General features: G+C 69.8%; 49 protein-coding genes (1 of these 49 cut by a window edge). 24 read left to right on the top strand and 25 right to left on the bottom strand.

The features are described 5' to 3' along the window. The 4 genes from V5F49_RS01785 to V5F49_RS01770 all read right to left on the bottom strand — a co-directional run. Window positions 1-277, bottom strand: the 5' portion of a protein-coding gene (locus V5F49_RS01785) for a CRISPR-associated endonuclease Cas3'' (RefSeq protein WP_394118467.1). The gene continues 752 nt to the left of window position 1, outside the view; 277 of the gene's 1,029 nt are visible here — the first part of the coding sequence; the start codon lies at window positions 275-277; its stop codon lies beyond the left edge, outside the window. 208 nt (window positions 278-485) lie between these two features. Beyond that, window positions 486-653, bottom strand: coding sequence for a hypothetical protein (locus V5F49_RS01780; RefSeq protein ID WP_394118466.1), 168 nt, complete (start codon window positions 651-653; stop codon window positions 486-488). A 1,440-nt stretch (window positions 654-2,093) separates the two neighbouring features. Further along, the gene (locus V5F49_RS01775) at window positions 2,094-2,768 is read right to left on the bottom strand and encodes an aspartate/glutamate racemase family protein (RefSeq protein WP_394118465.1); all 675 of its coding nucleotides are present in this window, start codon (window positions 2,766-2,768) and stop codon (window positions 2,094-2,096) included. 50 nt (window positions 2,769-2,818) lie between these two features. After that, window positions 2,819-4,249: an MFS transporter gene (locus tag V5F49_RS01770; protein WP_394118464.1), complete on the bottom strand. Its 1,431-nt coding sequence runs from the start codon at window positions 4,247-4,249 to the stop codon at window positions 2,819-2,821. 233 nt (window positions 4,250-4,482) lie between these two features. On the opposite strand from V5F49_RS01770, the gene V5F49_RS01765 reads away from it, so the two are divergent. Next, window positions 4,483-5,328, top strand: a complete 846-nt coding sequence (locus tag V5F49_RS01765; RefSeq protein WP_394118463.1) for a MurR/RpiR family transcriptional regulator — start codon at window positions 4,483-4,485, stop codon at window positions 5,326-5,328. A 35-nt stretch (window positions 5,329-5,363) separates the two neighbouring features. Here V5F49_RS01765 and V5F49_RS01760 read toward each other — a convergent pair whose 3' ends face one another. The 4 genes from V5F49_RS01760 to V5F49_RS01745 form a co-directional block, all read right to left on the bottom strand. Next, on the bottom strand, window positions 5,364-7,493 hold the full coding sequence (locus V5F49_RS01760; RefSeq protein ID WP_394118462.1) for a sensor histidine kinase: 2,130 nt from the start codon (window positions 7,491-7,493) through the stop codon (window positions 5,364-5,366). Further along, a complete protein-coding gene (locus V5F49_RS01755) occupies window positions 7,486-8,892 on the bottom strand; it encodes a sigma-54-dependent transcriptional regulator (protein WP_394118461.1) in 1,407 nt (468 codons plus the stop codon). Before V5F49_RS01755 ends, V5F49_RS01760 begins: the two co-directional genes overlap by 8 nt. A 250-nt stretch (window positions 8,893-9,142) precedes the next feature. Beyond that, on the bottom strand, window positions 9,143-10,843 hold the full coding sequence (locus V5F49_RS01750; protein ID WP_394118460.1) for an OFA family MFS transporter: 1,701 nt from the start codon (window positions 10,841-10,843) through the stop codon (window positions 9,143-9,145). Between the two features lie 238 nt (window positions 10,844-11,081). Continuing rightward, window positions 11,082-12,518, bottom strand: coding sequence for an aminotransferase-like domain-containing protein (locus V5F49_RS01745; RefSeq protein ID WP_394118459.1), 1,437 nt, complete (start codon window positions 12,516-12,518; stop codon window positions 11,082-11,084). 333 nt (window positions 12,519-12,851) lie between these two features. Here V5F49_RS01745 and V5F49_RS01740 point away from each other — a divergent pair, with 333 nt between their 5' ends. Together V5F49_RS01740 and V5F49_RS01735 are read left to right on the top strand one after the other, a co-directional pair. Continuing rightward, on the top strand, window positions 12,852-14,135 hold the full coding sequence (locus V5F49_RS01740; protein WP_394118458.1) for a hydroxymethylglutaryl-CoA reductase, degradative: 1,284 nt from the start codon (window positions 12,852-12,854) through the stop codon (window positions 14,133-14,135). Between the two features lie 51 nt (window positions 14,136-14,186). Then, complete coding sequence (locus tag V5F49_RS01735; RefSeq protein WP_394118457.1) at window positions 14,187-15,416, top strand: ABC transporter substrate-binding protein; 1,230 nt, start codon at window positions 14,187-14,189, stop codon at window positions 15,414-15,416. A gap of 176 nt (window positions 15,417-15,592) precedes the next feature. On the opposite strand, the gene V5F49_RS01730 is transcribed toward V5F49_RS01735, so the two are convergent. Both V5F49_RS01730 and V5F49_RS01725 read right to left on the bottom strand, forming a co-directional pair. Continuing rightward, entirely contained in the window at window positions 15,593-17,110 is a 1,518-nt protein-coding gene (locus tag V5F49_RS01730; RefSeq protein ID WP_394118456.1) for an aldehyde dehydrogenase (NADP(+)), read from the bottom strand. Then, window positions 17,107-17,913, bottom strand: a complete 807-nt coding sequence (locus V5F49_RS01725) for an NAD-dependent epimerase/dehydratase family protein (protein WP_394118455.1) — start codon at window positions 17,911-17,913, stop codon at window positions 17,107-17,109. The genes V5F49_RS01730 and V5F49_RS01725 overlap by 4 nt, the downstream gene beginning before the upstream one ends. Before the next feature lie 254 nt (window positions 17,914-18,167). On the opposite strand from V5F49_RS01725, the gene V5F49_RS01720 reads away from it, so the two are divergent. From V5F49_RS01720 to V5F49_RS01685, 8 genes are all read left to right on the top strand, one after another. Next, complete coding sequence (locus tag V5F49_RS01720) at window positions 18,168-18,860, top strand: FCD domain-containing protein (protein WP_509210729.1); 693 nt, start codon at window positions 18,168-18,170, stop codon at window positions 18,858-18,860. A gap of 102 nt (window positions 18,861-18,962) precedes the next feature. Further along, window positions 18,963-19,868 carry a 5-dehydro-4-deoxyglucarate dehydratase gene (kdgD, locus tag V5F49_RS01715; protein ID WP_394118453.1) on the top strand — a complete coding sequence of 302 codons (906 nt, stop codon included), beginning with the start codon at window positions 18,963-18,965 and terminating at the stop codon, window positions 19,866-19,868. Between the two features lie 8 nt (window positions 19,869-19,876). Beyond that, window positions 19,877-21,013 carry a mandelate racemase/muconate lactonizing enzyme family protein gene (locus tag V5F49_RS01710; protein ID WP_394118452.1) on the top strand — a complete coding sequence of 379 codons (1,137 nt, stop codon included), beginning with the start codon at window positions 19,877-19,879 and terminating at the stop codon, window positions 21,011-21,013. Window position 21,014: 1 nt separating this feature from the next. Next, on the top strand, window positions 21,015-21,887 hold the full coding sequence (locus V5F49_RS01705) for an amidohydrolase family protein (protein ID WP_394118451.1): 873 nt from the start codon (window positions 21,015-21,017) through the stop codon (window positions 21,885-21,887). Between the two features lie 64 nt (window positions 21,888-21,951). Next, window positions 21,952-22,959: a TRAP transporter substrate-binding protein gene (locus V5F49_RS01700; protein ID WP_394118450.1), complete on the top strand. Its 1,008-nt coding sequence runs from the start codon at window positions 21,952-21,954 to the stop codon at window positions 22,957-22,959. Between the two features lie 85 nt (window positions 22,960-23,044). Beyond that, window positions 23,045-23,584: a TRAP transporter small permease gene (locus tag V5F49_RS01695; protein ID WP_394118449.1), complete on the top strand. Its 540-nt coding sequence runs from the start codon at window positions 23,045-23,047 to the stop codon at window positions 23,582-23,584. Further along, entirely contained in the window at window positions 23,584-24,864 is a 1,281-nt protein-coding gene (locus V5F49_RS01690; protein WP_394118448.1) for a TRAP transporter large permease, read from the top strand. Before V5F49_RS01695 ends, V5F49_RS01690 begins: the two co-directional genes overlap by 1 nt. 233 nt (window positions 24,865-25,097) lie before the next feature. Beyond that, on the top strand, window positions 25,098-26,288 hold the full coding sequence (locus V5F49_RS01685) for a serine hydrolase domain-containing protein (protein WP_394118447.1): 1,191 nt from the start codon (window positions 25,098-25,100) through the stop codon (window positions 26,286-26,288). Between the two features lie 60 nt (window positions 26,289-26,348). Here V5F49_RS01685 and ppk2 read toward each other — a convergent pair whose 3' ends face one another. The 11 genes from ppk2 to V5F49_RS01630 form a co-directional block, all read right to left on the bottom strand. Continuing rightward, on the bottom strand, window positions 26,349-27,428 hold the full coding sequence (gene ppk2 / locus V5F49_RS01680; RefSeq protein ID WP_394118446.1) for a polyphosphate kinase 2: 1,080 nt from the start codon (window positions 27,426-27,428) through the stop codon (window positions 26,349-26,351). Window positions 27,429-27,901: 473 nt separating this feature from the next. Next, complete coding sequence (locus V5F49_RS01675) at window positions 27,902-28,399, bottom strand: hypothetical protein (protein WP_394118445.1); 498 nt, start codon at window positions 28,397-28,399, stop codon at window positions 27,902-27,904. A gap of 116 nt (window positions 28,400-28,515) precedes the next feature. Beyond that, on the bottom strand, window positions 28,516-29,508 hold the full coding sequence (locus V5F49_RS01670) for a Bug family tripartite tricarboxylate transporter substrate binding protein (protein WP_394118444.1): 993 nt from the start codon (window positions 29,506-29,508) through the stop codon (window positions 28,516-28,518). 102 nt (window positions 29,509-29,610) lie between these two features. After that, on the bottom strand, window positions 29,611-30,699 hold the full coding sequence (locus V5F49_RS01665; RefSeq protein ID WP_394118443.1) for a DUF2778 domain-containing protein: 1,089 nt from the start codon (window positions 30,697-30,699) through the stop codon (window positions 29,611-29,613). 320 nt (window positions 30,700-31,019) lie between these two features. Next, window positions 31,020-31,643, bottom strand: coding sequence for a TetR/AcrR family transcriptional regulator (locus V5F49_RS01660; protein ID WP_394118442.1), 624 nt, complete (start codon window positions 31,641-31,643; stop codon window positions 31,020-31,022). A gap of 209 nt (window positions 31,644-31,852) precedes the next feature. Then, the gene (locus tag V5F49_RS01655; protein ID WP_394118441.1) at window positions 31,853-32,200 is read right to left on the bottom strand and encodes an ArsC family reductase; all 348 of its coding nucleotides are present in this window, start codon (window positions 32,198-32,200) and stop codon (window positions 31,853-31,855) included. Between the two features lie 174 nt (window positions 32,201-32,374). Continuing rightward, window positions 32,375-33,577 carry a CaiB/BaiF CoA transferase family protein gene (locus V5F49_RS01650; protein WP_394118440.1) on the bottom strand — a complete coding sequence of 401 codons (1,203 nt, stop codon included), beginning with the start codon at window positions 33,575-33,577 and terminating at the stop codon, window positions 32,375-32,377. 104 nt (window positions 33,578-33,681) lie between these two features. Then, window positions 33,682-34,809 carry an acyl-CoA dehydrogenase family protein gene (locus V5F49_RS01645; RefSeq protein ID WP_394118439.1) on the bottom strand — a complete coding sequence of 376 codons (1,128 nt, stop codon included), beginning with the start codon at window positions 34,807-34,809 and terminating at the stop codon, window positions 33,682-33,684. A 129-nt stretch (window positions 34,810-34,938) separates the two neighbouring features. Then, window positions 34,939-36,129, bottom strand: a complete 1,191-nt coding sequence (locus V5F49_RS01640; RefSeq protein ID WP_394118438.1) for an acetyl-CoA C-acyltransferase — start codon at window positions 36,127-36,129, stop codon at window positions 34,939-34,941. Window positions 36,130-36,158: 29 nt separating this feature from the next. After that, on the bottom strand, window positions 36,159-36,926 hold the full coding sequence (locus V5F49_RS01635) for a 3-hydroxyacyl-CoA dehydrogenase (protein ID WP_394118437.1): 768 nt from the start codon (window positions 36,924-36,926) through the stop codon (window positions 36,159-36,161). A 36-nt stretch (window positions 36,927-36,962) separates the two neighbouring features. Next, complete coding sequence (locus V5F49_RS01630; RefSeq protein ID WP_394118436.1) at window positions 36,963-38,642, bottom strand: acyl-CoA synthetase; 1,680 nt, start codon at window positions 38,640-38,642, stop codon at window positions 36,963-36,965. Window positions 38,643-38,785: 143 nt separating this feature from the next. Here V5F49_RS01630 and V5F49_RS01625 point away from each other — a divergent pair, with 143 nt between their 5' ends. Continuing rightward, window positions 38,786-39,772 (top strand): AraC family transcriptional regulator, encoded by a 987-nt coding sequence (locus V5F49_RS01625; RefSeq protein WP_394118435.1) that lies wholly within the window; start codon window positions 38,786-38,788, stop codon window positions 39,770-39,772. Between the two features lie 4 nt (window positions 39,773-39,776). Here the strand turns inward: V5F49_RS01625 and V5F49_RS01620 are convergent, their stop codons facing one another. After that, window positions 39,777-40,310: an arsenate reductase ArsC gene (locus V5F49_RS01620; RefSeq protein ID WP_394118434.1), complete on the bottom strand. Its 534-nt coding sequence runs from the start codon at window positions 40,308-40,310 to the stop codon at window positions 39,777-39,779. A gap of 343 nt (window positions 40,311-40,653) precedes the next feature. Between V5F49_RS01620 and V5F49_RS01615 the strand changes: the two genes are divergently transcribed. From V5F49_RS01615 to V5F49_RS01565, 11 genes are all read left to right on the top strand, one after another. Further along, a complete protein-coding gene (locus V5F49_RS01615; protein ID WP_394118433.1) occupies window positions 40,654-41,355 on the top strand; it encodes a phosphatidylserine decarboxylase in 702 nt (233 codons plus the stop codon). Then, the gene (pssA, locus tag V5F49_RS01610) at window positions 41,355-42,176 is read left to right on the top strand and encodes a CDP-diacylglycerol--serine O-phosphatidyltransferase (protein ID WP_394118432.1); all 822 of its coding nucleotides are present in this window, start codon (window positions 41,355-41,357) and stop codon (window positions 42,174-42,176) included. Before V5F49_RS01615 ends, pssA begins: the two co-directional genes overlap by 1 nt. A 217-nt stretch (window positions 42,177-42,393) precedes the next feature. After that, window positions 42,394-44,016 (top strand): ABC transporter substrate-binding protein, encoded by a 1,623-nt coding sequence (locus V5F49_RS01605; protein WP_394118431.1) that lies wholly within the window; start codon window positions 42,394-42,396, stop codon window positions 44,014-44,016. Window positions 44,017-44,371: 355 nt separating this feature from the next. After that, window positions 44,372-45,385 (top strand): ABC transporter permease, encoded by a 1,014-nt coding sequence (locus V5F49_RS01600; protein WP_394118430.1) that lies wholly within the window; start codon window positions 44,372-44,374, stop codon window positions 45,383-45,385. After that, entirely contained in the window at window positions 45,382-46,269 is an 888-nt protein-coding gene (locus V5F49_RS01595; RefSeq protein WP_394118429.1) for an ABC transporter permease, read from the top strand. The genes V5F49_RS01600 and V5F49_RS01595 overlap by 4 nt, the downstream gene beginning before the upstream one ends. An 11-nt stretch (window positions 46,270-46,280) precedes the next feature. Next, window positions 46,281-48,095 (top strand): dipeptide ABC transporter ATP-binding protein, encoded by a 1,815-nt coding sequence (locus V5F49_RS01590; protein ID WP_394118428.1) that lies wholly within the window; start codon window positions 46,281-46,283, stop codon window positions 48,093-48,095. Between the two features lie 8 nt (window positions 48,096-48,103). Then, window positions 48,104-48,313 (top strand): hypothetical protein, encoded by a 210-nt coding sequence (locus tag V5F49_RS01585; protein ID WP_394118427.1) that lies wholly within the window; start codon window positions 48,104-48,106, stop codon window positions 48,311-48,313. 7 nt (window positions 48,314-48,320) lie between these two features. After that, window positions 48,321-49,754 (top strand): AtzE family amidohydrolase, encoded by a 1,434-nt coding sequence (locus tag V5F49_RS01580; protein ID WP_394118426.1) that lies wholly within the window; start codon window positions 48,321-48,323, stop codon window positions 49,752-49,754. Between the two features lie 12 nt (window positions 49,755-49,766). Next, window positions 49,767-50,153, top strand: a complete 387-nt coding sequence (gene hpxZ / locus V5F49_RS01575; protein ID WP_394118425.1) for an oxalurate catabolism protein HpxZ — start codon at window positions 49,767-49,769, stop codon at window positions 50,151-50,153. Window positions 50,154-50,240: 87 nt separating this feature from the next. After that, entirely contained in the window at window positions 50,241-50,957 is a 717-nt protein-coding gene (locus V5F49_RS01570) for a GntR family transcriptional regulator (protein ID WP_394118424.1), read from the top strand. Between the two features lie 81 nt (window positions 50,958-51,038). Continuing rightward, complete coding sequence (locus V5F49_RS01565; protein ID WP_394118423.1) at window positions 51,039-52,250, top strand: hypothetical protein; 1,212 nt, start codon at window positions 51,039-51,041, stop codon at window positions 52,248-52,250. Window positions 52,251-52,327: 77 nt separating this feature from the next. On the opposite strand, the gene V5F49_RS01560 is transcribed toward V5F49_RS01565, so the two are convergent. Then, entirely contained in the window at window positions 52,328-53,209 is an 882-nt protein-coding gene (locus V5F49_RS01560) for a LysR substrate-binding domain-containing protein (RefSeq protein WP_394118422.1), read from the bottom strand. A gap of 200 nt (window positions 53,210-53,409) precedes the next feature. Here V5F49_RS01560 and V5F49_RS01555 point away from each other — a divergent pair, with 200 nt between their 5' ends. Beyond that, a complete protein-coding gene (locus V5F49_RS01555) occupies window positions 53,410-53,733 on the top strand; it encodes a DUF1127 domain-containing protein (protein WP_394118421.1) in 324 nt (107 codons plus the stop codon). Between the two features lie 180 nt (window positions 53,734-53,913). Here the strand turns inward: V5F49_RS01555 and V5F49_RS01550 are convergent, their stop codons facing one another. Continuing rightward, window positions 53,914-54,903, bottom strand: coding sequence for a DUF937 domain-containing protein (locus tag V5F49_RS01550; protein WP_394118420.1), 990 nt, complete (start codon window positions 54,901-54,903; stop codon window positions 53,914-53,916). Window positions 54,904-55,055: 152 nt separating this feature from the next. Beyond that, window positions 55,056-56,903, bottom strand: a complete 1,848-nt coding sequence (locus tag V5F49_RS01545; RefSeq protein WP_394118419.1) for a monovalent cation:proton antiporter-2 (CPA2) family protein — start codon at window positions 56,901-56,903, stop codon at window positions 55,056-55,058. Window positions 56,904-57,141: the final 238 nt, after the last annotated feature.

Here is a 57,141-nt window from a genome sequence, read left to right as displayed (position 1 = left end):
CGGTACCAAATGTCGGCCCGTAGTGGTCCAACGCGATGCGAGCCCCGGCGGAGGAATGGTCGCCACCCGATGCGCGGTCCCCCGCAATATAGGCCTGGAATTCCGGCGACAGCTTGCCAATGTCGTGGAGGCGCCCCGCCAGGCGGGCGACTTCCGCCCACCCAAGACACGCGCCAAGCTCTGCAGCGAGGGCGCCCACCGCTTCGTGGTGATCGCGCAGTGTTTCCCACCGGCCCACGGGCGCGCCGGGGACGGAATGGGCGTAGGCCTCGGCCACTGATCCTCCCACATCGGGCGACGCGGTGATCGACCCAATTCGCTTCGTTGCTCACGGTGCAAAGGAGGTACGTTGGATGCTGCGCAGTCAAGGCTCCGATGTCGACGCCTCACTCCGATCGGCCGCTGCGGACCTCCTGCGCTCGGATCACCCGTCGCCCAGCAGAGCACGGCGTCAGACACCCCCCATGGGCTCCGCGAGTGGCGCCTCAATCGTGGCGATCTTGCACGGGCGGATGAACGGAAGGAGCCGGCAGGCCGCTCTCGCGATACCCGGCGCCGAGCGGTCCGTCATCCGGCAGGGGGCGGTTCTCGGCGCTGGTGAGCATCACCACCCAGGGCAACTCGGCGGCCTCGCCCACGCCTTTGGGGGACATGACCAGCGCGGGGAGACGCTAACCGGGTGGAGCGATCCGTGTTGGGGAAGGGGACGCCGACGACAGCGCCCTTTCTTCAGATCGGCACAGGCCTTGCGATATGCGTCACTGTCCCAGTCGCTGAAGGTGGCGAAGGGGTCATCGCCGCTCTTCGGAGCGGCCCTGGTGAGCGCAACACGGCCGTCCTCGGTGCCATAGGCGATCCCATCGCCGACCTTGAGGTGCAGGGCCGGGCGCACCGCCTGAGGCGGGGGTGTCTGGGCCTTGGACGAGAGTTTGCCGGCAATCATGCCGGCGCCTCCTTCACGACAAAAATCAAGGGGATCGTCCCCGATACTTATCCATATCATTACCCGTTGTTGAAGAAATTAATAGAAACAACTCAAGGACATGTGGCGATCCAGTCTTGATCGTATGCAATGTGATTATCATAAGTCACACCTTCGATGCAAAAAGGAAGTACATCTCCTTCGCGCGACAATACGTAGAAAAGGTGTTCGATCAAAATTTTGACCATCGCGGCACGCTCACCGCTAATGTGGTCTCGTGCTGCCGGATGCGGATTTCCGACATTCTCTCGGCTTCTATAGCCAAAGCTAATTATCCTAATGGATGTAACGTATTCACTTGAGAACGATTCTTTCCAAGCCCCGTAGAGGGGATATTCTCCAGAAAATATTACGCAAAATGTGTCAGTCCCCCCGTCTGGACCAGATGTTGTTCCGGAATAAAAAATTTCGTTGTTGTCGACGCGTATGTGCTGGCCTAACGGCATATTATTATTCGCATAATTTTTCAGCCTCCAATTTTACTTATATCACCACTTCATCGGGAGGCGCGTTTAGGATTGAGTGAGAGCCCGGTGGCCGGACATCGTCAACATTGTGTGACTGCTTAAGTTTGGACGCGTGCCGCCAGCTTATCCTCACCTCTCCCTCCCCGCATCATGCCTGTACCTCAGCAGCAGTGACAGCAGATACTCGACGATGCGCCTCTGCCCCGTCTGGACCTCCGCCGTCACCGCCATGCCGGGCTCGATGGTCGTCCAGCCCTGCTCCGTGTCAAGGCCGCACCCGCGCACCGCGATGCGGGCCACGTAGGCCGGCTGGCGGGCCTGGCCTCCGCCTCGACCGCGCGCGCATCCGCCTCCCGCGCGCGGTCGAGGCGTGCATCGGAGACGACGGCGCGGGTGATTTGCGGCCCCTCGGGAGCGTCGCTTGCCGTCGGCTGCCGGGGCGTTCCGGCTGTCGTCGGATCCTGACTGTCGGGTGCTGCATCCGGTTGCTGCGTCGAGCGGCTGCGTGCCCGGCCCGGGTGCAGGCGTGGGAAAAAGCGGCTGCTGCCCCAGTTCCTCGGCTCATCCGCGCGCTTCAGGCGGCCGCCGGCAAGCATCTCAGCCCGGCCGGCCCGTTTGCTTCCGCGCCCTTGATGCCGCGCCTGTCAGGAGCCGGGAGGCCAGCGCGCATGGTCCACAAGCTGGTCCAGCAGCAGCCGGATCGCGGCGGGGACGGGCTCGATGATGCGGCTGGCGAAGCGGTCGCGCAGGCGGGCGGCGGCGGCGCTCAGCGGGCCGCCGCCGATGACCACCGCCTGCGCCCCGTCCTGCTCGATGCAGGCGATTGCCGCCGCAGCCAGCGCCTGATCCTGCAGGGGAGGGTCGGCGGCCAGCGTGAGGGGGTCGCCCTCGGGCACGCGCACGCCGCTGAACCTGTCGCCGAGGCCGAGGTCGCGGACGCCGGCCTCGATGGAGCGCACGAGACCCGGCGTGGTCGTCGCGATGCCGAAGCGGGCGCCCTGCGCCGCGGCTGCCCGCACGGCCGCCTCGCCGATGCCGACCACCGGCACCGGCACCATCGCCCGCAGCGATGCGGCCCCCGGATTGCCGAACGCGGACACCACGATGGCGTCCACATGCGCGGCCTCCGCGCGGCCGATGCGCACCACCTCGTCCGCCGCGGCGGCGAGGGCGTCCTCGTCCACGATCATGGCCGGCCCGCGCGCGGCGGTGGCGCCCCGCAGGGTGATGCCCGGCGGAAGGAGCGGACGGGCGACGGCCAGCATCATCGCGGTCGAGCGGGCCGAGGTGTTGGGATTGATGAGGAGGATCGTGGTCACTCATGGCTCCTGGATCGCCGGGCCGCGACGGGCGGCCCGGCATCGCGGGGTCAGGCGGTCTGGAGCGGGCGCTCGGCGGCCTCGGGGTCCGGCTGCGCCTCCATGGACTTGCCGAAGGTCTCCGGCGCTAACTGCACGGCGATGGCGAAGATCGCGTACATCGCCGCCATCAGCGAGAACATGCCGGCGATGCCCGCCGCGTCGAACACCCGTCCCGCCACCAGCGGCATCCACGCCCCGGCCATGGTGCCGAGCGCAAGGATGAAGGAGGTGCCGAAGCCGCGCACCCGCGTGGGGTAGTTTTCCGGCGCGAAGATCCAGATGGTGGTGTTGAGCAGCAGCACGAAGAACTGGAAGGCGGCGCCGAAGGCGAGAATGAGGGCGTCGGTCTTCGCGAGGAAGCCGAATCCGAGGCCTGCCGCCACCGCGCACAGCGCGCCGGCCGTGAGCACGATCTTGCGCGGCACGCGCGCCGCCAGGATGGCCGCCGCCAGCGCTCCGAGCAGGCTGCCGCTCTGCAGGATGATGGTGTAGAGGAAGCTGCGCGTGATGGTGTGGCCCTGCGCCACCAGGATGGTGGGCATGAGCGTCAGCACGGTGAGCTGCGCGCCGAAGGTCATCCAGGAGGCAATGCCCACCGCCAGCGTGCGCCGCAGGAGGCCGCCGCGGAAGATGTCGGCGATGATGGCGCCGAGCCTGGGCTTCTCGATCACCGGCCGGGCCGTCACATGGTCCACCACCTTCACGCCGCGCGTGGAGAAGGACCCTGTGGCAAGCTGGGAGAGCACCTGATTGGCCTCGCCGACGCGGCCGCGCGACACGAGGAAGCGCGGCGTTTCCGGCACGAAGCGGCGATAGAAGACCACGAGGATCGCCGGCAGCACCAGCGCGCCGAACAGCCACCGCCAGCCGTCGGGGCCGGGAAACAGCGTGAACACCAGCAGCGCGAACGCCGGGGCGAGCATGTTGCCGAGGCCGCCGCCGCCCACGTTGATGAGCCCGACCGCCGTCCCGCGGAATTTCGACGAGCAGAACTCGGCCAGCAGCGTCACCGCCGTCACGATCTCGCCGCCGAGGCCGAGGCCGACGATGAAGCGGCCGACGGCCATCGTCGTGTAGTCGGGCGCGAGGGCGCAGACGGTGGCGCCGATGGTGAAAAGCAGCAGGTTCACGTTCAGCATGAACCGCCGGCCCACCCGGTCGGCGAGCACGCCGGAGCCGAGCCGGCCGGTGGCCGCGGCGATGAAGGTGACGGTGTTGAGGAAGCCGATGTCGCCGGCCGAGAGCTGCCACTGCTCCCGCAGGAACGGGGCGATCAGGCCGACGGTGTTCTGCTCGAACACGTCGAACATCACGCCGAACAGCACCAGCAGCACGATGACCTTGTGCGCGTTGGTGACGCCGATCCTGTCGAGCGCTGTCTCGACCTGCGCTGCCGCCTCCGACGTGGGGGCGGCAAGCTGAACGTTTTCCCCTGCCATGGTCCAGTCCCTTCGGTGATCAAAAACCTGCAGAACTGCCGTGACGATATTTTCATCGTACACATTCTGCAAAATTTTTTTCAGCAACTTCCATGCCACCGGTTCCGCCTGCGTGGCGCGAGGGAACGGTTTGCGTCATACAGGGGAAGTGTTCGGCAGGAAGCCATCCGCCCGTTCGCGGCCATTCGGCTGGAGCGGCAAGGCTTTGGACAGGGTGACAGGCGGTGAGCACCATGATCTCGGCCAAGGACTCGCTGGTAGCGCGCATCACCCGCCATACCGGCACGCTGCCGCCGACCGAGCGGCGTCTCGCTGAATTCTTGCTCGATTTCCCCGGCAATCTGCCTGCTTACACGGCAACCGAGCTCGCCCAGGCCGCTCGCGTGTCCAATGCCGCGGTGACGCGCTTCTTCCAACGCCTGGGCTACGACAGCTACAACGAGGCCCGCCGCCAGGTGCGGCTGGAGCAGAAGGCCGGCTCGCCGCTCATGCTGCTCAACGAGGAGGGCGCGCCTGACGGCGATGCCCTGCGGGCGCACCTCGAGCTCAGCGTCCAGAACCTGTCGGAGACCTACCGGGGCCTGTCCGGGGACATGGTCGACCGGGTGGCTCGGGCGATGCTGGGCGCCCGGAGGGTGTGGTTCGCCGGCTTCCGCAACAATCATTCCTTCGCCGCCTACCTGCGCTGGCAGGTGTTCCGCGTGATCGAGACCAGCATCCTCCTGCCGGTCGCGGGCGAGACCGTCGCCGAATACGCCGTGACGCTGAAGAAGGGCGATGTGCTCGTCGTCTTCGCCCTGCGTCGCTCCACGGCCGCCTCGGCACGGCTGATCGCCCGCGCGGTCGAGGCGGGGGCGGAGGTGCTGTGCGTGGTGGATTCCGCGACGGAGAACCCCGGGCCCGCCACCTGGCTCATCACCTGCCAGGCGCACGCGGCCGGGCCGCTCGACAATCATGTGGCGGTGATCGCGCTGTCCCATTTCCTCGCCACACGGGTGGTCGAGCTCAGCGGGCGTGACGGGCGCCGGCGCATGGCGGCGATCGAAGCTGCGCATGACGCTTTCGAGGAGGAGCTGTAGGCGCCGTCTCCGCGCCATGTGGGATGGCGCGTGGGTCAGGAGACCGGTGCGGTCCCGGCGGCCGGCAGCCAGAACCAGAACGACGCCCCCGCCGCGGGAGCATTGCCGACGCCGATGTGGCCGCCGGCCCGCTGGACCAGCGTGAGGCTGATGGACAGGCCGAGCCCCGTGCCGCCCTGCGGTTTCGTGGTGAAAAAGGGATCGAAGATCCGCTCGATCCGCTCCGGCGGGATGCCTGCGCCGGTATCGCTCACCTGGAACCGCACGCCGGGCCGGCCGCGCTCGTCGGCATCGAGGCACGCGAGCGTGAGCCGGCCACCCGCCGGCATGGCGTGGATGGCATTCACCATCAGGTTGATGAGCACCTGCTGCAGCTCGACCCGGTTCATCATCACCGCTCGCGTCGCCGCGTCCTCGCGCTCCACCACGATGTCGGCGCGCGACAGCAGGTGCTGCACCAGCAGCAGGGAATCGGCGATCACCTCGGCGGGCGAGACGGGTTCCAGATAGCCCTCGAACTCCGAAGGCCGGGCGAACTGGAGCAGCTTGGAGACGATCACGTTGATGCGGTGGACCTGCTGGTCGATGAGGTTGAACTCCGCCCGCACCGGCTGGGCGGCGGTGCCCAGCACGTCGCGGGCGACGTCGAGATTGCCCTGGATCACCGCGACCGGATTGTTGATCTCGTGGGCGACGCCGGCGGTGATCTCGCCGATGGCCGCCAGCTTTTCGGACATCACCAGCTGGCGCTGGGTGGCCGCCAGCTCGAGGTTCGCCTCCTTCAGCTCCGCCGTGCGCTCGGCCACCCGGCGGTCCAGCTCCTGCGCCCATCGGCGCAGCTCCGCGTCGCGCTCCTGCAGGAGGTCCAGCATGCCGTCGAGGTGGTGGGCCACCCGCCCGATCTCGTCGCAGGTGGCGGCGACGCCGGTGCGGGCGGACAGCGCGCCCGCCTCCACCGCCGCGATGGTGCCGTTCATGGCCTCCAGCGGCCGGAATATGGCCGCCGCCCAGCGCAGCAGCACGGGAATGGCCACCATGGCCACCAGCAGGAACCCCACCCCGACGGCGGCAAGGCTCGCCCGCTTGAGGGCGAGGAACGGGGCTTCCAGGAACCCCACGTAGAGCATGCCGATCCGCCGCCCGTGGCTGTCCACCACCGGTTCGTAGGCCGAGATGTACCAGTCGTTCACCACGAACGCCCGGTCGAGCCACACCCGGCCCTCGCCCAGCACCGCATCGCGGACCTCCTGCGACACCCGCGTGCCGAGCGCGCGACGTCCCTCGAACAGGCGCACGTTGGTGGAGACGCGCACGTCGTCCACGAACAGGGTGGCGGTGCCCGCGCTCCCCTCCGGCAGGCTGCCGGGCCGGTAGACGAGATCGTTGATGGTGTCGATGAAGTCGAGGTTCTGGTTCAGCAGCAGCCCGCCCACCAGCGCCGCGGCGCCGACGCCCGGCAGGATCACCGGGGTGCCGGACTGCACCACCATGCCACGGTCCTCTTCCGCCCGCGTGGCGGGGGCAGCGCCCGGCGTCGGCACGAGGGCGACGCGGGCCCGCTCCGCCAGCTGGGGCGAGATGCGCGCGAGGTCGGCGGGACCGAACACGTCGATCTCGGTGGAGGCGCGGCCCTTCAGCGCCCGCTGCTCCACCGGCCACAGCGGCGCTGCGGCGCCATCCGCTGCGGAGGAGGGGGAGGTGGCGATGCGCCGGCCCTCCGCGTCGAGCAGATAGAGGAAATCGAGGCCCAGCGCCTTGCGCCGCGCGTCGAGGAAGTCGGCCATGGCGGACGGCCCGGGCTGTCCGGCGCTGCCATCTCCGCTCGCGCCGTGCCCGGCGGCGACGCGGGCGAAGGCGACGCTGTCGCCGAGCGCGTGCAGCGTCTCGTCGGAGCGCTCCATGAGCCGGTCGAGATACTGGCGCGCGATGGTGAGGTCGCCGTTCACCTTGGAGATGAGCAGACGGTCAAACTGCCGCGTCCACCAGGTGACGACCACCGCCAGCACCACCGGAAGGATGATGAGCGTGGGCAGCAGCGCGATGGCGAGCAGGCGCATCCGCACCGAGCGCAGCCGCCCCAGCAGGCCGGGCGGCCGGCTCGGGCCGGCGCCGGCCTTCGCGTCCGCGGAGCGAGCGGGGGAGGCGGACGCGTTCTCGCTAGCCATTCCACGCCTTCAGCTTGCGATCCAGCGTCTTGCGCGCGACGCCGAGGCGACGGGCCGCCTCGGCCCGGTTGCCTCCGGCCTCCGCGAGGATGCGCAGCATGTGGGACTTTTCCACCGCGTCGAGCGCATCGGGTCCTGCTCCGCCGACGGCACCCTCCGCCTGGAGCGCCTCCGGCACCACGTCGCCGGGGAATTCGCCGAGGATCAGCGTGCGCTCGATGACGTTGCGCAGCTCGCGCACGTTGCCCGGCCAGGGATAGCGCGCCAGCGCCGCCAGCACCGCCTCGGGCAGCTCCAGCGGCGCCATGCCGAGGGTGCGCGAGATCTCCGCCATGAACAGGCGCGCCAGCGGCGCCACGTCGGCCGGCCGCTCGCGCAGCGGCGCAAGGTTGAGGTTCACCACGTTCAGGCGGTAGTAGAGGTCCTGCCGGAAGCGTCCCGCCGCCACCAGCGCCTTCAGGTCGGCGTTGGTCGCCGCCACGAGGCGCACGTCCACCGGGATCTCCCGCTCCGCGCCCACCGGACGGACCTTCTTGTCCTCTATGACGCGCAGCAGCTTGGACTGCATGGCGGGCGGCAGCTCGCCCACCTCGTCGAGGAAGAGGGTGCCGCCCTGTGCATAGAAGAACAGCCCTTCCCGCGAGGACGCGGCGCCGGTGAACGCGCCCTTCAGGTGGCCGAACAGCTCGCTCTCGATGATCTCGGGCGGGATGGCGGCGCAGTTGACGGGAACGAAGGGCTTGGCCGCCCGCGGCGACACGGCATGGAGCGCGCGCGCCGTCACCTCCTTGCCGGTGCCGCTCTCCCCGGTGACGAGCACGGTGGTGGGCATGGGGCCGACCCGCTCGATCACCTCGCGGGTGGCGCGGGTGGCGAGGCTCTCGCCGACCATCAGGAAGGCCGCGGCCCCGGGCAGCGCCTTGAGCTCGCGCCGCAGCACGAAGTTCTCGCGCATCAGCCGGCCGCGATCGAGGCAGCGCGCGATGGCGTTGAGGATCTGGTTGGAGCGGAACGGCTTCAGCACGAAGTCGGCGGCGCCGGCGCGCAGCGCCTTGATGGCGGTTTCCAGGTCGGCGAAGGCGGTGATCAGGATCACGTCGCGATGGAAGCCGGAGCCGTGCAGCTCCTCCAGCCATTCGAGGCCGGAGCGGCCGGCCATGATGTTGTCGAGGATGATGAGGTCGAACGGCGTCGCTTCCAGCAGCCTCGATGCGGCCGCCACGTCCGGCGCCTCGGCGACATGGCGGCAGCGCGTCGCCAGCATCCGCACCAGGAAGTTCCGCATGCCCGGCTCGTCGTCCACCACGAGGATGGAGGCGCCTGCAAGGTGCGGGCTGAAGGCGGTGTCGCCCGCGGCGGGCGGCTGCGCCTCGCGGGAGGCGTCGGCGGTGGTGCTCATCTCGTCTCGGCCGTCAGTGCCGGGCCGCCGCCACCGTTGGGCGGGACCCTCGCGAAAGACGGACCGGTCCGGCGCGCGCGGCGCCGGGCATCCCGTCTTCCTCCCCCGATGCCCCCGGCGCGCATTGGAGCGCGCGCCGTTTGCCGGCATCGCTTCCATCCATCGCGCATTCCGCGCCGGCGATCAAACGGGAAAGGCGCACGCCCCGCCGCGCGGGCGCCGGGGCGTGCAAGGTGCGAGCCGGGAGGGCTCAGCGGAACAGGATCACCGCCTTCTGCAGGGTGATCCAGATGCCCCAGATGAGCGGAATGCCCACCGCCACCCAGGCGGCCGCCACCAGCGGCAGGGGCGTCGCGCCGGCGGCGACGGGCGTGCTGGTGCGCATGGCCACTGCGACGCCACCGTCCTTCGCCTCTTCCCCGAAGTCCTCGAAGTCGCCATGGATGGCGTCCTCGCGGGCGACCGCGGCGGCCTTCTTCTTCAGCTCCTCGTCCTTCATGTAGAGGTGCTCGGCGACCGGGCGCACCAGGAGGTTGGCGACGAAGCCGAGGACCAGCAGGCCGGCCAGGATGTACATGGTCTGGTCATAGGCCGCCTGCTGCGGGATGCCGGAGGCGATCTGGTATTCGCGCAGGTAGTTCACCAGCACCGGGCCGACCACGCCGGCGGTGGCCCAGGCGGTCAGCAGCCGGCCGTGGATGGCGCCCACCATGTGGGTGCCGAAGATGTCCGCGAGATAGGCCGGGATGGTGGCGAAGCCGCCGCCGTACATGGACAGGATGATGCAGAAGGCGCCGACGAACAGCACCACCGAGCCCATGTGCGCGAAGGTGGGCACGAGGGCATAGAGCGCGAACCCGAGCACGAAGAACACCGCGTAGGTGGTCTTGCGTCCGAGCCGGTCGGAGCAGGAGGCCCAGCCGAACCGGCCGCCGATGTTGCACAGGCTGAGCAGGCCGGTGAAGCCGGCGGCGATGGCGGCGATCTGCGCCTTCTGGCCGGCATCGAGCTGCGAGAAGGTGAGGTCGAGGCCGATGAGGCGGCCGCCGAACACTTCCTGCAGCATGGGCGAGGCCATGCCGATGACGCCGATGCCTGCCGAGACGTTGAGGCAGAGCACCGCCCAAAGCATCCAGAACTGCGGCGTGCGCCAGGCGACGTCGAGGTGGACGTGGCGATGGGTCACCATGGCCTTGGCGCTGGCGGCCGGCGGGGTCCAGCCCTTCGGTGCCCAGCCCTCGCGCGGCACCCGATAGCCGAGCGCGCCGCCGATCATGAAGACGAAGTAGATGGCCGCCATGGCGAGGAAGGTCTGCCAGACGCCCACCGAGGTCGGGGTGGCGAAATACTGCATGAGCATGTTGGCCAGCGGCGCGCCGATCATGGCGCCGCCGCCGAAGCCCATGATGGCCATGCCGGTGGCCATGCCGCGCCGGTCGGGGAACCACTTGATGAGGGTGGAGACCGGCGAGATGTAGCCGAGGCCGAGCCCGATGCCGCCGATGACGCCGGAGCCGAGCCAGAGCATCCAGATCTGGTGCAGGTAGACGCCCAGCGCCGAGATCACGAGGCCGCCGCACCAGCAGAAGGCGGAGACAAGGCCCGCCTTGCGCGGCCCCGCCGTCTCCAGCCAGCCGCCCCAGACGGCGGCGGACGAGCCGAGCAGAACGAAGAACAGGGTGTACATCCAGCCGAGCTGCGAGATCTGCCAGTCGCAGGAGGTGGCGAACAGGCCGGCGATGAAGCTCATGTCCGCTGGGCATGCCACCGGCTTGGTGACGCCCACGGCGCGCGAGAGCGGCAGCCAGAAAACACTGAAGCCGTAGGCCATGCCGATGCACAGGTGGATCGCGAGGGCGGCCGGCGGCACCAGCCAGCGGTTGAAGCCGGCGGATGCGATGGTGCGCTCCCGGCTCAGGAATGGCGGTGGCGCGAATGCGGTGACGGACATCTTTCCTCCACTCGGGTTCTTGCTTGGCGCGATGATTTGGCGTGCCCCGCTGGGGCTGCGCGGCGTCGCCGTAGCAAGGCTGGGGCCAGAGGGAGGGATAGGGATTCGCAATGGTTTGATCGGGCTTTGCCGGCCGAATGTGGACTTTTTGTCCCGGAGCGGCGGGACGCCACGGGCAGTTTGTCCACCCGTGCGGGCGGTGGCGGCCGGGGGGCGCGTCCATCGGCGTGCGGAGGCGCTAGGGCGCGCGGCGCTGCCCCGCCTTCTGGAGCATCGCTTCGGCCATGAACTTCTCGAAGCGTGGATCGTCGGCATAGGCCACGTTGATGCGCAGCGAGGGCCGGCGCGGCTCGGCATCGGGGTGGAACACCGCGCCCGGCGCCAGCAGGATGCCGCGCTCGGCGGCGCGGCGGGAGAGGGCGCTGTCGTCCAGCCCCTCCGGCAGCTCGCACCACAGGTAGAAGCCGCCGCCCGGCGGCCCGAAGATGGGCAGGCCGAGGCGGCCGAGCGTCGCCTGCGCCTGTGCCGTCGCCGCCCCGACGCGGCCCCGGAGGCGCTTCAGGTGCCGCCGGTACTGGCCCGAGGTGATGAGGTCGTGGACGATGCGCTCCACATAGCCGGACGAGTTCACGCTGGTGACCATCTTGAGCGCGCCGAGCCGCTCGATGAGGGCAGCGGACGCCACCACATAGCCGCAGCGCAGGCTCGCCGAGAGGGTCTTGGCGAAGGTGCCGACATAGATCACCCGCTCCAGCTGGTCGAGCGAGGCGAGGCGGGGATGGGCGGCGGGCAGGATGTCCGCGAACGGGTCGCTCTCCACGATGAGCAGGCCGTGGCGGGTGGCCACCTGCAGCAGGCGATAGGCCACCGCGGGCGTGAGCGAGGAGCCGGTGGGGTTGTGCGCCAGCGACTGGGTGAAGAACATCTTCGCCCCGGATTGCGCGGCCTTCTCGGCGAGGTCCGCCACGTCCGGCCCCTCCGGCGTGCGGCGGACCCCGAGGGTGCGCGCCTTGGCGAGGCGCAGCTTGCCGAACAGCGGATAGTAGCCGGGGGAATCCACCAGCACCGCGTCGCCCGGCTCCACCAGCGTGCGCACGATGAGATCGAGGGCGTGGTTGGCGCCCTGCGTCAGCAGCACGCGCGCCGGGTCGGCGGCGATGGCGCGTTCCGCCAGCAGGTCGGCGATGGCCTCGCGCAGCAGGGGGAAGCCGAACGGGCTGCCGTAGCTGGCCGGGAAGGGGCGGCGGCCGGGGCGGTTGATGGGCTTCAGATAGCGCCCCACCTCGGACCCCTCCATCCATGAGGGGGGCGGGCGGCCGTCGCCGACGCGCACGTCATAGTGCTGCTCCAGCTGCTCGCGCAGCAGCCATACGCTGTCCACCGCCTCGATCACCGCCGGGGCGGCGGGCGGACGCACCGGGGCGGCGCGGGTGCGCATCACATAGAAGCCGGAGCCGGGCCGCGCCTCGATCCGGCCGGAGGCGGCGAGCCGCTCATAGGCTTCCACCAGCGTGTTGCGCGAGACGCCATAGGCCGCGAAGGCGGAGCGGATGGAGGGCAGCTTCTCCCCTGGCCGCAGCTGGCCGGCATCGATGCGGCGCGACAGCCGGTGGACGATGGCGTCCACCCGCGTGCGGCCCTCGTCATCCTGCTCTGCGGGATCGATCGTACCCATCGAATGAAGGGTACGGCAGCATCATTTCCGACGCAAAGTGTTCCTTGCCGTACCCCTTCCCCCGGCGGAAAGTCCGCGACAACAGGCACGCCCCGAGCGGCCGGAGAAAAGACAGGGAAGAAACGCCGGACACCGTGCCCCGACCGGGCGCGCGATGCACCGTCCGTGGCTTTGCTCGTGCCCCGGCCCTTGGTCGTGGCCCGCGCCTCGGCCCGCGCTTTTGCCCTGCCTTCCGCGCCGCCCCGGAACGTCCTGTCGTCATCCGCCCGCGCCAAGCCGAGCGCCACCAAGCCGCGCGCCAGCAAGCCGCGCGCCCGACAGGAAGGCCAGACCATGAATGCCCCCGCCGGCCACAACCGTTCCTCCCGCATCGCCGGCTTCCACAAGCACAGCCCGCGCGAGCGGCTCGATCTTGTCGCCGACTTCGCCGGGCTCGATGCCGCGCAGGTCGCCCACCTCGCCAACATGGGCAATCTCGATCCGGTGCTCGCCGACAAGCTGATCGAGAACGTCGTCGGCACCATGAACATCCCGGTGGGGGTGGCCACCAACATGAAGATCGACGGGGAGGACGTGCTGATCCCCATGGCGACGGAGGAATCCTCGGTGGTCGCCGCGGTCTGCAATGCGGCCAAGCAGAATTACGAGACCGGCTTCTTCACCTCGGTCTCCGGCAACCTGATGATCGCGCAGGTGCAGGCGGTCGAGGTCGCGGACCCCGCCGGCGCGCGCATCCGCATCCTCGAGAAGCGCGACGAGATCAAGGCCGCGTGCGATGCCTGCGATCCGGTGCTCGTCTCCCTCGGCGGCGGGTTCCGCGATCTGGAGGTGCGCCTCCTCGACACCCCGTCCGGCACCATGGTGGTCACCCATCTCATCGTCGATACGCGCGACGCCATGGGCGCGAACGCCGTGAACACCATGGCGGAAAAGCTCGCCCCTGCCATCGCGGCGTGGTCGGGCGGGCGGGTCTACCTGCGCATCCTGTCCAACCTCGCCGACCGCCGCCTCGCCCGCGCCCGCGCGGTGTGGAAGACCGCCGACATCGGCGGCGAGGCGGTGCGCGACGGCATGATCAGCGCCTATGAGTTCGCAGCCGCCGATCCCTATCGCGCGGCCACCCACAACAAGGGCATCATGAACGGCATCTCCGCCGTGGTGCTCGCCACCGGCAACGACACCCGCGCGGTGGAGGCCGGCGCCCATGCGTTCGCTGCCCGTTCCGGCCGGTACACCTCGCTCACCACCTATGAGGTGACGAAGGACGGCGACCTCTCCGCCACCATCGAGCTGCCGCTGGCGGTGGGGCTCATCGGCGGCGCGACCAAGGTGCATCCGACAGCCCGCGCCTGCATCGCCATCCTCGGCGTCACCACCGCCGAGCGGCTCGCCCGCATCATCGCGGCGGTGGGCCTCGCGCAGAACTTCTCGGCGCTGAAGGCGTTGGCCACCACCGGCATCCAGAAGGGTCACATGGCGCTCCACGCCCAGAACATCGCCATGATGGTGGGGGCCGTGGGCGAGGAGATCGACAAGGTGGCGCGCCTCCTGGTGGAGCGCGCGAGCGTGCGCATGGACGTGGCGCAGAAGGTGCTGGAAGAGGTGCGCGGCGGCTGACCGCGCTCCCTTTCAAGAGACAACCAGAAGAACACACACAGGGAGAAGACCATGCTCAGGAAGACCCGGCTCGCGCTCGCCGCGGGCGCCGCACTCCTCGCCGCGGCGCACCTTGCCGCGCCGAGCCCCGCCCGCGCGGAAATCCCGGGCAACAAGATCCGCCTCGGCGTGCTCACCGACCTTTCCGGCTTCGCCTCCGATTCCACCGGCATCGGCTCGGTGGTGTCGGCGCGCCTCGCCGCGGAGGATTTCAAGAAGGAGCACCCCGGCATCGAGGTCGAGGTGATCTCGGTGGATCACCAGAACAAGCCGGACATCGGCTCCGCCACCGTGCGCAAGTGGATCGCCGACGGCACGGTGGACGTGATCCTCGACGTGCCCTTCTCCTCCGTCGCGCTGGCGGTGCAGGAGGCGGTGCGCGGCTCCAACGTCGCCTTCATCGCCTCCGGTCCGGGCACGGCGCTCTTGACCGGCGAGAAGTGCTCGCCCAACTCGGTGCACTGGACCTACGACACCTGGGCGCTGGCCCACGGCACCGCGCTGGCGCTGCTGAAGGCCAACAAGAAGACTTGGTTCTTCGTCACCGCCGACTATGCTTTCGGCCATGCGCTGGCCTCGGATGCCCAGGCGGTGGTGAAGGCCGAGGGCGGCAAGGTGCTGGGCGAGGTGCGCCACCCCACCAACGCCTCGGACTTCTCCTCCTTCATCCTGCAGGCCCAGTCCAGCGGCGCCGAGGTGGTTGCCCTCGCCAATGCGGTGGGCGACACCATCAACTCGGTGAAGGCGGCCGCGGACTTCGGCCTCACCCAGAAGCAGAGCCTGGCCGCGCTGCTGATGCAGCTCACCGACGTGCATTCCCTCGGCCTGCCGGTGGCCAAGGGCCTGTTCCTCACCGAGGGCTTCTACTGGAACATGAATGACGGCACCCGCGCCTATGCGGACCGCTTCGCCGCCCAGACCAACGGCCGCCGCCCCACGGCCAACCAGGCCGGCGTCTATTCCGGCGCGCTCCACTATCTGCGGGCCGCCGCCGCCGCCAACACCACCGAGGGCCAGAAGGTGGTGGCGAAGATGAAGGAGCTGCCCTCCAACGATCCGCTGTTCGGCAAGGGCGAGGTGCGGGCCGACGGCCGGCACATCCACAACATGTACCTGTTCCAGGTGAAGGCGCCGGACCAGTCCAAGGGGCCGTGGGATTATTACAACCTCATCGAGACCATCCCCGCCAAGGACGCGTTCCGCCCCATGGCCGAAGGCAACTGCCCGATGGTGAAGGGCTAAGGCGCTCAGGCATTTTCGAGCGCCCGCTTGTCCGGCGCGCCGCCGCCGGACATCATGACCCGTGCCCGACCTGCCCCGGGCGACCGGCCGGATTGCTTCCAGCAGTCCGGCCGGTCTGCGTTTTCAGGGGGCTCGCGTTTTAAGCTGTCAGCGTTTTCGGGGAGCCTGCGGCCCGCTCATCCACGCAGATCCTCGGGCAGCAGCGCCTCCGGCAGGTTCTGGTAGCTGACCGGCCGCAGGAAACGCCGGATCGCCATGGTGCCCACCGATGTGGCGCCGAAATTGGTGGAGGCGGGGTAGGGGCCGCCATGCACCATCGCCTCGCCCACCTCGACCCCGGTGGGAAAGCCATTGGTCAGCACGCGCCCGGCCTTGCGCTCCAGCACCGGCATCAGGCGCCGCGCCAACGGCAGGTCGGCGTCGTCCATCTGCAGGGTGGCGGTCAGCTGGCCCTCGAGGCCGCGCGCGAGGGTCTCCATCTCTGCCGCGTCGTCCACCCGCACCAGCAGCCCGAGCGGGCCGAACACCTCGTGCGCGAGAGCCGGATCGGCCATGAAGGCTGCGCCGGTGGTCTCGAACAGCGCAGGTGCGCCGTTGCGGCCCTGGGCCTGCGCGCACAGCGCCCGGCGCACGGCCGCCTTTTCCGCCAGCGCATCGCGGCCGGAGCGGAAGGCGGCGGCGATGCCGTCCGTCAGCATGGGCTGGGGCGCCACCGCCGTCAGGCCGTCGAGCGCAGCGGCGGCGAAGGCGTCGGCGTCGGGACCGGCGATGGCGATGGCCACGCCCGGATTGGTGCAGAATTGCCCCACGCCCTGGGTCAGGGAGGCCGCCCAGCCGGTCCCGATCTGCACCGCCCGCGCCTTGAGGGCGTGGGGCAGCAGGAACATGGGGTTGACCGCGCCGAGCTCGCCGTAGAACGGGATCGGCGCCGGGCGCGACATGGCGAGGTCGAACAGGGCGCGCCCGGCCTTCAGCGATCCGGTGAAGCCCACGGCGGTGATGAGCGGATGGCGCACCAGCGCCGCGCCGGCTTCGATCGTGTCCGAATGGACAAGGCTGAACACGCCGGGGTCTATGCCGCGCGCGCGGATGGCATCGAGGATGGCCTCGGCCACGATCTCGCTGGTGCCGGGGTGGGCCGGATGGCCCTTCACCACCACCGGGCAGCCGGCCGCCAGCGCCGATGCGGTGTCGCCGCCGGCGGTGGAGAAGGCGAGGGGGAAGTTGGAGGCGCCGAACACGGCGACCGGTCCAATGGGACGCTGCATCAGCCGGATGTCGGGGCGCGGCAGGGGCGCGCGGCCGGGCAGGGCGATGTCGTGCCGGCGGTCGAGATAGGCGCCGTCGCGGACATGGCCCGCGAACAGACGCAACTGGCCGGTGGTGCGCCCCCGCTCGCCCTCGATCCGCGCCGCGGGAAGGCCGGTCTCGCGGGTCGCGATCGCCGTCAGGGCGGCGCCGCGGGCCTCGATGGCGTCGGCGATGGCCTCCAGGAACAGCGCCCGCTCGGCGCGCGAGGTGTCGGCGAAGGCCGGGAAGGTGGCTTCGGCGGCGGTGGCGGCAGCGTCCATGTCGGCCGGCGTGCCACGCGCGAAGCTGCGGGCAGGTCCCTCCACCGGCCGGTTCTCGAATGTCTCCGTGCCGGCGACCCAGGCGCCGGCGATGAGGTGACGGCCTTCGGGCTCAACGCTCATGGCTGGTCTTCCGGAAAGATGGGATCGGCGACGAAGGCGCCGCCCTGATACAGCGCGAGCGGCTCGCCGGAGCCGGGGCGGGGGACGGTGGCATCGAGCTCGGCGCGGAAGCGTTCGGCATTGTCGCGCGGCCGCCAGCCGAGGAAGGCGGCGGGCGTGTTGTCCCACCATTTGCTGTCATTGTCCGAGATGCCCCAGATGATCGGGCAGCCGAGCAGCGGCGCGCGGAAGACGCAATCGATCAGCGCCGCGAAATCATCGTAGGACATCCAGGTGGACAGCATGCGGTGGTTCTTCGGCTTGTCCATGCAGCTGCCGATGCGCACCAGCGCCGTTTCCTGCCCGAACTTCTCGAAATACATGCGGGCGAGCGCCTCGCCGAAGCATTTGGACACGCCGTAGAGGCCGTCCGGACGCATGGGGGCGGTGGCGTCGATGGCCCGGTCTTGCCGGTAGAAGCCGACCGTGTGGTTGGAGGAGGCGAACAGGATGCGCGGCTGGCCGGTGGCGCGCGCGGCTTCATACAGATTGTAGAGGCCGAGGATGTTGGCGTTGAGGATCTTGGAGAACTTGTCCTCCACCGATACGCCGCCCAGATGCAGGATGCCGTCGCAGCCTTCAACCAGCGCATGGACGGCGGCCGCATCGCCGAGGTCGCACGGCACCAGCTCCTCGTGGGGGGCGGCCTCGCCCAGGTCCGCAATGTCGGAGAGGCGCAGCGTCTGCGCCACATGGGAAAGGCGTCCGCGCATGGCCCTGCCGAGCCCTCCCGCGGCGCCTGTCACGAGCAGTCTCTTGAGCATTCCCCCTCCCGGGTCGTGTGTTCACGCATCATGTGGATGCAAACTTATCATATATGTATGTGGCGACTTCTCAAGGCTGGCGGCGGCGCGGCGCAACTTGTACCAAACTTGACATATCACTAAGGCCGGTGCTCTGCTCGCCGTGCTGCGGACAACCGATGGGGATGCGCGTGACCAGCCAGACCGATGGAACGGCGAGAGTGCGGAGCGCGGCGCGTCCTTCGGTGCGTGCCGGGCGCGGCTCGGAGACGCTGGTGGAGCGCGTCAGCGACACCTTGCGGCAGGCCATCCTGTCCGGGCAGTTCCCGCCGGGCAGCAAGCTGCCGAGCGAGGCCCAGCTGACCGCCGCCCACGGCGTGAGCCGCACCGTGGTGCGCGAGGCCATCGCAGCCCTCAGGGCGGATCGTCTGGTGGAGGCGCGCCAGGGCGCCGGCGTGTTTGTTCTGGAGCCTCAGCCCAGTCCGCCTGTCGCGCTTCAGGGCATTGATCCGGAACGGGTTTCATCCACCATCGAGCTGCTCGAGCTGCGCACGGCGGTGGAGGTCGAGGCCGCCGGCCTTGCCGCCCTGCGCCGCTCTCCGGCTCAGGAGGAGGTGATCCTCGACCGGCACTTCGCCGTGCGCGAGGCGCTGGAGGCCGGCCGCGTCACCAGCGAGGCGGATTTCGCGCTGCATCTCGCCATCGCCGAGGCCACCAACAATCCGCGCTTCCCCGAATTCCTGACCCTGCTGGGGCAGAACGCCATTCCCCGCGCCGCCCTGCGTTCCGACGCGCCGGAAAAGGATTCGGCCTACATCAAGCTGATCGACAGCGAGCACAGCCGGATCGTCGCCGCCATCTCCAACGGCGATGAGGATGCCGCGCGCGAGGCCATGCGCGAGCACCTGCGCGGGAGCCAGTCCCGCTACCGCGCGCTGCTGCGCGATCAGCGCAAACTTATCATATAAGTTATTGACGCATCCGCGCCGCGCATGTATGACAACTCTGCCCGGGTGCTGACCGTCCGCGAGAGACGGAGCCCGCGGCACCGGCGAGGCAGAGGAGCTCCCATGACACCGCAGGACATCAAGGTCGCCCTCGGCGCCGGACTTCTGTCCTTCCCCGTCACCCATTTCGATGCCGAGGGCCGCTTCCACGCGGAAAGCTACGCCCGCCACGTGGAGTGGCTGGCCAGCTACCCGGCGCCCGTGCTGTTCGCCGCCGGCGGCACCGGCGAGTTCTTCTCGCTCGCCCCGTCCGAAATCCCCGCCGTCGTGCGCGCCGCCAAGGAGGCATCGGGCGACACCGCGATCGTCTCCGGCTGCGGCTATGGCACCGAGATCGCCGTGGAGATCGCCCGTGCCGCCGAAAAGGCCGGCGCCGACGGGCTGCTGCTGCTGCCCCACTATCTCATCGATGCGCCGCAGGAGGGCCTCTACGCCCACGTGAAGGCGGTGTGCGACGCGGTCGGCATCGGCGTCATGGTCTACAACCGCGACAACAGCGTCCTCCAGGTGGAGACGCTGGCGCGCCTGTGCGACGCCTGCCCCAACCTCGTCGGCTTCAAGGACGGCACCGGCCAGATCGGTCTTGTGCGGCAGATCACGGCGGTGATGGGCGACCGGCTCACCTATCTCGGCGGCATGCCCACGGCGGAACTGTTCGCCGAGGCCTATCTCGGCGCCGGCTTCACCACCTATTCCTCGGCGGTGTTCAACTTCGTGCCCGGCCTGGCGGTGGAGTTCTACGACGCCCTGCGGGCCGGCGATCGCGCCACCTGCGAGCGGCTGCTGAAGGACTTCTTCTATCCCTTCATGACCATCCGCAACCGCCGCAAGGGCTATGCGGTCTCCGCCATCAAGGCCGGCGTGCGCCTGCAGGGCTTCGACGCCGGCAAGGTGCGCGCGCCCCTCGACGACCTGACCGGGCCGGAAGAGGAGATGCTGGCCCAGCTCATCGCTCCCTACCGGCGCTGAGGCGGGCCATGAGGATCGCGGCGGTCCGCACCCACCTTCTGGAGCACCGGCTGGCGGTGCCGTTCGAGAGCGCGTCCATGCGCTTCGACCGGCGGGTCCATGTGCTGGTCGAGATCGTCTGCGACGACGGCACCGTTGGCTGGGGCGAATGCCTCGGCCCCGCTCGCGCCAATGCGGCGGTGGTGGAGGCCTACGCCCCCTGGCTCATTGGCGCCGATCCGCTGGAGACGGAGAAGCTCTGGGCCCGGCTCTACAATGCGCTGCGCGATCAGGGCCAGCGCGGCCTCACCATCACCGCCTTGTCGGGCATCGACATTGCGCTGTGGGACATCAAGGGCAAGCATTTCGGCGCCTCCGTCGCCACCCTGCTCGGCGGGCGCTTCCGCGAGAGCGTGAAGGCCTATGCCACGGGCAGCTTCAAGCGCGACGGCGTGGACCGCGTCGCCGACAATGCGCAGGAGATGGCGGAGCACGCCGCCGCCGGCTTCCATGCCGCCAAGATCAAGATCGGCTTCGGCGTGGAGCAGGATCTGGAGGTGGTCCGCGCGGTGCGTGCCGCCGTCGGGCCCGAGATGCGGCTGATGGTGGACGCCAACCACGGCTACGACGTGCTGGAGGCCGTCGCCTTCGGTCGGCGCGCGGCGGACCTCGGCATCGACTGGTTCGAGGAGCCGGTGGTGCCGGAACAGCTCGACGCCTACCGGGCGGTGCGTGCCGGCCAGCCGATCCCGGTGGCGGGCGGCGAGACGTGGCACACCCGCTGGGGCATGCGCGAGCCCATCGAGACGCGCGCCGTCGACATCATCCAGCCGGATGTCTGCGGCGTGGGCGGCTTCACCGAGGCCCGGCGGGTGGCGGACATGGCCGCCCTGCATGGCGTGCGGCTCGTGCCGCACGTCTGGGGCACGGCGGTGCAGATCGCGGCCGCGCTCCAGTTCATGGCGGCGATGGTGCCGAACCCGGTGCGGGTCAACCCCATCGAGCCGATCCTCGAGTTCGACCGCACCGAGAACCCGTTCCGCCAGGCGGTGGTGACGCGCCCCATCGAGCATGTGGCCGGCGTCGTCGCCATCCCCGACGGACCCGGCCTCGGCATCGAGATCGACCGCGCGGCTCTGGCCGAATTCCGCATGCGGGAGGCCTGAGATGCTGGTGCGCACCCTGTCCGGCCGCCCGCCGCAGCCGCCGCTGCCGAAAGGCACCATCGACACGCAGATGCACATGTACCAGCCCGGCTTCCCGGCGCTTCCGGGCGGTCCCGGCCTGCCCGCCGGCGCGCTGCCGGATGCGGACCAGTACCGGCAGGTGATGGGCTGGCTCGGCATCGACCGGGTGGTCGTCACCCAGGGCAACGCGCACCAGCGCGACAATTCCAACCTTCTCGTCTGCCTCGCCGAGATGGGCGCGGCGGCACGCGGCGTGGCGGTGATCGACGGCACCACGACCGAGGCGGAGCTGGACCGCCTGTCGGCGGCGGGGATCGTCGGCGCCCGCATCATGGATCTTCCCGGCGGGGCCGTGGGCCTTGCCGATCTGGAGGCGGTGGACGCCCTTGCCGCCGCGCGCGGCTGGATGCTGGCGGTGCAGTTCGACGGCTCGCGCATCCTCGATCATCTGCCGCGGCTGGAACGCCTCGCGTCGCGCTGGGTGCTGGACCACCACGGCAAGTTCTTCTCCGGCGCGTCCCCGGACGGCCCCGAGGTGGCGGCCGTGAAGCGGCTGATGGACCGGGGGCGGACCTGGTTCAAGTTCGCCGGCGTCTACGAATCCTCGAAGGTCGGGGCGCCGGAATATGACGACGTGGCATCGGTGGCCCGCGTGCTCGCCGCCCACGCCCCGGAGCGCATCGTCTGGGGCACCAACTGGCCGCACAATCTCGCGAAGACGAGCGCGGACTATCCCGACGACGCGACCCTCACCGAGACCGTGCTCGGCTGGCTGCCCGATGCGGCCGCCCGCCAGCGCGCGCTCGTGACCAATCCGCAGGAGCTCTTCGGCTTTCCGCCCATGGGGGCCTGAACACCCAAACGACACACATCGGCATCGCCAGGGCCCATCGGGCCCGCCGAACAGGGAGGAAGACATGGGACATCACACACGACGGCGCGCCCTGTCCGCGGCGCTGGTCGCGGCGGTTCTGTCCGCGGCCGGGCTCGGCCTCGGCGTGGAGGGCGCGCGGGCGCAGCAGATCACCCTGCGCTCGGCCGACATCCACCCGGCCGGCTATCCCACCGTCGAGGCGGTGAAGTACATGGCCGACCTCGTGGCCGAGCGCACCAAGGGGCGCATCAAGATCGAGGTCTATCCCAGCGCCGTGCTGGGCGGCGAGAAGGACACCATCGAGCAGACCAAGTTCGGCGTGATCGCCCTCGACCGGGTGAATGCCGGCGCGCTCAACAACGTGGTGCCCGAGACGGTGGTGCTGGGCCTGCCGTTCCTGTTCCGCGACACCGAGCACCTGCACAAGGTGCTGGACGGCCCGATCGGCGATGAGATCCTCGCCGGCTTCACGCCCAAGGGCTTCATCGGGCTCGCTTATTACGATTCCGGGGCGCGCTCCTTCTACACCACGCGCAAGCCGGTGAAGAGCCTCGCCGACCTCAAGGGCCAGAAGATCCGGGTGCAGCAGTCGGACCTGTGGATCGCCATGATGAGCGCGTTCGGGGCGAACGCCACGCCCATGCCGTTCGGCGAGGTCTATTCCTCGCTGGAGACCGGCGTCGTGGACGGGGCCGAGAACAACTGGCCTTCCTACGAGTCCTCCCGCCACTTCGAGGTGGCGAAGAACTACACCCTCACCGAGCACTCGCTGAACCCCGAGATCCTGATGATGTCGAAGATCGCCTTCGACCAGCTCAAGCCGGAGGATCAGGCCATCATCCGCCAGGCGGCGAAGGATTCCGTGGCGAAGATGCGCGAGCTGTGGACGGCCCGCGAGAAGGTCTCGGAGGAGAAGGTCCGAGCCTCGGGCGTCAACGTCATCAAGGTCGACAAGGCGGAATTCCAGGCCGCCATGAAGCCGGTCTACGACCGCTTCGTCACCGATCCGAAGCAGAAGGATCTCGTCGCGCGGATCCAGGCCGTCAAATAGGCCGCCGCCGGTGCGGCGCCCCCGTGATGAACGGGCGCCGCACCGCGCAAGGCAGGTCCAGACAAAGTGTTGGGAGGAAATGACAATGCGGGGCTTCCTGGTCACGGCCCGCGCCGTGCTGGACAAGATGAGCACGGCCGCGCTCTGGCTCTCCGGGATCGGCCTGGTGACGATGACGCTCATCGTCGGCTGGCAGGTGTTCTCGCGCTACTGGCTGAACGATTCCCCCAACTGGTCCGAGCCGCTGTCGCTGCAGCTCATGAGCTGGTTCATCCTGTTCGGTTCGGCGGTGGGCGTGCGCGAGAGCGTGCACCTGGGGCTGGACCTCGTGCGCCACAACATGCCGGCTGCGGTGCGGCGGGGCATGGACCTCGTCAACCTCGCCCTCATCGCCGCCTTCGGCGTGGCCATGGCCTATTACGGCACCGTGCTCGCCCAGGGCACCTGGGGCTCTGTGGTGCCGGTGCTGGGCTGGCCCGGCGGGGTGGACTTCTTTCCGCTCATCGGCGGCGGCGTGCTGATCGCGCTGTTCGCCGCCGAGCGCTTCCTGGACGTGCTCGTCGACGTGCCGACACCGGCCGAGGAGCACGGCGACGAGGCCTGCGGCGCCGAGGAGGTGGCCTGATGTCCTACACGATCCTGTTCGGCTCCTTCACCGTGCTGATGATCCTCGGCATGCCGATCGCCTTCTGCCTCGGCATCGCCTCGCTGGCGACGGTGCTCTACATGGGCCTGCCGCCCATCGTGGTGTTCCAGCAGCTCAACTCCGGCATGAACGTGTTCGCCATGATGGCGATCCCGTTCTTCATCTTCGCCGGCGACCTGATGGTGCGCGGCGGCATCGCCAACCGGCTCATCCGCTTCGCAGCCGGCCTCGTCGGCCACGTGCGGGGCGGCCTCGGGCAGGTGAACATCGTCACCTCGACCCTGTTCGGCGGCATCTCCGGCTCGGCGGTGGCGGACGCTTCCGCGGTGGGCGGGCTGATGATCCCGCAGATGGTGAAGCGCGGCTATGACGCCGGCTACGCCGTCAACGTGACGGTCAACGCCGCCATCATCGCCCTGATGATCCCGCCCTCGCACAACATGATCCTGTATTCCATCGCGGCCGGCGGCAACGTGTCGGTGGCGGACCTGTTCACCGCCGGCATCATCCCCGGCCTGCTGCTGGCGGCGGCGCTGATGGTGACGGCCTACGTGGTGGCGGTGCGCCGCGGCTATCCGGCCGAGCCGTTTCCCGGCTTCGCCCGGGTGGGAGGCTATCTCCTCGCCTCGGTGCCGGGGCTGCTGCTCATCGCCATCATCTTCGGCGGCGTGCGCTCGGGCATCTTCACCGCCACCGAGAGCTCATGCGTCGCGGTTCTCTACGCCTTTCTGGTGGCGGTGTTCGTCTATCGCGAGCTGGACCTCGCCGGTTTCATCCATGCGGTGCTCGGCGCGGTGCGCACGACCGCCATGGTGCTGCTCGTGATCGGCACCGCGGCCTCGTTCGGCTGGCTGATGGGCTTCCTGCAGGTGCAGCAGCTGATGATCGGCGCCATCCGCGCGGTGGCCAATGATCCCATCACCGTGCTGCTGCTGGTGAACGTGGCCCTGCTGGTGCTCGGCACCTTCATGGACATGGCGCCCATGATCATCATCGCCACCCCGGTGCTGCTGCCGGTGGTGAAGGCCTTCGGGGTCGACCCGGTGCATTTCGGGGTGATCATGATCCTGAACGCCGGCATCGGCCTCAACACGCCGCCGGTGGGGACCGTGCTGTTCGTCGGCTGCGCGGTGGGGCGCATATCCATCCGCGAGGCGATGCGCACCATCTGGCCCTTCTTCGGCGCCTCCATCGCGGTGCTGATGCTCGTCACCTACGTGCCGGCGCTCACCCTCTGGCTGCCGAGCCTGTTCCGCTGACAGGTTTCCCGCCTCCCGGCTCGAGCCGGGAGGTGGATTCGCGCTGGCGCCGTCGCGCCGGCACGGGCACGGCGCCGCGGGGGCGTCCGCTTGCCCGGAGCCCGGAGTGACGGCGCCGGTCGGGTTGCCGGTGCCGGGACGCCCGGTGAAAGCGCCTCTCCTCGCGCGCCGGCTTGGCCTTGGCCCTGGCGCCGGGCTGGCCGATACTGCGCCGCCGTTTGAGGAGACACCCGATGAAACCCCTGTTCGCGCGCCTCGCCGCGCTTGGCCTCGCTGCCTGCGTTGCGGCCTCCTGCGGGTCAGGCGCCCGCGCCATGGAGAGCCTGGACAGCTATCTCGCGCAGGTGCGGGCCCGCTACGGACTGCCGGCGCTGGCGGCTGCGGTGGCGCGCAACGGCGAGATCATCGCCGCCGGGGCGGTGGGCACGCGCGTCGCGGGCAAGGACATCCCCGTCACCCTGGAGGACCGCTTCCACCTCGGCTCCGACACCAAGGCGCTGACCGCGACGGTTGCCGGCACGCTGGTGGACGAGGGCAAGATCAAGTGGACCACCACCCTCGGCGAGGTGCTGGGCAAGAAGGTGCAGGGCATCAACCCGGCACTCGCCGCGGTGACGCTGGAACAGCTGCTGGACCACACCAGCGGCATCCCCTCCGACACGCCGGAGATCATCGACATCTACTTCAACCCGGTGGAGTTCCAGAAGGGCCCGACCGACCTGCGCCTCGACGCGCTGGAGCGCTGGAAGGCCCACGCGCCGCAGGTGCCGAAGGAGGGCTCCCCGTTCCAGTACGCCAACCTCGGCTACATCTTCGCCGGCGCCATGCTGGAGGAGGTCTCCGGCCAGTCGTGGGAGCAGCTGGTGCGCGAGCGCATCTATGAGCCGCTGGGCCTGAAGACGGCCGGCTTCGGCCCGCAGGCGACCTTCGGCCGGTATGACGCGCCGTTCGGCCACTCCATCGACGACAAGGGCGTGGTGACGCCCATCGGCTGGGGCTCGGCGGCGGACATTCCGGCCGTGACGGGCCCCGCCGGCATCGCCCACATGTCGGTGCTGGATTTTGCCCGCTGGGCCGACTGGAACGCCGGCGGCGGCAAGCGCGGCCCGGCCATCGTCAAGCCCGAGACCCTGGCCGAGATCCATCGCCCGCGGGTGAAGACGCCGCCGTTCAAGGACCCGCCCCCCGGCACGCCCGCAGCGGGTGAATACGCGTTCGGCTGGGGCATCGTGGCGTTCGACTGGGCCAGGGCGCCGGTGCTGACGCACAACGGCTCCAACAGCATGAACCTCGCGAAGGTGCTGGTGGAGCCGGTGAGCCAGCTCTCGGTGGTGGTGGTGACCAACTATCCCGAGCAGCAGGCGGAAAAGGCCGCGCGCGAGGTCCAGCAGCATCTCTACGAGATGTTCCGCGACCGGCGCTGAAAACGCGGACGGGGCGCGCCGCAGGTGGCGCGCCCCGTCGCTTCAGGTGTCCAGGGCGTCTCAGCGGGTCAGGCTGAATTCGCCGCGCTCGTGGATGGTGTTGGCGCGCCCGACGATGAGATTGTCCACCACGCCGATGCGCTTGGGATCCTTGCCCGTATAGGGCAGGGAGTGCAGCACGTAGCGCATGGCATTCAGGCGCGCGCGCTTCTTGTCGTCGGACTTGACGACGGTCCAGGGCGAGTCGGCCGTGTCGGTGTGGAAGAACATGCCTTCCTTGGCGCGGGTGTAGTCGTCCCACTTGTCGAGGGAGGCGAGGTCCACCGGCGAGAGCTTCCACTGCTTCAGCGGATGCACCTTGCGCTCCTTGAAGCGACGGCGCTGCTCATCCTGGCTCACCGAGAACCAGAACTTGATGAGATGGATGCCGCTGCGCGCGAGGTTGCGCTCGAACTCCGGCGCCTGGCGCAGGAACTCGCGATACTCGTCGTCGCTGCAGAAGCCCATCACCCGCTCGACGCCGGCGCGGTTGTACCAGGAGCGGTCGAACAGCACGATCTCGCCCATGGTGGGCAGGTGGCTGACGTAGCGCTGGAAGTACCACTGTCCGCGCTCCACCTCGCTGGGCTTCTCCAGCGCCACCACGCGGGCGCCGCGCGGATTGAGGTGCTCCATGAAGCGCTTGATGGCGCCGCCCTTGCCGGCCGCGTCGCGCCCCTCGAACAGGATGATGACGCGCTGGTGCGATTCCTTCACCCACGACTGCAGCTTGAGCAGCTCGGTCTGCAGGATGAACTTCTCGCGCTCGTAGTCGCGGCGCAACATCTTGTACTTGAACGGATATCCGCCGGTGCGCCAGTCGTCCGACAGCTCGTCGCTGGTGACACGGGGTTGGCCGCCGGGCTTGGGAAGGCCGAGCGACCGGCGCAGGCGCACCGCATCGTCCGGCGCGGCGCCGGCGATGATCGCCTCGAGGCCCTCCCTGGAGGTGCCGGCATCGGCGATGGCCTGAACGGCGTGCACGCCCGCCTCCTGGGCGGCCTCACGTCGTTCCTCGGCAAGGCTCGCCTCCACTGCCGGCGGCACATCGCCCGCCGGGCCGTCCGTCGTCTGAAGGTTGTCGAGTTCCGAGCTGGCCATTCCATTCCTCTTTCTGCTCGGCCGCGCTCCGCGGCGGCCGGCGTTTGCGACACATGCGTCCCCACGTCGCGCGGGAACCCCTCGACGTGTTGGAAAGACTGCATCTTAGCCGGCTGATGGGCCTTGACGAAGATCAAACCGCGTCATGTCCCGCCGCGCGGCCAGAAACGTAAAAAAGTAATAAATATCAGAGTCTTGATGCCAAAAACGAGCCCTGCGCCGGCCGCGGGGCTGGTGCGAGGCTTGCACGGCACACGGGCAGCGCGCCCAGCTGCGGTGTCGCAGGTATCAGGGGATAGTGTATGGGGCGGAAATTGCCGAGCGCCACCGTCCGGGATGGACCGGCACGGCACAGCTGTGAGGCGCGTGAAGAGGTGGCGGGCAGGCAGGCAAGGCGGTCAAGCCGCCCAGGCCCGCGACGACCGGCCTCGCCGGAGGCCGGCACCAGGCGGGAGCTCAGACCGGCGGGGCCCTCAGACGAGCGTGTCGGTGTGCAGGCTGTCCCGCAGGCTGGTGAGGAAGGTGTGGAACGCATCCCCCAGATCGCCCACCAGCGCCTTCACCTCCGCCGGGGTCGGGGCATGGCCGTCGAGGGCATCCACGAAGCTCGCCACGTCGGAATGCACCGTGTCGTGCAGCGTGGTCAGGCTCTCGCCGACGGCGCCGAGCTTCTCGGAGAACAGGCTGTCCCAGGTCACATGCAGGTCGGATGCGACCTCGCTCGCCTGGGTGGTCGCCACCGTATGCAGGTTCTCCAGCGCCGAGACCACCTGGCCGAGCGCATCCTGCACGTCGCCGAGATTGATGCTTTCGGAAAGCAGCGTATGCAGCGTGTCCGTCCGCTCCTGCACCTGCTCCTGGATCTGCGCGAACACCTCCTCGGTGCGGCTCTCCACCTTGTCCAGCACGTCCGCCAGCTGGGGATTGGCGCTGGCGAGGGCCGACCAAACGTCGTTGAGGGAGCTGGTCACGGGACACCTTCCGGCAGGGATCACGGGGCAGGACTACTATTGTACGCCGGCCGCCGCCCCGTCAATCACCGGGGCACCGTCGCCGGTGGCAGGCTGCCGCCGGCGACGGCGCGGTCTCATTCCGTCAGCGAGGCGCCGGAGGCCTTCACCACCGGTCCCCACTTGGCCAGCTCCGCCTTCACGTGCTCGCCGAGCGCGGCCGGCGTGGAGCCGACGGTCACGGCCGACAGGTCGGCAAGGCGCGCCTTCACGGCCGGGTCCGCCACTGCCTCGGCGCCGGCCTTGGCCAGCGTGTCGATGATGGCCATCGGCGTGCCGGCGGGGGCGAAGATGGCGTTCCAGGAATAGGTCTCGTAACCGGGCAGGCCGGATTCCGAGACGGTCGGCATGTCGGGGGCGGCGGGCGAGCGCTCCTTGGTGGTCACGGCGAGGCCGATCACGCCGCCCTTGCGGATCTGGCCGATGGAGGAGGGCAGGTTGTCGAACATGATCTTCACCTGCCCGGCCACCACGTCCAGCAAGGCGGGGCCGGCGCCCTTGTAGGGCACGTGGACCATCTTCACCCCCGCCATGCTCTCGAACAGCGCGCCCGACAGGTGCAGCGGCGTGCCGATGCCCGAGGAGGCGTACTCGTACTTGTCGGGGTTGGCCTTCAGCAGCGCGATCAGCTCGCCCACGGTCTTCACGTTGAGCGAGGGGTGGACGACCACCACGTTGGGCACGTTCACCAGCAGCGAGATGGGGGCGAAATCCTTGACCGGATCATACGGCATCCTGGTGTAGAGGGCCGGGTTGATGGCATGGGTCGCCACCGTGCCCATGAGGATGGTGTAGCCATCCGGCGCCGCCCGCGCGACCGCCGCCGCGCCCGCATTGCCACCGGCGCCGGCGCGGTTTTCCACCACGATCTGCTGCTTGAGGATCTCGCTCATCTTGGCGGCGATGATGCGGGCCACGATGTCGGTGGACCCGCCGGCCGCGAACGGCACCACCATGCGGATCGGACGGTCGGGATAGGTCTGTGCCACCGCGGGGCCGGCGGCGAGGCCGAGCGCGAGGGCGGCGATGCCGGCGAGGGATTTCAGGCGATTCTTTATGGTGATTTTCATGGGGCGTTTCCTCCGCCCCCGACTATAGAGGCAGCGCCCCCTTACCTTAAGTCCCTTTGACCTGACCTCAGCCGGAATGCGCGGCGCCCCGGCCGCGCCGGATCACTGCGGCTTCAGCCAGGAGAGCAGGAAGTTCTGCTCCTTGGGCGCGTTCTTCAGCTGCTCGACGACCACCATCTTCTTGACTTCGCCGCGCTTGAAGGCGGCGAGGAAGCGGTCGTAGTCCTTGATGGAGACGCAGCCGTTGGAATCGCCGCGCGGGCCGAGCAGGTAGGTGTGGGCGAGGATGCCGGTGCGGCCGTACATCTTGCCGGTGCCGACCGGGTTGAGGCGCACCGCCTCCACGCCGTGGAACAGCGCCTCGCGCATGGTCAGCGAATAGACGTTGGGCGGGGTCGGCCCGACCATGCGCTTGGAGACGTGGCGCGGGTCGTCGAACATCTCGCCATAGCCGGAGTGGGCTTCCAGCCGCTCGCCGTTGGGCATGTACACGACCTTGCCCTTGATGTCGTAGAGCGCATAGCCGCTGCCGGCGGTGGGCAGGGCCACCTCGTCGTCCGGCCCCGGGCCGAGCGACGGTGCGGTGGGCGCGCTGGACGCGGCCGGCGGAGGCGTGTCGAGCGGCGCGGACGGATCGGGCAGCGAGGCGTAGGCGAGGCGCTGCTCGCGCACCAGCGGATTGCGCTGGGGCAGGGGGGCGCCGCTCTGGTCGATCTGCTGCAGGGCGCGGATGCCGTCGGCGGCCGCCATCTGGTTGCGGTTGAGCGGGTTGGCCAGCGGCAGCGGCACGGAGCGCAGCGCCTGCTGGGGCCCCGGCATCGGCGCGGCGGCAACGCGGCCGCCCGGCGGCACGAACGGCGCGCCCTCGATGGCGAGGCTGGTCATGTAGATGCGGCCGGATTCCAGCTCCAGCATGCCGGAGGACACGACCAGGGACATGTCGGTGACGTCGGAGCCGGCCACCTCGGCTACGGGGGCGCGGGTTTCTGCCACGCGGGGCTCGGGAACGCCGAAGGCGAACGAGCCCTGGCTGACCCACAGCGCGCCGCCGGCGACCATCAGGCCCGCCGCGACGCCGGTGAAGATACCGACCAATGTGCCATGGCCCGATCCGCTGCGCGGATGACCTGCCGACCCCAGCGGGGCGTAGTAGGCCTCATCCTCGTCGGGCAGTGGGTTGGTGTGCCTCATGGTCCCCGCTATCAGCGTTGCCGGCATGCCGGCGATCATCCTCTTCTGCAGGGCCCGACAGCGCGCGTGCAGCGCACAAGCCTCGCACCGGGTGGATCGCTCCGCCCGACCTGCCAGCGACTCACTTCTGGAACCGGGCACCCGCCCGGACCGACCGCCAGCCCCGCAAACCTGAATGAACTCGGTAACTTTTCCCTTTATGCCCCTCGCTACACCAGATCACGAAGGCGAGAACAAGGCGCACTCTAGCAACGCGATACCCGCTTGGCGAGAGGTCCGTCTTCCCCATCGGCATGGGGCGGGAGCCTCGAAACCATGCCTCAGGCGGCTTGCGCGAGGATGTCCCGCAGCACCGGCTCGACCCCCGCGCGGAAGGATCGCACCGCATCGCACACGATGGGGTCGAGGTTCTCCGGGCAGGGGGTGCCGTACACGTAGCGGCGGATGGCGAGATAGAAGATCCGCCCGTGCAGCCCCCAGAACAGCTCCTCCTCCCGCACCCCCACGGGGATCTCGCCCGGCGGCGGCAGCGTCAGCTCCGCCCGCAGCTCGGCGCAGGCGGGCAGGACCACACGGCTGCGGACGATCTCCAGATACCGCGAGGTGATGTCGAAGGACTTCATGCCGGAATAGACGAAGATGCGGACCCAGTGGTAATCGAAGACCTGCTCCACGTATTCCCGGTAGAACTGGGTCAGCCGCGCCTCCAGCGGCCGGGCGCGATCCTGCACCAGCGCCTCCCAGCCGGGGTTCCAGCGGCTGAGATAGATGTGCTCGTACACCCGCTCGATCAGCGCTTCCTTGCTGGGGATGTAACGGTAGATCGCCGAATGGGTGATGCCGAGGCGCCGCGCCAGCTCGCGCGTCTGCCCCTCGAACCCGTGCTCGGCGAAGAAGCGTACCGCCTCCTGCAGGATCGCCTGCTCCCGGTCGGCCGCACGCATGTGCCGGCGCCGCGGGACGGTCGGGGAAAGGCGGACGGGCGGTGGCGTCACGGCGGCGGCTCCGGCTGTCGGACGCAAGCGCGGCGCCCGGCGTCCGATAGCGCAGGACCCCGCCGCCACCAAGGGCTGCCGGCGGATCGCAGGCATGCCCTGGGCGCACGCGTTGGCGCGGAAACCGCCGGCTACCGCAGCGGCAAGGCGCGAGCCGCTCAGCCGAGCGCCGCGGCGTATTCCTCGGGCCGGAAGCCCACCAGCAGCGGGCCATCGGTTTCCAGCACCGGCCGGCGGATCATGGAGGGCTGCGCCAGCATCAGGGCGATGGCCTTGGCGCGGTCCAGCCCCTCCTTGTCGGCCTCCGGGAGCTTGCGGAAGGTGGTGCCGGAACGGTTGATGAGCTTTTCCCAGCCCACCGCATCCGCCCATGCCTCCAGCTTGTCACGGCCGATGCCGGCGGCCTTGTAGTCATGGAAGGCGTAGGCGACGCCGTGGCCCTCCAGCCACGTGCGGGCCTTCTTCATGGTGTCGCACGCCTTGATGCCATAGATGGTCGCGGTCATCGGCTCCCCCGGATCGGAATCGGCGCGATCCTACAGCCGGGCGACGCCCCGGGGGAGCGAGGCGCCTCAGCGCAGCTCGGGCGGCCAACAGCGCGGAGCGCGTCGGCGCAGCTTGGGCGGCCAACAGCGCGGAGCGCGTCGGCGCAGCTCGGGCGGCCAACAGCGCGGAGCGCGTCAGCGCAGCTCGGGCGGCCAAGAGAGGCCCGAGCGCGCCGCGGGATCATCCGGCGCCGTGGCGGCGCGAATCTCCCCGGGCGACAGGCCGAGCTCGGCGAGAACGGCGCCCGTCTGGTCGGAGAGGTCGGCGGGGTGCGCCACCGCCGGGGTGCGGGAGAGCTTCGGCACCGCCGGCACCCGGTTCGGCCCGCAGCCGGCGTGGCGGGCGGTGATGTGGGGGTCGTCCCAGATCTCGTCCGGGTCGAGCACCGGGGCGACGCAGGCGTCGGTACCGGCGAACAGGGCGCTCCAGTCATCGCGCGGCTTGCGGATGAACGTCTCCGCCAGCGTGCGCTCGATCTGCGGCCACAGGTCCCGGCGCATGTGGTCCGGCACCTCGCCCAGCTCCAGCATGCGCCAGAGGGCCTCGAAGAAGCCGCGCTCCAGCGCGCCCACCGCCACGTGCCGTCCGTCCGCGCAGGCATAGGAGCGGTAGAAGGGCGCCCCGCCGCCCAGCAGCCCGTCGCCGCGGGCCGGCCAGTGGGGCGTGCGCCACAGGGGCAGGTGCATGGCCATGAGCGAGAGCGCGCCGTCGATCATGGCGGCATCGATGAACTGGCCCTTGCCGGAGGCCTTAGCCTCGATCACCGCCGCAAGGATGCCGATGGTCGCGACGAGGCTCCCGCCGGCGAAATCGGCCACGAGGTTCAGCGGCGCCTCGGGCGGGCCGTTGCGCGGCCCCATGGAGCCGAGCACCCCCGCGAGCGCGAGGTAGGTGATGTCGTGCCCCGCCTCCAGCGCGCGCGGACCGGTCTGCCCGAAGCCGGTGACGGCGCAATAGACGAGGCGCGGATTGAGCGCGGAGAGCTCGGCATAGCCGGCGCCGATCCGATCCGCCACGCCCGGGCGGAAGCCTTCCACCAGCACGTCCGCCGTCTGCACCAGCGCTTTCAGCGCGGCGCGCCCCTCTGGCGCCTTCAGGTCCAGCGAGATGTGGCGCTTGCCGCGCGAGAATTCCGGAATGGCGACGCCGGCGCGCCCGCCGCCCACCACGATCACCTCCGCGCCGAGATCGGCCAGCAGCATGGTGCAATAAGGGCCGGGCGCGAGCCGCGACAGGTCGACGACGCGGATGCCCGCGAGCGGGCCGCGCGGCGCGGCGGACGGTTCTGCTGACGGGACGGCGCGGGCGATGGTGTCGGGCGCGGTGGTCTCTGCCATGGGTCTCCTCCGATCGGCCGCTTGGCGCGGCGCTTGGAATTCACTTTCTTCAAACGCGAAATCCCCTCCCGCGGGCGGGAGGGGCCATCAGGCGGCGGCGCGGCTCACAGGCTGCGGGCGATGACGATGCGCTGCACGTCGCTGGTGCCTTCATAGATCTGGCACACCCGCACGTCGCGATAGATCCGCTCCACCGGGAAGTCGTTCAGATAGCCGTAGCCGCCGTGCACCTGGATCGCCGCCGAGCACACCGCCTCGGCGGTCTCGGAGGCGAACAGCTTGGCCATGGAGGCCTCGGTGAGGCAGGGCAGGCCGGCCTCGCGCAGGCTGGCCGCGTGCAGCACCATCTGGCGGGCGGCGGCAATGCGGGTCGCCATGTCGGCGAGGCGGAAGGCCACCGCCTGATGCTCGATGATGGGCTTGCCGAAGGTCACCCGGTCGTGGGCGTAGGCGCGGGCGGCCTCGAACGCGGCGCGGGCCATGCCCACCGACTGGGAGGCGATGCCGATGCGCCCGCCCTCCAGATTGGCGAGCGCGATCTTGAGCCCCTCGCCCTCGGCGCCGAGCCGCAGGTCCGCCGGCAGGCGCATGTCGTTGAAGGCGAGCTGGCAGGTGTCGGAGGAGTGCTGTCCCAGCTTCTCCTCCACCCGCACCACCTCGTAGCCGGGGGTGTCGGTGGGGACGATGAAGGCGGAGATGCCCTTCTTGCCGGCGTCGGGGTCGGTCACCGCGAACACGATGATGACATCGCCGTTCTGGCCCGAGGTGATGAACTGCTTGGCGCCGGAGAGCACGTAATGATCGCCGTCGCGCCGGGCGCGGGTGCGGATGGCGGCGGCGTCCGATCCGGTGTGCGGCTCGGTGAGGGCGAAGCCGCCGATCCATTCGCCCGAGGCGAGCTTGGGCAGAAAGCGCTGCTTCTGCGCCTCGGTGCCGAACTTCACGATGGGCATGCAGCCCACGGAGGAATGCACGCTGACGATGGTGGAGCAGGCGCCGTCGGCGGCCGCGATCTCCTCCAGCGCCAAAGCGTAGGAGACGGCGTCGATCTGCGAGCCGCCATAGGCCTCCGGCACCAGCATGCCGAGGAAGCCGAGGGCGCCGAGCTCCTTCAGCTCCTCCTTCGGGAAGCGGTGCTCGCGGTCGCGCGCCGCGGCGCCGGGCGCAAGGCGCTCCTGCGCGAATGCGCGCACCGCCTCGCGGATCTCCGTCTGCGTTTCGGTGAGGATCATGGATGCGTTTCCTCTGGAAGAAAGGCCCGGCGCCGGGCGGCTGCTATGCCGGCGCCCCGCGCAGGGCTGGGCGGGCAGGGGTGCAGCCGGGCGCGGGAATGAACCCGCGCCCGGGAAGGGGATCGTGCCTCAGCTCAGCCGCTCGATGGCCACCGCGGTGGCCTCGCCGCCGCCGATGCACAGGGAGGCGACGCCGCGCTTCAGCCCGTACTTCTGCAAGGCAGCCAGAAGGGTCACCATCACCCGGGCACCGGAGGCGCCGATGGGATGGCCGAGGGCGCAGGCGCCGCCGTGGACGTTCACCTTGTCCTGCGGCAGGCCGAGGTCGTGGATCGCCACCATGGGCACCACGGCGAACGCCTCGTTGATCTCGAACAGGTCCACGTCCTTCAGGTCCCAGCCGGTCTTGTCGGCCAGCTTGCGGATCGCGCCCACCGGGGCGGTGGTGAAGAGGTTGGGCGCCTGGGCGTGGGTGGAATGCCCGACGATGGCGGCGAGCGGGGTCAGGCCGCGCTTCTCCGCCTCCGAGCGGCGCATCAGCACGAGCGCCGCGGCGCCGTCCGAGATGGAGGAGGAATTGGCCGCCGTCACCGTGCCGCCGTCGCGGAAGGCGGGCTTGAGGGTGGGGATCTTGTCCAGCTTCGCCTTCGGGGGCTGCTCGTCGGCGCTGACCACGCGCTCGGTCTTGCCGGCCTTGACGGTGACCGGCGTGATCTCGGCATCGAAGCCGCCGTTCGCCATGGCCTTCTGGGCCTTGGTGAGGGAGGCGATGGCGAAGGCGTCCTGCGCCTCGCGGGTGAACTGGTAGGCCTCGGCGCAATCCTCGGCGAAGGTGCCCATCAGGCGCCCCTTGTCGTAGGCGTCCTCCAGCCCGTCGAGGAACATGTGGTCGAGCACCCGGCCGTGGCCCATGCGGTAGCCACCGCGGGCGCGGTCGAGCAGGTAGGGGGCGTTGGTCATGCTCTCCATGCCGCCGGCCACCGCCACGTCGGCCGAGCCGGCGAGCAGCAGGTCGTTGGCGAACATGGCGGCCTTCATGCCGGAGCCGCACATCTTGTTGACGGTGGTGGCACCGGTGCCGAGCGGCAGGCCGGCGCCGAGCGCGGCCTGACGGGCCGGCGCCTGGCCCTGGCCGGCGGGCAGCACGCAGCCGAACACCACCTCTTCCACCGCCTCGGGCGCAAGGCCGGCACGGGAGAGGGCGGAGGAGATGGCGGCGGCGCCGAGGGCGGAGGCGGTCACGTCCTTCAGGTCGCCCTGGAAGCCGCCCATGGGGGTGCGGGCGGAACCGACGATGACGATGGGATCGGAAGCGGTCATGTTCTTAATCCTCCCTTGGGTTCAGGCCGTCAGCGCGGCGCCATGCGCAGCGCGCCGTCGAGGCGGATGACCTCGCCGTTGAGCATGGTGTTCTCGAGGATGTGCCGGACCAGCGCCGCATATTCGGGCGGCCGGCCGAGCCGGGGCGGGAACGGCACGGTCTTGCCGAGCGAGTCCTGCACCTCCTGCGGCAGGCCGGCCATCATGGGCGTCTCGAAGATGCCCGGCGCGATGGTGACCACGCGCACGCCGAACCGGGCCAGCTCGCGCGCCACCGGCAGGGTGAGCGCGGCGACGCCGCCCTTGGAGGCGGCGTAGGCGGCCTGGCCGATCTGTCCGTCGAAGGCGGCGATGGAGGCGGTGTTGATGATGACGCCGCGCTCGCCGTCGGCGGTGGGCTCCTCCTTCACGATGGCGTCGGCGGCGAGCCGCAGCATGTTGAAGGTGCCGATGAGGTTGATGCCCACGGCGCGGGCGAAGCTGTCGAGCCGGTGCGGGGCGTCGCGGCCCACCACCTTCTCGCCGGGCGCGACGCCGGCGCAGTTGACGAGGCCGTTGAGGTGGCCGAACGCCTCCTTCGCCAGCGTGACGGCGGCGATGCCGTCGGCCTCGCTGGTCACGTCGCCCTTCACGAAGCGCACCGCGTCGCCCAGCTCGGTGGCGATGGCCTCGCCGGCCGCGGCGTTCACGTCAATGCCCACCACCTTGCCGCCGCCCGCCACCAGCATCCGGGTGACGGCCGCGCCGAGGCCGGAGCCGGCGCCGGTGACGATGAAGACGCGATCACTGATCTGCATGGGTTTTCCTCTCCCTTTGTCCTTGGCGCCGCCGGCTCAGGCGGCGCTGTCCTTCGCCTTGGCCGCCTCGCGGTTGCGCAGCATGAAGCGCTGCAGCTTGCCGCTTGGCGTCTTCGGCAGCTCGTCCATGAACTCGATCTCGCGGGGGTAGGCGTGGGCCGAGAGCCGGCGCTTCACATACTGCCGCAGTTCCTCGGCCAGCGCCTCCGTCGGCTCGGTGCCGGCGCGCAGGATGACGTAGGCCTTCACGATCTCGGTGCGCTCGGGGTCGGGCACGCCGATCACCGCGGCCTCGATCACCGCCGGATGCTCGATCAGCGCGCTCTCCACGTCGAACGGGCCGATCCGGTATCCGGACGAGGTGATGACGTCGTCGGCGCGGCCGACGAAGCTGATGCGGCCGTCGGTCTCCAGCTCCACCGTGTCGCCGGTGCGGTAGTAGCCGCCGGCCATGGACGGCGTCTCCTGCTGCCAGTAGCCGGTGAACCAGAGCAGAGGCGAGCGGGCCATGTCCACCGCCAGCACGCCCGGCACGTTGGGGCCGAGCTCGGCGCCGGCTTCGTCGAGCACCGCCACCCGATAGCCCGGCATGGGGAAGCCGGCGGAGCCGGGATGCACCTCATGGACGAGCCGGTGGTGGTTGTTCACCACCATGCCCAGCTCGGTCTGGCCGTAATGGTCGTGGATCGGCGCGCCAAGGTGCTCGGCGAACCAGCGGATGACTTCCGGGTTCAGCGGCTCGCCGGCGCTGGAGACGACGCGCAGCCGGCCTTTCACGGCTTCGGCGGCCTCCGGGCCGGCGGCGATCAGCAGCCGGTAGGCGGTGGGCGCGCCGGCAAGGTTGGTGATGCCGTGGCGCCTGATCAGGTCGTAGGTGGCCGCGGCGTTGAACGGGCCGTCATAGAAGGTGGTGGCATGCCCCATGAGGAGCGGGCCGGTCACCGCATAATAGAGGCCATAGGCCCAGCCGGGATCGGCGATGTTCCAGAACGTGTCCTCCGGCCGCAGGTCCACCGCGTCGCGCATGTAGGCGTAGAAGGCCGGAAGCGCCTTCAGCGGCACCGGCACGCCCTTGGGCAGGCCGGTGGTGCCGGAGGTGGACATCATGAGGAACAGGTCCCCGCCACGGCGCATCACCGGCTCGAACGCATCGCTCTGGCTGGCGAGCTCGGCATGGAGGTCGAGATCGCCTTCGCGCAGGGCCTCCGCGCCCGGGCGGGTGACCACGGCCACCATGGGCGCGTTGGGCACCTCGTCGAGCTTCGGGCGGTTGGTGGGGTCGGTCACCACCAGCCGGGCGCCGGAAGTCTTCAGTCGGTGCTCGATGGCCTTGGGGCCGAAGGCGGTGAACAGCGGCTGGTAGACCGCGCCCGCGCGCCAGGTGCCGAGAATGGTGACGAGCAGCTCCGGGGTGCGCGGCAGCAGGCCCGCCACCACGTCGCCGGGCTTGATGCCCTGCGCCGCCAGAAGGTTGGCGAAGCGGGCGGAAAGCTCCTTCATCTGCGCGAAGCTGTAGCGCGCGTGGCGCCCGTCGGCGCTTTCCCATTCGAGCGCGGTGCCGCCCGCCGCAACGTGGCGGTCGCAGCATTCCACGCACACGTTCATGCCCGTTTCGAAATCGCCGTCGAGGAGCGCGGTCAGGTCCTCCAGGCGGAAGGCGCTGGCGGCGGACGCATGGGTCACGGCGATCTCGGGGGCGTTGGGGCCTTCGGCCATCATTGTCCTCCATCGATCCCGTTTCGACCCTGAGGGCCGGGATCCGTTCTGCTTTCCGGCGATCTAGCGGCGAAGAGGTGTGGCATACGATGACCGAACTGCACTAATTTGGTGATCGGTTCTGCCATACTCCGAGGAGCCCCATGGAACGGCGCATGATCTCCGCCTGCTTCGTGGACGACGCGCTCGATTGCCTTGCCGCGCAGGGCATCGACGCGGCGCCGGTGCTGGCGCGCGCGGGGCTCGCGGCGCCGGTGCGGGGCACCGTCTCGGCCGAGCAGTACGGGGCCTTGTGGACCGCGGCCGCCGAGGCCATGGACGATGAATTCTTCGGCCTCGCCGCCCGGCCCATGCGCAGCGGCAGCTTCACCCTGCTGTGCCACGCCATGATGGGCGCGCCGACGCTGGAGCGGGCGCTGCGGCGGGCGCTGCGCTTCCTGCGGGTGGTGCTGGAGGACCCGGAAGGGCGGCTGGAGGTGGCGGACGGGCTGGCCAGCGTGGTGCTGCACGATCGCGGCGCGCCGCGGTCCGCCTTCGCCTACCGCACCTACTGGATCATCGTCCATGGCATCACCTGCTGGCTGGTGGGCCGGCGCGTGCCGCTGCGCCGGGTGGACTTCCGCTGCGGCCCGCCGGAGCACGAGGCCGACTACCGGCTGTTCTTCGGCGCGCCGGTGCGGTTTCACGCGCCGCAGAGCCGCCTCGCCTTCGATGCCGATTTCCTCAGCCTGCCCACGGCGCGCAACGAGCGGGCGCTGAAGGAGTTCCTGCGTGGCGCGCCGGCCAACATCCTGGTGCGCTACCGCCACGACGCGGGCATCGCGGCGCGGGTGCGGGCGCGGCTGCGCGAGGCGCCGGCCGGCGGCTGGCCGGATTTCGACACGCTCGCCCGCCAGCTGCGGATGCCGGCCTCCACCCTGCGCCGCCGGCTGGCGCAGGAAGGGCACCCCTACCGCGACATCAAGGACGAGCTGCGCCGCGTCCGGGCCGAGGAACTGCTGCGCGCCACCGCGCGCCCCGTGGGCGAGATCGCCGCCGAGCTGGGCTTTTCCGAGCCCAGCGCCTTCCATCGCGCCTTCCGCAAATGGACCGGCGCCAGCCCCGGAGCCTTTCGCCGCGGCGCCGGCTGAGGCGTCAGCCCGCCTGCGCCTGGGGTGGCAGCTCGGCGCGGCCGATCGCCTCCAGATGCTCCTGCAGGGCCAGCCGGTCCAGCGAGCGCACCGGCAGCGCGGCGAAGATGGAGACGCGCTGGTGCAGCAGGCGATAGGCTTCGGCGAAGGCCAGGGCGATGTCGATGCCCCGGCCGTGCGCCAGCTTGGGGTCCGGAATGCCCCAGTGCGCCGACATCCGGTGCCACGGCTCGCCCGGCAGGGTGGCGCAGGTCTCGTCGGCCGCGTCGTCGCACACGGTGAAGACGAAATCGAAATGCGGCGCGTCCGGCCGGGCGTACTCGGTCCAGCTCTTCGGGCGCAGGCCGGAGGTGTCGTAGCTGAGGCCGCCGAGCAGCTTCAGGGCCTCCGGATGCGCCTCCGCGGCAGGCTCGACGCCGGCCGACCAGGCGCGGAAGTGGCCCTCGCCGATCCGGTTCAGGATGCATTCCGCCATCAGCGAGCGGGCGCAGTTGGTCGTGCACAGGAACAGCACGTTGAAGACGCGATGATCCGACATGGTTTCCTCCACCGACTCTTGTCTGCCTCGCGGGCGAGCCTGGCCCCATGACGCAAGGACGGACCTTGCGCCGTGTCAATATGTCCGCCGACCGGCGCGGCGGGCAGTGAGAACCCGGACGGGCGGCCACCGCCGCGAGGGCGCGGAGCGCGGCGCGCCGCCGCGCCGGTTTTCCCGCGAGGTGGCGGAGGAGGCGCGGCCCGGAGATAGCCCGGAACGCACCGGCAGGACGCGGCCGCGGGAGGGACCGGGCGGGCTTGCCGGCGCACGGACATTTGACGGCGGGGCCGGCCCTCACTACCTGTGCCCTCAGCCGGCGCCGCGGGGCGCCACGGAGGCCCTGTTGTCGCTCGTCACCACCATCCGCAAGTCGCTCGTGCCCATCCACCGGGAAGGCTATCCCTTCATCGCCATCGCGGTCGTGATCGCGCTGGTTCTTTTGTGGGTCTCCACCTTCCTCGGCATGATCGCGGTGGGCCTCGCCATCTGGACCGCCCTGTTCTTCCGCGATCCGCCGCGCGTGACGCCGGTGCGCGAGGGGCTGGTGGTGGCGCCGGCGGACGGGCGCATCTCCCAGGTGGGCCTTGCCAAGCCCCCGCGCGAGCTCGACCTCTCGGACGAGCCGCTGCTGCGCATCTCCATCTTCATGAACGTGTTCAACGTCCACGTGAACCGCGCGCCGGTGACCGGCCGAATCGAGCGGCTCGCCTACAAGCCGGGCCTGTTCCTCAATGCCGACCTCGACAAGGCGAGCGAGGACAACGAGCGCAACGGCCTCGTGCTCTCCACGCCGCTGTGCCGCGTGGGCGTGGTGCAGATCGCCGGCCTCATCGCCCGCCGCATCGTCTCCTTCGTGCGCGAGGGTGAGTCGATCGGCGCCGGCGAGCGCTTCGGCCTGATCCGCTTCGGCTCGCGCGTGGACGTCTACCTGCCCGTGGGCACCCGCATCCAGGTCAGCGAGGGCCAGCTGACGGTGGCGGGCGAGACCATCCTGTGCGATCTCACGGCCCAGCAGCCGCGCGAGACCGCCTACCGGGTGAGCTGATGGAGACGCCCTTTCCCCCGTTCGATCCGCAGGGCCGCCCGCGCTTCGGCCGGTTCGGCCGCGTGCCGCTCCGGGTGCTGCTGCCCAATCTCGTCACCCTGCTGGCCCTGTGCTCGGGGCTGACGGCGGTGCGCCTCGCCATCGAGGAGCGGATCGAGCTGGCGCTCGCGGCCATCGTGTTCGCGGCGCTCCTGGACGGGGTGGACGGGCGGCTCGCCCGCGCGCTCAAGGGCACCTCGCGCTTCGGCGCCGAGCTCGACAGCCTCGCCGACTTCGTGAACTTCGGCTGCGTGCCCGCGCTGATGCTCTATTTCTGGGGGCTGAACGAGGCCGGCTCGGTGGGGTGGATCGCCGCGCTCGCCTACGCCATCTGCGCGGCGCTGCGCCTCGCGCGCTTCAACGTGATGCTGGATGACCCGGACAAGCCGCCCTTCGCCGGCGACTTCTTCACCGGCATCCCGGCGCCGGCCGGTGCCATCACGGTGCTGTTGCCCATCTATCTGGAGCTGGTGGGCGTGCCGCACGGCGGGGTGAGCGCGCCCATCGCCCTGATCTACACGCTCGCCATCGCCTTCCTGATGATCTCCACGGTGCCCGCGTGGTCCGGCAAGACGCTGGGACGGCGCGTGCGGCGTGAGCTGGTGCTGCCGCTTTTCGTGGCTGTCGCGCTCTTTTTTGCGCTGCTGGCGAGCTATCCGTGGATCGTGCTGTCGGTGTGCTCGCTGCTGTACCTGGTGCTGCTCCCGGTTTCCACCCTCCGGTACCGGCGCCTCATGGCCGCATGGCGTGCCGAGCACCCCGCCCCCCGCACCCCTGCCTGAAGCGGGGGCAGGGTGGGCCGCTCCTTGCGGCATATAATTGCATACAATCGGCACATATATGATTAAAAACAGTGCAAATCATATTCGTGCTCCGAGGGTGAGCGCTGCGCGATATGCAATTAAGTCAATGAAAGTAAAACAAAACTGCATTTTTGTATGCAATTGGCACGCGACTTGAATGGGAAGCGGCGACTGTCACCATCTGGGATGTCGTCCGATGAACCGCCGCGAATTCATGAAGTCCGCGTCCGCCACCGCCGTCGCCTCCGGAGCCGGCGTCGCCGCCCCGGCGGTGTTCTCCCCGGCCAAGGCGCAGGCGCGCAACGAGACGCTGCTGATCGTCTCCGAGAGCGGGCCGAACAATCTCGACATCCACGGCGTCGGCACCAACGTCCCCGGCTACGAGGCCAGCTGGAACACCTATGACCGGCTCATCACCCACGAGATGACCGAGAAGGACGGCGTGCGCTACTACGACCGCGACAAGCTCAAGGGCGAGCTTGCCGAGGACATGAACATCGGTGACATGTCGGTCACCTTCAAGCTGAAGAAGAACGCCACCTTCCAGGACGGCACCCCCGTCACCGCCAAGGACGTGAAGTGGTCGCTGGACCGCGCCGTCTCGGTGGGTGGCTTCCCCACCTTCCAGATGAAGGCCGGCTCGCTGGAGAAGCCCGAGCAGTTCGTGGTGGTGGACGACCACACCGTGCGCGTGGACTTCCTGCGCAAGGACCGGCTGACCATCCCCGACCTCGCCGTCATCGTGCCCTGCGTCATCAATTCCGAGCTGGTGAAGAAGAACGCCACGGAGAAGGACCCCTGGGGCCTCGAGTACACCAAGCAGAACACCGCCGGCTCCGGTGCCTACCGCGTCACCAAGTGGACGCCCGGCACCGAGGTGATCTTCGAGCGCTTCGAGGACTGGAAGGGCGGCCCGCTGCCCAAGATCAAGCGCGTGATCTGGCGCATGGTGCCGTCCGCCGGCAACCGCCGGGCGCTGCTGGAGCGCGGCGACGCCGACATCTCCTACGACCTGCCGAGCAAGGACTTCGTGGAGATGAAGCAGGCGGGCAAGCTGAACATCACCTCGGTGCCGTATTCCAACGGCGTCCAGTACATCGGCATGAACGTGAAGACCCCGCCCTTCGACAATCCGAAGGTGCGCCAGGCCATCGCCTATGCCATCCCCTACCAGAAGATCATGGACGCGGCCCTGTTCGGCCTCGCCAAGCCGATGTTCGGCGCGCCGGCCGACACCCAGACCAAGGTGGCCTGGCCGCAGCCCACCAAGTTCACCACCGATCTCGCCAAGGCCAAGCAGCTCCTCGCGGAGGCGGGCTACCCCGACGGGTTCGAGACCACGCTCTCCTTCGACCTCGGATTTGCCGGCGTCAACGAGCCCATCTGCGTGCTGCTGCAGGAAAACCTGGCGCAGATCGGCATCAAGACCGGCATCAACAAGATCCCCGGCGCAAACTGGCGGACCGAGCTGAACAAGAAGGTGCTGCCGCTCTACACCAACGTGTTCTCGGGCTGGCTGGATTATCCAGAATACTTCTTCTTCTGGTGCTACCACGGCTCGAATTCAGTCTTCAACACCATGAGCTACCAGTCCGCGGCCATGGATGCCTTCATCGACGGGGCGCGCGCGGCGGCGGCCAACGGCGACAAGGCGGCGTATGATGCCGACGTGAAGGGCATGGTGGATCTCGCCTTCGCCGACGTGCCGCGCATCCCGCTGTACCAGCCGTACGTGAACGTCGCGATGCAGAAGAACATCACCGGCTACGAATACTGGTTCCATCGCCGGCTGGACTATCGCGCCTTCCAGAAGGGCTGAGCGGCCGCCCCTTGTCCCGCCCGGCGGGGAGGGGGCCGCACAGTGCCGGGACGGCCCACCGGGTCGTCCCGGATCGGCGGCGCTCCTCCCCGTCGGAGGGCCGCCGGACCGCTCCGCCCCCGAGCCCGGCGTCCTCACGCCCGGCCGAGGGCGCCACCAGATCGCCGCTCCCCGCGCGGGAGCGGCCGGAGGCAGGGTTCGCGCCGATCCGATCACCCTCGTTTCGCATCGGAAAACGCGGCCTCCGCCGTTGAGTTGGGAAGGCGATCTGATCAGGCCGGCCGGTCTGGCCGGATCGCGCTCCGGGGCCGGGCTCTGCATGCCGGCCCGTTCTCCAGTCGAGAAGGACCGGACCATGCTGAAGCTCCTGGGCAGTCGCCTTGCCACCGCCGTGCCGAGCCTGATCGGCGTGGTGATCGTCACCTTCCTGCTCACCCGCGTGCTGCCGGGGGATACGGCGTCCTATTTCGCCGGGCCAGCCGCAACCCCGCAGGCCATCGCCGAGATCCGCACCAAGCTCGGCCTCGACAAGCCGCTGCCGGCGCAGTTCGTGGATTATGTCTCCGCCCTGGCGAAGGGGGATCTGGGCGCCTCGCTCTCCACCGGCCAGCCGGTGGCGACCGAGATCGCCGCGCGCCTGCCGGCCTCTGCCGAATTGACGCTCGCGGGCCTCGTGCTGGCGCTCGCCATCGCGGTGCCGTTCGGCATCCTCGCGGCGGTGAAGCAGGGGTCATGGGTGGACCATTCCTGCCGCATCATCACCACGGCGGGCGTGTCGCTGCCGGTGTTCTTCACCGGCCTGCTGCTGGTCTACGTGTTCTACTTCAAGCTCGGCTGGGCGCCGGCGCCGCTGGGGCGGCTGGACGTGTTCTACTCGGCGCCCGACACGGTGACAGGCTTCTATCTGATCGACAGCCTGATCGCCCGCGACCTCGACACCTTCCGCGCCGCGCTGGCGCAGCTGGCGGTGCCGGCCATCACGCTCGCCATCTTCGCGCTGGCGCCCATCGCCCGCATGACGCGCGCCTCCATGCTCTCGGTGCTGTCCTCCGAGTTCGTGCGCACCGCCCGCGCCGCCGGCCTCACGGATACGACGGTGATCCTCACCTACGCCTTCCGCAATGCCATGCTGCCGGTGGTGACGACGCTGGGCATGGTGTTCTCCTTCCTGCTCGGCGCCAACGTGCTGGTGGAGAAGGTGTTCGCCTGGCCGGGCATCGGCTCCTATGCGGTGGAGGCGCTCATCACCTCCGATTACGCGCCGGTGCAGGGCTTCGTGCTCGCCATGGCGATCCTCTACGTGGTCCTCAACCTCCTGATCGACATCGCCTACGGCATCATCGATCCCCGCGCGCGGAGCGAAGCATGACCCTCGCCACTGCCGACACCCAGAGCGCGCCGCGCGGCCTCGCCGCGACGCTGGCCCACGCGCGCTACGTCATCTCCGACAATCCCGTCACCGGCATCGCCTTCGGCATGTTCGTGGTGCTGGTGGTATGCTCCCTCGCCGGGCCGTTCATCGTGCCCTACGATCCGCTGGCGTCCGACACGGTGGCGGCGCTGCAGCCGCCCTCCGCCGCCCACTGGTTCGGCACCGACAACCTCGGGCGGGACATCTTCTCCCGCGTCATCGTGGCGACAAGGCTCGACATGGCCATCGCCGTGTTCTCGGTGGCGCTGGTGTTCGCGGCGGGCGGCATCGCCGGCATCGCCTCCGGCTTCTTCGGCGGGTGGACGGACCGCATCATCGGCCGCATCTCCGACACCATCATGGCCTTCCCGCTGTTCGTGCTGGCCATGGGCATCGTGGCGGCGCTGGGCAACACGGTGACGAACATCGTCATCGCCACCGCCATCATCAACTTCCCGCTCTATGTGCGCGTGGCGAAGTCGGAAGCCGCCATCCGCCGCAATGCCGGCTACGTGCAGGCGGCGCGCCTCACCGGCAATTCGGACTGGCGCATCCTGCTCACGACCATCCTGCCGAACATCATGCCCATCATGATGGTTCAGATGTCGCTGACCATGGGCTACGCCATCCTCAACGCGGCGGGCCTCTCCTTCATCGGCCTCGGCGTGCGCCCGCCCACCCCGGAATGGGGGATCATGGTGGCGGAGGGCGCGGCCTACATCGTCTCGGGCGAATGGTGGATCGCGCTGTTCCCCGGCCTCGCGCTCATGTTCGCGGTGTTCTGCTTCAACCTCCTGGGCGACGGTCTGCGCGACATCGTCGATCCCCAGCGTCGCACCTGATGGAGGCCGCCATGCATGGAGTTGTGGACGTGAAGGAACACGCCGCCAAGTCCTCGGAAGCGCCGAGTGGCCCGCTGCTGGAGGTGCGCGACCTCACCGTCGAGTTCGCCACCCGCCGCGGCACGGTGACGGCCGTGAGCAACGTCAACCTCACCCTCGCCAAGGGCGAGACGCTCGGCATCGTGGGCGAGAGCGGCTCGGGCAAGTCGGTGACCTCCTACACGGTGATGCGCATCCTCGACCGGGCGGGGCGCATCGCGGAGGGAGCCATCACCTTCTCGGGCATCGACGTGGCCCACGCGCCGGAAAGCGCCATGCGCGACCTGCGCGGGCGCGAGATGTCGATGATCTTCCAGAACCCGCGGGCGGCGCTGAACCCCATCCGCACCGTGGGCGCGCAGATCGGCGACGTGCTGCTCCAGCACGTGCAGGCGGACCCGCGCAACGTGAAGGAGAAGGTGATCGACATCCTCAAGCAGGTGCGCATCGCCCGGCCGGAGGACCGCTACCACGCCTATCCGTTCGAATTGTCCGGCGGCATGTGCCAGCGCATCGTGATCGCGCTCGCGCTCGCCTGCCGGCCGCAGCTGATGATCGCCGACGAGCCCACCACCGGCCTCGACGTGACCACCCAGAAGGCGGTGATGGACCTCGTGACCGAGCTCACCCGCGAGCGCGGCATGTCCACCATCCTCATCACCCACGACCTCGGCCTTGCCGCCGCCTATTGCGACACGGTGATGGTGATGGAGAAGGGCAAGGTGGTGGAGACCGCGCCCGCCGAGCGCATCTTCCGCGATCCGCAGCACCCCTACACCCGCAAGCTCATGCGCGCCACGCCGCGCCCCGGCATCACCCTCAGGGATCTCCTGCCGGAGGACGCGGCGCCCGCGGCGTCCCCGGCGGAGGCCCACCCCCTTCCCGGCGATCCCCCGCTCGCGGGCGAGGGGGTGGGCAGCGTCGCGGCAACCGCCGCCGCGCCCGCCCCGGCGCAGAAGGTGCTGCTCGAGGTGCAGCAGCTGGTGAAGGAATATCCCCGCCAGGGCGCCCCCTCGGCCTTCCTCGCCCGGCTGAAGGGCCAGACGGTGCCGCCCGCCGACCGCATCTTCCGCGCGGTGGACGACATCTCCTTCGCAGTGCTGAAGGGCGAGAGCGTCGGCCTCGTGGGCGAGAGCGGCTGCGGCAAGTCCACCACCTCCACCATGGTGATGCGCCTTGCCGATCCCACCTCCGGCCGCATCACCTTCGCCGGTGAGGACATCAGCGCCGTGCCGGCCAGGGACTTTGCGCGCCATCCCATGCGCCGGCGCATCCAGATGGTGTTCCAGGACCCGACCGAGAGCCTCAACCCGCGCTACACCGCCGAGCGCGCCATCGCCGATCCTCTGCTGCGCATGGGCGGCTATTCCGGCGGCGCGAAGCTGCGCGCGCGCGTGCATGAGCTGGCCGAGATGGTGGGCCTACCGGCGAACCTGCTGGAGCGCTTCCCGCACCAGCTTTCAGGCGGCCAGAAGGCGCGCATCGGCATCGCCCGCGCCATCGCCCTCGACCCGGATCTCGTGATCCTCGACGAACCGACGGCGGCGCTCGACGTGTCGGTGCAGGCGGTGGTGCTCAACCTCCTGGAAGAGCTGAAGCACCGCCTTGGCATGAGCTATCTGTTCGTCTCCCACGATCTCCACGTGGTGAACCTGTTGTGCGATCGCGTCATCGTCATGCGGCAGGGGCGCATCGTGGAGGAGGGGACCGCGCGCGACGTGCTGGAGGCGCCGAAGGACCCCTACACGCGCGAGCTCATCGCCGCCATTCCCCATCCCCCGGTCTGAGGTTCGCCATGGCACAGGAAGTCACCCTCCCGCGCGTGGAGGACGCGGCCCTCGAGAAGCTGCTCGATGGCGCGCTTGCGGCTGGCGGCATCAGCCCCCTGCCGGAATGGCGCACCGAGGCCCTGTCCTACCTGCGCGCCATCGCCGATGCGGCGGTGCTGGTGCGCAGCCTCGACCTCGGCGATGCCGAGGAGCCCGCCCCCGTCTATCGCCCGTGAGGCCCGGATGAACGCCCCCCTGACCGAGCCCGGCGCCGCCGCCCTCGCCACCGCCGCCGCCAGCGAGATCGCGGCCGCCGTCTCCTCCGGCGCGGTTTCCGCCCGGGCGGTGACGGAGGCCGTGCTGGCCCGCATCGCCGCCGTCGACCCCGCAGTCAACGCCTTCACCGACGTCACCGCCGAGCGCGCCCGCGCCACCGCCGATGCGGTGGACGCCCGCCGCGCTGCCGGGGAGGCCCCGGGCCCGCTCGCCGGCGTGCCGTTCGCGGTGAAGAACCTGTTCGACGTGGAGGGCCTGCCCACGCGGGCGGGATCGCGTATCAACCGCGAGCTGCCCCCTTCCACCGCCGATGCCACGCTGGTGGCGAAGATGGAGGCGGCCGGCGCGGTGCTGGTGGGCGCGCTCAACATGGGTGAATACGCCTACGACTTCACCGGGGAGAACGTCCACGACGGTCCCTCGCGCAACCCGCACGACCTCTCCCGCATGGCCGGTGGCTCGTCCGGCGGCTCCGGCGCGGCGGTGGCGGCGGGACTGGTGCCGATCGCGCTCGGCTCCGACACCAACGGCTCCATCCGCGTGCCGTCGTCCCTGTGCGGCACGTTCGGGCTGAAGCCGACCTTCGGGCGGCTGTCGCGCGGCGGCAGCTTTCCGTTCGTCACCGCGCTGGACCATCTCGGCCCGTTCGCCCGCTCGGTGGCGGACCTCGCGGCTTCCTACGACGCCATGCAGGGCGAGGACGTGCGCGACCCCGGCCAGACGCCGCGCCCTTTCGAGCCGGTCTCGGCGCAGATCGACGGTGGCATCGGCGGGCTGAAGATTGGCGTGGCCGGCGGCTATTTCCGTGCCCGCGCCCTGCCGGAGGCGCTGGCAGCGGTGGATGCGGTGGCGGCCGTGCTCGGCGCTGGGGACATGGTGGACATCCCGGACGCCGCCCGCGCCCGCGCCTCCGCCTTCATCATCACCGCGGCCGAAGGCGCGAGCCTGCACGCCCGTCGCCTTGCGACCCGCCCGCAGGATTTCGACCCGGCGGTGCGCGACCGCCTGTTCGCCGGCCTCGCCATCCCCGCCTCGTGGGTGGATGCGGCCCAGCGCTTCCGCCGGCATTTCCGCGCCGAGATGCTGAAGCTGTTCCACGAGTGGGACGTGCTGATCGCCCCGGCCACCCCCTGCCGCGCCCCGCGCCTCGGCCAGAAGACCTTCGTGCTGGGCGGGGAGGAGATGCTGGTGCGGCCGAATCTCGGCCTGTTCACCCAGCCCATCTCCTTCATCGGCCTGCCGGTGGTGGCGGCGCCGGTGTGGGTGCAGGCGGGGGAGGCGGCCCATCTGCCCATCGCCGTGCAGGTCATCGCCCCGCCGTGGCGGGAGGACCTGGCGCTGCGGGTGGCCGCCGCGCTAGAGCGGGAGGGCATCGCCCGCGCGCCGGTGGCCAGCCTTTAGGGAGACCGAGCGATGGATATCGACATTCCCGAGGTGAAGGCGGAGGTGGAAGCCGCCTTCGCCCGCTACGAGGCGGCACTGGTGGGCAACGACGTGGCGACGCTCGAGGCGCTGTTCCACGACGATCCGCGTACCATCCGCTACGGTGGCGGCGAGAACCTCTACGGCATGGAGGCCATCCGCGCCTTCCGCCGCGCCCGCTCGCCGGTGGGGCTCGCGCGCCTGCTGGAGAGCACGCTGATCACCACCTACGGGCGGGATTTCGCGGTGGCCTCCACCCTGTTCCGGCGCGAGAGCGCGCCCGGCCTCGTGGGGCGCCAGCAGCAGACCTGGGTGCGCTTGGCCGATGGCTGGCGCGTGGTCGCCGCGCACGTCTCCATGATTGCCGAGCCAGGCTGAACAACCGGACGCCGCGGCGATGCCGCCAAAAGCCTTACGGGCTGGACCGGATTTCGCGCCGAGCCCGAATTCGGGTAGTTTTCCCCCATGACGCTCCTGACGCCGCAGCCCGCAAAGGGCACCGCTCCCGCTCCCCGCGCCCGCAAGCGCCGCGCCGCCGGCCGGCCGGTGACGCGGACCGAGGAGCTGCGGCTCCAGATCGCCGACGACATCGTGCGCGGCCGCCTCGCCCCCGGCACCGCGCTGGAGGAGGTGGAGATCGCCAAGCGCTATGGCGTCTCCCGCACGCCGGTGCGCGAGGCGCTGCGCGACCTTGCCGCCTCCGGGCTGGTGGAGGCGCGGCCCCATCGCAGCGCGCTGGTCGCCCAGCCCTCGCTGGAGCGGCTGCGCGGCATGTTCGACGTGATGGCCGAGCTGGAAGCCCTGTGTGCCGGGCTCGCCGCGGTGAACATGACGGCGGCGGAGCGCGCGGGGCTCGAATCCATCCACGCCGAGCTCGCCGACCTCACCCGGCGCGGCGACGAGCGCAGCTACACGGTGCTCAACGAGCGCTTCCACACCACCCTCTATGCCGGCAGCCACAACGACTATCTGGCCGAGCTGACGCTGGCGACGCGGGCCCGCGTGCAGCCGTTCCGCCGCGCCCAGTTCCGCACCCTTGGCCGTCTCGCCCGCTCCTACGAGGAGCACGACCGCGTGGTGCGCGCCGTCCTGCGCGCCGACAAGGAGGCCGCCGCCGCCGCCATGCGCGCGCACATCCTCACCGTCGAGGACGCCTACGAGCGCTACGCCGAGAGCGTGTAAGAAACGGCGTGCATTTTAAGGTTGCATATCCCTATACTTGCATGAAGGCAGGTGCCACCGTTCGGGCGGCAGGGGGGAAGCATGTCGTACGACCAGATGATCCGGTCCGCACTTGTCGTGACATTCAGTCTCGTGGTGCCATTCGCGATCTTTGTCGGCAGACTGAACGTCAAGGCGTTCCGGCGCGAGGTCGTGCGCGACCTGGAAGCGCTGTTCAAATCCGTCACCAACATGAACGGACAGATCCCCATCCTTCCGTCGTTCGATCTGGTGAAGTGGAAGTATTATCCGGAAGACAATCCGGTCCGGGCCGACGAGCATTTCGATGCGAAGAATCGCGTCCATTTCGTGCTGCCGGTATTGCTGTTCGTCATCGTGTCGTTCGTGTTCTTCGCGCTCATCCTGAACCCCGAGCGCCCGTTCGCCATCGTCGACTGGCGCCGGGAGGGAGCGGACATCAGCCTCAGGTGGGTTCTGTGCGCGGCGTTTCTCGGCGCCTATGTCTGGACCTTCTGCTACCTGGTCAAGCGCGTCTCGAACTTCGACCTGTCGCCCATGTCGTTCTTCTACTGCATGTCGCACATCATGCTGGCCTTGATTATTGCCGGTGCGCTGTATGCGAGCTCCATCCCTCTGCTGTCCGATGCCGTGGCCCAGCCCATCGTGGCGGTGATCATCGGCTTCGTGCCGGATCTGTTTCTGAGCGCGGCCGTCGCCAAGTTCCCGTGGATCCAGCAGAAACGCGTGAGCAGGGCGAGCCGGGACATGCAGGAGGAGATGCCGCTGGACATGATCGGCGGCATCGATGCCTTCATGAAGCTCAGGTTGTCGGAATTCGAGATCGAGGATGTGCAGAATCTCGCCACCTTCAACCCGATCCAGCTGTTCGTGGAGACGCCCTACAGTCTTTACGAGGTCATCGACTGGGTCTCGCAGGCGCAGTTGATTGTCGCCGTCGGCTCCCCGAAGGCTCTTCGCCTGCGTGAAATGGGGGTGCGGACGATCTTCGACCTCGAGCGATGCCTCTACAACAGGAACCTTGCGCGTCAATTGTCCCGCATTCTCTGCGTGCACGAGCCGGAGGATCCGGGGGCGCGGCCGGCGCGCGGTGTGGGCGAAAGCGGCGAGCGCACGCTCGATGAGACCGACGAGCTGAGCGCGATCGTCGCCTATCTGCGCGATGACCTGCACGTGCGCCGCCTTCGCCAGATCTGGGATGTCATCAACGAGGCGCTGGACAGCCGGACGGGGCCGGTCGCACCCGTCCAGCAGGTGACGGCGGCCGCCGCCTGACGCGCCGCCCGCAAGGGCCCAGGCAACGGGCGGCTGGCAACGGGCGGCTGGCAACAGGCGGCTGGTAACGCAGACCGCTATTGGGCTGCCTCCACCTCGGTGAGGTTGTCGAGCCCCTGCACGATGTGCTGCGCCAGCGCATCGGCCAGCATGGAAGGCTCGTGCCGGTTGCGCAGCAGGCCGATGTCGCAGGGGGGCAGGGGCGGGTAGCCGTCGGCGATGCCGAGCACCCGCATGCCCGGCCGCAGCGCCGATTCCGGCAGCACCGACACCGCAAGGCCCGCCAGCACCGCGGCCGCCACCGCGCCGCTGTTGGGGCTGGTGTAGAGGATGCGGTGGCCGCGCCCGGCGCCGGCGAGCCGCGAGACGGCGATCTCCCGCCACTGGCAGGTGGTGCGCCCAAGCGCCAGCGGCACCGGCGTCTCCAGATGGACCGCGTGCCGCGCCGACGACACCCACATGAGCCGCTCGCGCCGGATGACATGGGCGTTGCGGGCGGTGATCTCGGTGGCGGTGATGATGGCGAGGTCCAGCGTGCCGCCGGCGATGTGCTGCACCAGCTCGCTCGACGGCTCGCAGATGACGGTGAGCTCCACCGAGGGATGGGTGCGCGAGAACCGCGCCATGATGTCCGGCAGGTAACGGTCGGCGTAATCGTCGGGCACGCCGAGGCAGACCCGGCCGGAGAGAGCCGCATCGGCGAAGCTCGACACCGCCTCCACGTTCAGCTTGACGATGCGACGGGCGAAATCCAGCAGGCGCTCGCCATCCTCGGTCAGGCGGGAGGCGCGGCCGTCGCGCACGAACACCGGCCGGCCGACACGCTCCTCCAGCCGCTTCATCTGCATCGAAACGGCCGATTGGGTCTTGTGCACCACCTCGGCCGCGCGGGTGAAGCTGCCGGTCTCGGCGATGGCGACGAAGGTGCGCAGCTGGTCCGGGTCAAGCATCGCCGTCATGGGTGCGCACTCCCTTCATTCATCAACGATGATGATATTTGAAATGAAAAACATTCGCTAGCTTGATTTGTCGGGCGGGTCCAGAAGAGGCGGGCCGCACGCAGCTGGCGAAACCGGGTGGCCCCGGGAAGCTGGCGCGGCGCAGATTTCAGGCCCGTGAAAGGAGGCGCCGGAACCTCACCCCCGGCAAGGAGACCCGCATGACCATCCATGGTGAAACCCGCAGAATTGTCTACGCCCCCGCTGGCGAGATGGCCGCAGCCCTGTGCCTCGGCCTCGTCGCCCTGGCCCGCAAGGCCGTGCATGCGACGGGTTCCATCGGCCGCGCGCTGGAGCGCCGGCAGGTCATGGCCGAATTGGCCGGTCTCGACGATCACATGCTGCGCGACATCGGCATCACCCGCGCCGACCTGCGCGATGCGTCCATCACCCGCCTGCACGAGGACCCGACCCGCGTCCTCGTGCTGCGCGCCACCGAGCGCCGTGCCGCGGTGACTTTGGGCATGCGCGACCGGCGCAGCTGAGGCTTCCGGCCCGGCCGCACGGTCGGTGTCACAGACATCACAAGCTCCGGCGGAGACGCCCCTCGAATCCGCCGAACTTCGACCCGCGCCGTCCGCAACCGGCGCGGGTCGTTCTCTTTTCGGGATGCGGGAAGGGCAGGGCGCGGCCGCCTGTTTCGCGCCGCCGCTGCCGGGCTTCGCCTATTTCGAGCCGCCGCTGCCGGGCTTGGCGAGGCGGGGACGCTCCGGCGGCAGGGTCTCCTGCGCCGGCACCGGCTTGGCGGTGGCCGCCGCGGCGCTGCGCATCATGTCCAGCCAGAACTCGGGGATGGAATAGCCGCGCCCGTCCTCGACCCCGGGGAAGGCCGGGGGAAAGCCCTGCGCGAACAGCTGCGCGAAGAAATGCTGGAACGGCAGCAGCGGAGGCGGCGGCGGCTCCGGCGGCGCCTGGGTGCGGGTCGGGGGAACGCCGGCCTGCGTCATGGTCTGGGCCATGGCGTTCACCACATCCTGCCACGCATTGACGGGCCCGGGAGCGGGGGCCGGCGCCGGGCGCGGGGCGGGCGCCGCGCGCTGGAACATCATCTGCGCATAGGCATCGGCCCACGGATTGCCGGTGGCGTAGGCCCTGCCGCCCTGCTCGGCGGCGGTGCTGGTGAAGGCGAGGAAGGCGTCGATCCACGGGTTTCCGGACGAGATCGGCGCCGTGCGCTGGCTGGTCTGGCCCGGCATGCGGCTGAGCATGGCCGCCATCATCTGCTGCAGCGCGCCGGAGGCGGCGAGCGACTTGGCGAGCCCGCCCACCACCAGGGTCGCGAAGCTGGGCATCATCTGCTTCACCACCGCGACGCCGAGGCCGGTGGAGGACGCCACATGGGAGGCGACCGCGCGGCTCACCTCGGACGATCCGAACACCGTATCCAGCGCCTCGTTGCCGGCGCGGGAGAGCTCGGCCGGGGGGGCGGCGGGCTGGGTATAGAAGGAACCGTAGGGACCGCTGGTCATCAGCGTCATCAGCGAAGCGAGCGCCTCGGGCGACTGGGTCGCCTGCCGGAAGGCCTCGGCGAAGGCCGGCATGACCGCCTCCGCCACCGTCTGGGCCTGCTGGGCCGAGAGGCCGTACATGCGGCCGATGTTCTCCAGCGCCTGCCCGCCCTGGGCCGCCCGCAGCATCTCGACGAACTGGTCCATACGCTTGACTCCGCGGGATCCCGGAGGACGGAAGGGGCATCCGTCCGTCCCGCCCGTCCCGATGCCGGCGGTGAGCCCGGTGGCGGAACCTTACGCCATCGTCTCGCCGAAATCACCACGCGGTTGTACCGGTTACCGCCGCGCGAAGGGCGTCATCCCGAGAATTCGGTTTCGTGGCTGAGGATGTCCTGCGCCTCCGGATTCAGCGGGCGGGCGCGCTTCTCCGGCTGGGTGAGGGGCTCGGGCTCCACCTTCTTCGGGCCGTGGAACACGTCGGCGTCGGCGAAGATGCCTTCCTCCAGCTGGCGCTCCAGACGGGAGCGGTCGCGCACCCGCACGTCGGCGATGCGGGCGGCGGCGGCGGTGGCCGGGACGCCCAGCGCCTCCAGCGTGCGGGCGCCGAAGGAGAGCGCCGATTCGAGCGTCTCGCGCAGCTCGAAGTCCACGCCCAGCCGCAGCAGCTCCATGGAGTGCACCCGGTCGAAGCTGCGCACGAACAGGCGCGCCGACGGCATGGAGGCGCGCACCACCTCGACGATGCGGTTGGCATCCTCCTTGTTGTCGACGCAGATGCAGATGACCTCCATGGTCTCCGCCCCGGCGGCGCGCAGCACATCGAGGCGGGTGCCGTCGCCGTAATAGATGTGAACGCCGAACCGGCCGGCGCTCTGGATCATCTCCACGTCCTTGTCGATGATGGTCACGCTCACGTCCTGCGCCAAAAGGCACTGGGACACGATCTGCCCGAAGCGGCCGAAGCCGATCACCAGCACCGAGCCGTCGGCGTCGGCGAAATCGTCGGCCGGGGGCTCGGCGGCGGGCGGGGTGAGGCGCGGCAGCAGGCGGGTCAGCGCGGCGAACAGGAGCGGGCCCAGAATCATGGTGAGCGCCGCCAGCGCGATCAGCAGCGCCGCCTGTTCCGACCGGAGGATTCCGGTGCCGAGCCCGAGCGGGAACAGCACGAACGCGAACTCGCCCGCCGACATGAGCGCCACCGCCGCGCTCAGCGATTCCGGCGGGCGGATGTTGTCGGCGCGGAACACCAGATAGACCACCACGCACTTGATGATGGACACCACCAGCGTGCCCACCAGCAGGGCAGGGACATGCGTGAGCACCACCTTGATGTCGAGCGACATGCCGATGCTCATGAAGAACACGGCGAGCAGCAGGCCGCGGAAGGCGTCCACATTGGCTTCCAGCTCGTGCCGGAAGGTGCTTTCGGAGAGGAGAAGGCCGGCGAGGAACGCGCCCAGCGCCGCAGAGAGTCCCGCCGCCTCCATCAGGCCGGCGGCGCCGAGCACCACCAGCAGGGCCGCCGCCGTCATGGCCTCGCGCGCGCCGGAGCGGGCAAGGACGCGGAACAGGGGATTGAGCAGATAGCGCCCCGCCACCACGATCACGGCGATGGCGGCGACCGCGACGCCCGCGGCCAGCAGCGCGCCCTTGGGGTCGCGCGCCACCTCGCTCTCGCCGCCGGGGGCCATCAGCGGAACCAGCGCCAGCAGCGGCACCACCGCGATGTCCTGGAACAGAAGGATGGAGAAGGTGCGCTGGCCGTACGGCGAGGCGAGATCGCCCCGTTCGCCCAGCAATTGCAGGGCGATGGCGGTGCCCGAGACCGACAGGGCGAGGCCGCTGACCACCGCCGCGGCCGGATTGAAGCCGAGCCCGAAATAGGCCAGCAGCGCGAAGGCGGCCGCCGACAGCACCAGCTGCGCCGTGCCGAGCCCGAAGATGAAATGGCCCATGGACAGCAGGCTGGACGGCTTCAGCTCCAGTCCCACCAGGAACAGCAGCATCACCACGCCCAGCTCGGCGACGGTGGAGACCACGCTCGGGTCGGCGACATTGAAGCCCACCGGGCCGATGGCGATGCCGACCAGCAGATAACCGACGACGGGAGAGAAGCCGAGGCGCTTGGCGATGGGCACCGAGATGACGGCGGCGCACAGGAAGGCCAGCGCGGCGCCGAACAGTGCCCGTTCTTCCCCGTGCATCCCTCAGTCTCCCCGCCCGTCCGCTCGGCTCCGCCGGTCTGCCCGGATGGCGACCGGCCCCCGCATCGCCGCCGCGTTCACGGCACCGCGATCCGGCTTCGACTTGTGCGCAGCAAGCATGTCAAAAGCGTGCCGTTGCTGCGGCGCACAAGAGGCTAGAGCCGCCTCGTCCCCAACGCCAGCACGCATGTCCGGCCGCCGCGGCGGCCGGGGAAGATGATCAGGTCCGGCCGCCGCG

This window comes from Xanthobacter lutulentifluminis (genome assembly GCF_043194675.2).
Taxonomy (GTDB): domain Bacteria; phylum Pseudomonadota; class Alphaproteobacteria; order Rhizobiales; family Xanthobacteraceae; genus Xanthobacter.
The sequence above is the reverse complement of the archived record's forward strand: the minus strand, read 5'-3'. Positions and strand labels throughout refer to the sequence as shown.

Bases quoted from the DNA above. Each gene is read 5' to 3' on its own strand.
- V5F49_RS01780 (WP_394118466.1), bottom strand. From the start codon at position 653: ATGTCCCCCAAAGGCGTGGGCGAGGCCGCCGAGTTGCCCTGGGTGGTG.
- V5F49_RS01770 (WP_394118464.1), bottom strand. From the start codon at position 4,249: ATGGCAGGGGAAAACGTTCAGCTTGCCGCCCCCACGTCGGAGGCGGCA.
- V5F49_RS01765 (WP_394118463.1), top strand. From the start codon at position 4,483: ATGATCTCGGCCAAGGACTCGCTGGTAGCGCGCATCACCCGCCATACC.
- V5F49_RS01760 (WP_394118462.1), bottom strand. From the start codon at position 7,493: ATGGCTAGCGAGAACGCGTCCGCCTCCCCCGCTCGCTCCGCGGACGCG.
- V5F49_RS01755 (WP_394118461.1), bottom strand. From the start codon at position 8,892: ATGAGCACCACCGCCGACGCCTCCCGCGAGGCGCAGCCGCCCGCCGCG.
- V5F49_RS01750 (WP_394118460.1), bottom strand. From the start codon at position 10,843: ATGTCCGTCACCGCATTCGCGCCACCGCCATTCCTGAGCCGGGAGCGC.
- V5F49_RS01745 (WP_394118459.1), bottom strand. From the start codon at position 12,518: ATGGGTACGATCGATCCCGCAGAGCAGGATGACGAGGGCCGCACGCGG.
- V5F49_RS01740 (WP_394118458.1), top strand. From the start codon at position 12,852: ATGAATGCCCCCGCCGGCCACAACCGTTCCTCCCGCATCGCCGGCTTC.
- V5F49_RS01735 (WP_394118457.1), top strand. From the start codon at position 14,187: ATGCTCAGGAAGACCCGGCTCGCGCTCGCCGCGGGCGCCGCACTCCTC.
- V5F49_RS01730 (WP_394118456.1), bottom strand. From the start codon at position 17,110: ATGAGCGTTGAGCCCGAAGGCCGTCACCTCATCGCCGGCGCCTGGGTC.
- V5F49_RS01725 (WP_394118455.1), bottom strand. From the start codon at position 17,913: ATGCTCAAGAGACTGCTCGTGACAGGCGCCGCGGGAGGGCTCGGCAGG.
- kdgD (WP_394118453.1), top strand. From the start codon at position 18,963: ATGACACCGCAGGACATCAAGGTCGCCCTCGGCGCCGGACTTCTGTCC.
- V5F49_RS01710 (WP_394118452.1), top strand. From the start codon at position 19,877: ATGAGGATCGCGGCGGTCCGCACCCACCTTCTGGAGCACCGGCTGGCG.
- V5F49_RS01705 (WP_394118451.1), top strand. From the start codon at position 21,015: ATGCTGGTGCGCACCCTGTCCGGCCGCCCGCCGCAGCCGCCGCTGCCG.
- V5F49_RS01700 (WP_394118450.1), top strand. From the start codon at position 21,952: ATGGGACATCACACACGACGGCGCGCCCTGTCCGCGGCGCTGGTCGCG.
- V5F49_RS01695 (WP_394118449.1), top strand. From the start codon at position 23,045: ATGCGGGGCTTCCTGGTCACGGCCCGCGCCGTGCTGGACAAGATGAGC.
- V5F49_RS01690 (WP_394118448.1), top strand. From the start codon at position 23,584: ATGTCCTACACGATCCTGTTCGGCTCCTTCACCGTGCTGATGATCCTC.
- V5F49_RS01685 (WP_394118447.1), top strand. From the start codon at position 25,098: ATGAAACCCCTGTTCGCGCGCCTCGCCGCGCTTGGCCTCGCTGCCTGC.
- ppk2 (WP_394118446.1), bottom strand. From the start codon at position 27,428: ATGGCCAGCTCGGAACTCGACAACCTTCAGACGACGGACGGCCCGGCG.
- V5F49_RS01670 (WP_394118444.1), bottom strand. From the start codon at position 29,508: ATGAAAATCACCATAAAGAATCGCCTGAAATCCCTCGCCGGCATCGCC.
- V5F49_RS01665 (WP_394118443.1), bottom strand. From the start codon at position 30,699: ATGAGGCACACCAACCCACTGCCCGACGAGGATGAGGCCTACTACGCC.
- V5F49_RS01660 (WP_394118442.1), bottom strand. From the start codon at position 31,643: ATGCGTGCGGCCGACCGGGAGCAGGCGATCCTGCAGGAGGCGGTACGC.
- V5F49_RS01655 (WP_394118441.1), bottom strand. From the start codon at position 32,200: ATGACCGCGACCATCTATGGCATCAAGGCGTGCGACACCATGAAGAAG.
- V5F49_RS01650 (WP_394118440.1), bottom strand. From the start codon at position 33,577: ATGGCAGAGACCACCGCGCCCGACACCATCGCCCGCGCCGTCCCGTCA.
- V5F49_RS01645 (WP_394118439.1), bottom strand. From the start codon at position 34,809: ATGATCCTCACCGAAACGCAGACGGAGATCCGCGAGGCGGTGCGCGCA.
- V5F49_RS01640 (WP_394118438.1), bottom strand. From the start codon at position 36,129: ATGACCGCTTCCGATCCCATCGTCATCGTCGGTTCCGCCCGCACCCCC.
- V5F49_RS01635 (WP_394118437.1), bottom strand. From the start codon at position 36,926: ATGCAGATCAGTGATCGCGTCTTCATCGTCACCGGCGCCGGCTCCGGC.
- V5F49_RS01630 (WP_394118436.1), bottom strand. From the start codon at position 38,642: ATGGCCGAAGGCCCCAACGCCCCCGAGATCGCCGTGACCCATGCGTCC.
- V5F49_RS01625 (WP_394118435.1), top strand. From the start codon at position 38,786: ATGGAACGGCGCATGATCTCCGCCTGCTTCGTGGACGACGCGCTCGAT.
- V5F49_RS01620 (WP_394118434.1), bottom strand. From the start codon at position 40,310: ATGTCGGATCATCGCGTCTTCAACGTGCTGTTCCTGTGCACGACCAAC.
- pssA (WP_394118432.1), top strand. From the start codon at position 41,355: ATGGAGACGCCCTTTCCCCCGTTCGATCCGCAGGGCCGCCCGCGCTTC.
- V5F49_RS01605 (WP_394118431.1), top strand. From the start codon at position 42,394: ATGAACCGCCGCGAATTCATGAAGTCCGCGTCCGCCACCGCCGTCGCC.
- V5F49_RS01600 (WP_394118430.1), top strand. From the start codon at position 44,372: ATGCTGAAGCTCCTGGGCAGTCGCCTTGCCACCGCCGTGCCGAGCCTG.
- V5F49_RS01595 (WP_394118429.1), top strand. From the start codon at position 45,382: ATGACCCTCGCCACTGCCGACACCCAGAGCGCGCCGCGCGGCCTCGCC.
- V5F49_RS01590 (WP_394118428.1), top strand. From the start codon at position 46,281: ATGCATGGAGTTGTGGACGTGAAGGAACACGCCGCCAAGTCCTCGGAA.
- V5F49_RS01585 (WP_394118427.1), top strand. From the start codon at position 48,104: ATGGCACAGGAAGTCACCCTCCCGCGCGTGGAGGACGCGGCCCTCGAG.
- V5F49_RS01580 (WP_394118426.1), top strand. From the start codon at position 48,321: ATGAACGCCCCCCTGACCGAGCCCGGCGCCGCCGCCCTCGCCACCGCC.
- hpxZ (WP_394118425.1), top strand. From the start codon at position 49,767: ATGGATATCGACATTCCCGAGGTGAAGGCGGAGGTGGAAGCCGCCTTC.
- V5F49_RS01570 (WP_394118424.1), top strand. From the start codon at position 50,241: ATGACGCTCCTGACGCCGCAGCCCGCAAAGGGCACCGCTCCCGCTCCC.
- V5F49_RS01565 (WP_394118423.1), top strand. From the start codon at position 51,039: ATGTCGTACGACCAGATGATCCGGTCCGCACTTGTCGTGACATTCAGT.
- V5F49_RS01560 (WP_394118422.1), bottom strand. From the start codon at position 53,209: ATGACGGCGATGCTTGACCCGGACCAGCTGCGCACCTTCGTCGCCATC.
- V5F49_RS01555 (WP_394118421.1), top strand. From the start codon at position 53,410: ATGACCATCCATGGTGAAACCCGCAGAATTGTCTACGCCCCCGCTGGC.
- V5F49_RS01550 (WP_394118420.1), bottom strand. From the start codon at position 54,903: ATGGACCAGTTCGTCGAGATGCTGCGGGCGGCCCAGGGCGGGCAGGCG.
- V5F49_RS01545 (WP_394118419.1), bottom strand. From the start codon at position 56,903: ATGCACGGGGAAGAACGGGCACTGTTCGGCGCCGCGCTGGCCTTCCTG.